Origin of the sequence: Paraburkholderia elongata (assembly GCF_013177735.1) — a bacterium.
Lineage (GTDB): Bacteria > Pseudomonadota > Gammaproteobacteria > Burkholderiales > Burkholderiaceae > Paraburkholderia > Paraburkholderia elongata.
Genome location: NZ_WOEZ01000092.1, coordinates 1 through 57,671, shown reverse-complemented (window position 1 = coordinate 57,671; position 57,671 = coordinate 1). Strand labels below are relative to the sequence as shown.

Below are 57,671 nucleotides of genomic sequence, written 5' to 3'. Positions count from 1 at the left end.
GAGTGCATCGCCGCGACCAGTTCCGGCATCTTGGTCATCTCGACGCGCGCGGCGACGAACGCGCCGACCGCACCGCCGATCACCAACGCGACCAGCAGCAGACCGAGCCCCAGACCGAGGTTCGAGCCGAGCGCATTCGCCTGTTTGACGATCAGCGCAATGGTGGTGAGGATCGCAATTGCCATCCCGACCATGCCGAAGGTATTGCCGGTGCGCGCCGTCTTCGGATTCGACAGCCCCTTGAGCGCCTGGATAAAGCAGACCGACGCGACCAGATAAAGCAGCGTGACGACGTTCAGACTCATTACGCGTTCTCCTTGGCCGTCTTGTCAGCGATAAGCTTCTTCGGCTCTTTCCTGCGGAACATCTCCAGCATTCGCCTCGTCACGAGGAATCCGCCGAACACGTTCACCGCCGCCAGCGCGACAGCCAGCGTGCCGAAGAACTTGCCGGGCGTGCCCAGCGTGAGGCCCGCGGCCAGCATCGCGCCGACGATCACGATCGCCGAGATCGCGTTGGTCACGGCCATCAGCGGCGTATGCAGCGCGGGTGTGACGTTCCAGACGACGTGGTAGCCGACATAAATCGCCAGCACGAAGATGATCAGGTTGATGACGGTGTGGTTGATGACTTCCATTCCTCTCTCCTTTGTCGACCGCAGTTGGCGCTTTAGCGCTTACTGCGGTCCCATGCAACATCGTTGCTATGCCTTGCGCGTGACTTCGCCGTCGCGGGCCAGCAGCGTGGCCGCGACGATGTCGTCTGCGAGATCGATGTTCAGGGCGCCTTCCTTGGTGATGATCAGCTTGAGGAAGTCGAGCAGGTTGCGTGCGTACAAGGACGACGCGTCGGCGGGCACCATCGAAGCCAGATTCGTATAGCCGACGATCTGCACGCCGTTTCTGGTGACGACCTGGTCCGCTTCGGTGAGCGGACAGTTGCCGCCGCGCCGGCCTTCATACTCGGCACCGCGCCCTGCTGCGAGGTCCACCAGCACGGAGCCGGGTTTCATCGCCAGGACGGTTTCCACCGAGATCAGCGTCGGTGCGGCCCGGCCAGGGATCAATGCGGTCGAGATCACCACGTCGGCCTGTTTCGCCCGTTCGTGGACCAGCGCGGACTGGCGTTGCAGCCAGCCCGGCGGCATCGGCCGCGCATAGCCGCCAACGCCCTGTGCGGCTTCGCGCTCCTCGTCGGTTTCGTATGGGACATCGAGAAATTTGGCGCCGAGCGATTCGATCTGCTCCTTGACCGCCGGACGCACGTCGGACGCTTCAATCACGGCGCCCAGGCGCTTGGCGGTCGCGATCGCCTGCAAACCGGCCACGCCGGCGCCGAGAATCAGCACGCGCGCCGCTTTCACGGTGCCGGCGGCCGTCATCAGCATCGGCATGAAGCGTGGGTAAAGGGTCGCCGCCAGCAGCACCGCCTTGTACCCGGCGATGTTCGCCTGCGACGATAGCACGTCGAGGCTCTGCGCGCGTGTGGTACGCGGCGCGGCTTCGAGCGCAAACGCGGTGACGCCGGCCGCAGCGAGTTTCAGCGCGTTTTCGGCGTTAAAGGGATCGAGCATGCCGACCAGCGTCGCACCGCGCTTGAGTAGCGGCAACTCCGCATCGGTCGGAGACTGGACCTTGAGGACGAGATCCGCGCCGAACGCGGTGGCCGCATCGACGATTTCCGCGCCGGCGGCTGTAAAGGCATCGTCAGGAAAGCTCGCGCCGGTGCCGGCGCCGCTCTGGATGGTGACCCGGTGGCCCTGGGTCACGTACTTCCTGACCGTTTCGGGCGTCGCGGCGACGCGCGCCTCGTTCGCCCGCGTTTCTACAGGTACCCCAATCATCATTTGTCGGTGTCCTCTATATCAAGGCGTGCAGATTGAGATCTGCGGCCGCACGCGTGATTCACATATTCGGATAGTTCGGCCCGCCGGCACCTTCAGGCGTCACCCAAACAATGTTCTGCGTGGGGTCCTTGATGTCGCAGGTCTTGCAATGCACGCAGTTCTGCGCGTTGATCACGAGCCGCTCGTTGCCGTCGTCGTCCTTCACGAACTCATACACCGCCGCGGGGCAGTAGCGTGACTCCGGACCGGCATAGGTCTGCCAGTTCACATTCACCGGCACCGAAGGATCTTTCAGCGTCAGGTGAGCCGGCTGATTCTCTTCATGGTTGGTGTTCGAGATGAACACTGAAGACAAACGGTCGAACGTCAGCTTGCCATCCGGCTTCGGATAGACAATCTGCTTGCACTGCGAAGCGGGCTTCAGCATCTCGTGATCGGAATGCTGGTGATGCAGCGTCCAGGGCACGTTGCCGCCTAACAGCTTCTGCTCGACGCCGACCATCAGGGTACCGAGGTACAGACCCTTGCTCATCCACTGCTTGAAGTTGCGCGCGCGATGCAACTCCGTATGCAGCCACGACGTCTTGAACGACTCCGGATAGGCCGTCAGCTCATCGCTGGTGCGGCCTGCCTGCACGGCATCGAATGCCGCCTCAGCGGCCAGCATCCCGGTCTTGATCGCCGCGTGCGAACCTTTTATCCGTGATGCGTTCAGGAAGCCCGCATCGTCGCCGACCAGCGCACCGCCCGGGAACACCAGCTTCGGCAGCGACAGCAGGCCGCCCGCGGTAATCGCCCGCGCGCCGTACGACACCCGCTTGCCGCCTTCCAGAATCGCGCGGATCGCCGGATGTGTCTTGTAACGCTGGAATTCTTCGAACGGCGACAGATACGGGTTCGTGTAGCCGAGGCTGACCACAAAGCCCACCACCACCTGGTTGTTGTCCATGTGATAGAGGAACGAGCCGCCGTACGTGTCGTTCTCCAGCGGCCAGCCGGCGGTGTGCATCACCGGACCCGGCTTGTGCTTCGCCGGATCGATTTCCCACAGTTCCTTGATGCCGATGCCGTAGACCTGCGGATCGACGCCTTCGCGCAGCTTGAACTTGTCGTTCAGTTGACGGCCGAGGTGCCCACGCGCGCCTTCGCAGAAGAGCGTGTATTTCGCGTGCAGCTCCATGCCGAGCTGGAAGTTCTCGGTCGGCTCGCCATCCTTGCCGATACCGAGATTGCCGGTGGCGACGCCTTTGACCGAGCCATCGTCGTTATACAGAATCTCAGCGGCCGGAAAGCCCGGGAAAATCTCCACACCAAGCGCCTCAGCCTGCTGACCCAGCCAGCGCGTGACGTTCGCGAGGCTGATCACGTAGTTGCCGTGGTTCTTGAAGTTGTCCGGCAGCGCCCAGGTCGGCACGCTCTTCGAGCCGGTTTCGGTGAGGAACAGGAATTTGTCTTCGGTCACGTCGACGGTGAGCGGCGCGCCTTTTTCTTTCCAGTCCGGGATCAGTTCGGTGATGGCGCGCGGATCCATCACCGCGCCCGACAGGATATGAGCCCCGATCTCCGAGCCTTTTTCCAGTACGCACACGCCAAGCTCGACGCCTTTTTCCGCCGCCCACTGCTTCAGGCGGATCGCAGCGGACAGGCCAGCCGGGCCGCCGCCGACGATCACGACGTCGTATTCCATAAACTCCCGCTGACGGTGCTGCTCACCGTTCAAATCATTCGAATTCGTCATCCGTTTCCTTCAATTGCCAATCTTGGTGACGATGCTGCTGGCATGACTGACCCGGTAGTCGAATCGATCAAACGCAGGATTGTTGCTGATTCCCAGATCGCCTCCTTTCACGCACCTACTGCCGACACATTGACTCGTGTTTTTCCACCGTCTTGCCATATTGTTCCCAAGGTGAATTTAAACATCCATTCTGACGTTAGTCCATCAATAACCTATCCTTCCGGTGCCATTGTGCACGTACGCGCAAGTGTTTGAGTCACGTGACTCTTACCATTATGTCTTATATAAATTTCGCTTAATCCGCTTCCAATCCGAAATTATTATTCTGATGACAATCCATTTCCGATACAAGTCGAAATAGCCAAACCATTCATGGAAACAGGCGAATAGACGCTCCTAAAAAAATTTCAGGAGACACGCAACTGCCGCCGTAGTATGCGCATGCGTTCCGAATCGTCTGCTCGTCCGATGATTCATCACCAATACACACCAATATCAGCACCACTGCAGCAACAACGCCCAGTACCCAAATTGCTCCCGTGGATCGCTTCATTGCCGCCTCCCATCCGATTATCAGGTGTCGTTCAAGTTGCAGCATCGTTTTCCGTTGACTGACAAATCGATTTAATGAAAATGTACGAGTGATTTTCCGAAACGAAACTAACGGATGCTCTCCATCTATCGCTGAGTCTCGTTCGAAATTGGCGCGCATGCAGATGCGCCAATATTGCCTAGGGAGGAGTCGTCTCAGAATGAAAACGATTATGGAGCTTGGCACCGCCACGTCATCGTCGGAACAGACGAATTCACACCAACTGCGATCAACCCGTGAAATGCCTTCAGCCAGCCGCGTTGTCCAGGGCGTACTTGCGCATTTCTCTATTCTTACCGTGTCAATAAAAATAAATACCTGGCACTATGAACTAATATAGACTCCGGGCGATCGCAATGACAGAAGATATCGATGAATTTGAAGCGTATCTCAACCATCTGGCCCACGAGTTAGGACACGCTGATCGCCACGCCGGCCTTAAAGGCTACTGTTCTGGCCTGGTGTTGCCGCTGTCACGAAAGAGCGTCGAGCCGATGGCCGCGCATATTGATCCGCTTCACGCAAGTGCGAAGCATCAGTCGCTCCACCATTTTGTTGCCAAGGCAGAGTGGTCTGACAAGGCGATCATGCAGCGGGTGCGCGAGTGGGTGATGCCCGCGCTAGGCGCGCATGCCGCTGAATAGGCCGGTTACTACTGGATTATTGACGACACAGGTTTTCCGAAGAAGGGCCGCCGCTCGGTGGGGGTCGCACGCCAGTATTGTGGTCAGCTCGGGAAACAGGACAACTGTCTGGTCACAGTGAGTTTATCGATCGCGACGCAACTCGGCAGCCTGCCAATCGCCTATCAGCTGTACGTGCCCAAGGAATGGATTGACGATCGGGAACGTGCCCGTCGCGCGGGCATTCCCGACGATCAGGCCTTCGCAACCAAACCACAGATCGCATTGGCCCAACTGCGCGAGGCTATTGCATCCGGGATTGCGCCGGGCATCGTGCTGGCCGATGCGGGATATGGTGATGAGACGGCCTTTCGGGATGGCGTGAGCGAGTTGGGCTTGATATACGCGGTGGGGATTCGCCCCGCCACCACGGTGTGGGAACCCGGTAAGGCGCCCCTTTCCCCCAAGCCGTGGAGTGGGCGTGGCAAGCCGTCCACGTTGCTGCGCCGTGCGCCCGGCCACGGACCGCTCGCGGTCAAGACGCTGGCGATGCAATTCCCCGCGAACGCTTGGCAAACCGGAACCTGGCGAGAGGGCAGCAACGCGGCACTCTCCTCACGCTTTGCCGCCGTGCGGGTTCGTCCCGCTCATCGCGACTATTGGCGCACTACCCTGCGCGCTGAAGAGTGGTTGCTCATTGAATGGCCCGAAGGCGATACAGAGCCGCTCAAATACTTTCTCAGCACGGCTCCTGAGGAGGCGACACTCGAACAACTCGTATTTGTGACGAAGATGCGTTGGCGTATCGAACGCGACTATCAGGATCTAAAACAGGAGTTCGGGCTGGGTCACTACGAAGGGCGCGGCTGGCGCGGCTTTCACAACCATGCCACACTGAGTATCGCTGCATATGGGTTTCTGATGGCATGCAGACTCAGGATGGGATCAGGTACCGACGATAAAAAAAACTTCGTTGAACGCGCGCTGCCTGTCCTTCCCCCGGATTACATCCCACGCGGCAGTCCAGCGCCCACAACGCCACGTTCCTGATTCCATCACTACGTTGCGTATCTTGCTTGCACTACGGCTCACGCAACGTTTGCACCATTCACTAAAAGAGTAGACCGCAAAAATATAAGAGGGTAAGACTAGAAGACGTCGATCTCGGGCGATAGCTCGTCAGTTTCGAACATGTGTCCGACCGCATCCATCGCAGCCGGGCGGGTTCCGACAATCACAACGCGCAATGGCAGCACCATCCTCACGCCCTCTTGCCCGGAGGTAGTCGCGATCGACCTGCGCGTAATGTCGCCACTTCTCCGGAAGATAGTCCGCTTCAAAGATCCCCAGCGCCAGGTAGACTTCGAGGTAGGCACCGTAATCGATGCAAATGTTGGGATTTGCATACAACTGTTCGGCGCCGTCGAAATCCTCGTCCGACGCGCTGGGGCTGATGCAGTTGACCGGACAGGTCTCCACTCACGAGTATTCCGCCATGCGGGGATCGGCAATCATGTGTGGCATCGCTTTTCCCTCGTATCCATCGTGTAACCAGCCACCTCCCGGATCGGCATCGGCCTGCGGAACCCGGCGCCCCCTGCTACGTCGAATATTTACGGCCTGCCGCTTTACACAGAGACCAACTCGTCGATCATCCGGCCACTGTGAGTCAACGCGGCTTGGACTGACGGTTCACCCATTGCCAGTCCTTCCGAGCGCACGACGGTGACATCAGTCAGTCCGATAAAGCCGAGGGCAACACGCAGGTACGTCTCCTGGAAGTTCATCGACTGCGCGGGACCTTCGCTATAGACGCCACCACTGGCCGTGAAGACATAGACCTTCTTGCCACTGACCAGACCGACGGGAGCAGTTTCGGTATAGCGGAACGTCACGCCCGCACGAGTCACGTGATCGATCCATGCCTTCAGCGTCGAGCTGATCGAGAAGTTGTACATCGGCACGCCAATCACGATGACGTCGGCAGCGAACAGTTCGTCGACCAGCGTGTCAGACAACGCCACGGTCTTGGCCTGCTCGGGCGACCGCGAGTCGGCCGGTGTGAAAAAGGCACCCATCATCTGCTCGGTCAGATGCGGGACGGGATCGCGAGCCAGATCGCGCGCGACGACCGTATCACCAGGCCGGGCAATCGTCCATTTGCTCACAAATTCGGCCGTGAGCTGACGTGAAACGGAACCCGTGCTTCGGATACTGCTGTCGATGTGAAGTAGCGTCGTCATAAATGGAGACTCCATAAAATTGAATAGTGCAATGTCATCCCGGCACCGGCATTGACCAGTTCACGATGTAGTTCCGAAAGGCCGGCGTTGATCTGGAAAGCTTGCACATCTCTCGCCTGCGACGGGTGGCCAGTGTCTTTTTCCGAAAGGCCCGATGGCGCAACCACAATGAATCACCACATACGCAGCGCGTGGGGACATGTTATCCAACGCCGTGTTCGACGATTAGCTGCCCTGCCTGGATTTCACTCGTCCACAACCGGCGACAATCATCGCCTCGCCGAGGCCCCGCAAAGCGATGGGCAGCCCGACCGAGGACATTCCTGGCGTCCTGAACGAACAACCACAGATTCCCACCATTTCTGGACGAGTGAAATCCGTCCTTCATGCCTAGTCGACAGGCCCAGCGACGCTTATATTTTTTTTCACGACTCACCTGAGAAATCACCATCAGGTCACGCGGTCGATATTCACATTGAGGGTGCCTGTGATGAATGCGTCAGTCTCGTTCTCTACGCTCCCCGTAGCGCCCGAACCCTTCAGCAGGACCCTGTCAGCCAAATCGGCCAGCTACGAAGTTCCGCGCGCCGCTGTGTGTCAGCGGATCGAGCATACCCGCGCTAAACTGATCCTGGTTCGCGCGCCAGCGGGTTTCGGGAAGACGACAGCAATGGCTCAGGCCCGCAACCACCTTGATCACGCGAATATTCATACCGCGTGGCTCACACTCGAGCGCGCCGACAACGACCTACCACGCTTCATCAACTGCCTGCGTACGGCGATCGTGCTGTCCGGTTTCGATGAACTTCCGTCGGCCACACCGCTGGAAATCCTGCAGGCGATATCTCGCGAAGTCACCGCCTTCACGTTGTTCCTCGACGACTTCGAGAAACTCGTCGAACTATCTGTCATCGGTCTGGTGCGCGAGCTGATCGAACATCTGCCTCGCAACTGCCAGGTCGTTATCGGTACGCGAGCCGAGCCCGATATCGGCACTGCGCGTCTGCGTGTTCAGGGTGTAATGCTCGAGATCGATACCGAGGATCTGCGCTTTTCGCCGGACGATACGCAGCAATTGTTCGAACTACGACTGAAGCAGCCACCGTCACGCGGTGACGTGATGCGCCTGCACCAAAAAACCGAGGGCTGGGCAGCGGCGCTATCGCTCGCGGCAGTCTCGCTCGCGCGTCATGGCGCACAGAGCGACTTCATCGAGCGCTTTTCGGGCTCGCACCGCGACATGGCAGCTTATCTCGCGGAAGACGTGCTGGCGTATCAGTCCACGGAGATCCGCGAGTTCCTGCTGCGAACCAGCATCCTGCGGCAGCTCAATCCCTCCCTGTGCCAGGCCCTGAATCCGAGACTGGATGCGGACCACATACTGGATCGGCTGGTGAGCACCAACCTTTTCCTCATTCCCGCCGGCGGAGAGGATCGCACCTGGCGTTATCACAGCATGTTCGCAGACTACCTGTGCGCGCAATTGCGTCGCGAGGAGCCCGAGAAGATTCTGCGCCTCCATCTGGCGGCCGCCGGTTGGTACGAGGAGCGGCATCAAATTGTGCCGGCGATCGACCATGCCATCGAAGGAGCGGATCATCCGTATGCGCTATCGCTGCTCGCACAACATGTCGATCATTTTCTGGAGCAAGGTCGCATGCGGTTGCTGGCACGCTGGTTCGAAGCGTTCCAGCCACGCGAGCTGCTCATGTACCCGTGTTTGCAGGTCATCGCGGTTTGGGCATTGGCATTCACCAAGGGACCTCGTCAGGCGATGGAGCTGCTGGATCGATCACGTTGCGCTGAAAGTCAGGACCCACAGGTACGCGCACATGTCAACGGTCAACGCCCGATGTTGCTCGCGATGATGGATCGGTTCGAGGACGGCTACACTCTCGGCCAGCAATGCCTCGATAAACTGCCGTCGATCAATGCGTTTGCTGATGGTGTGCTGTGCAATTCGATGGGCCATATCGTTTCGGTCCTCGGCCATCATCGCGAAGCGCACCGCCTGCTCGACACCGCGCGGCGCGTGCAGAACAAGGGCGTGTTCGTTCGTATGCATACGGAATCGACAGAAGGACTCGTCGATCTACAGCTCGGACGCCTGCGTGACGCGACGGCACGGTTTCGCATCGCAATCGGGTCGACCTCCGCGTTCTCATACAACCTGACCAGCGGTAACGCATGGGCTGGTGTGCCCTACGCGGCCTCGGTCTACGAGGCCAACAACGTCCAGGAGGCCGAGCATCTGCTTAGCGTCTATCTGCCGCTGGCGCGTGACGTCGGCCTCCCAGATCACATCATCATGGGCTACCGGATGCGCTCTCGGATTGCATTCCAGCGGGGTGATGTCGACCGTTCGTTACAATTTCTAACCGAACTGGAATACCTCGGCGTTGAACGCCAGTTGGCACGTGTCGTCGCGTCGTCGAGGCTCGAACGCGCCCGGCTGTTGTTGCTGCAGGGCTACGCGGATTTTTCGCGTGAGGAACTCGACCGAAGCGACGACACTGCTCTGTGGCGGCGTGTCGCGCGGCTGAGCCTGCCGGCCAACGACGTCGAAGATGTCGTGATCGGACGCGCGCGCTGGGAAATGCTATTCGGTGATCCGGCTGTCGCGCTGCAGCAGCTTGAGCCGGTACTTGCCGAAGCGCAACAATCGGAGCGGGGCATTCGCGCTCTCAAACTGCGTCTCCTTTCGGCGATCGCACTGCAGCGCAACGGCATGACGCAAGGTGCCGTTGAGATGGCGATGCCCGTATTGCATCACATGTGTCACGAAGGGTTCGTGCGCTCGATTCTGGACGAGGGTGCAGTGCTGATCCCCTTACTCGAGCGCTGTCTCGACGCAACGCAAGGCAGCGGGAGCCAACGCAACACGCCCGTGCTCGCCGAGTATGTGCAGCGACTCCTGCATGCGCTCAATCCGTCACCCGCGGCCGAAGCACCGCCCCCTTCGTCGCGTTGCCCCGGCGGCTTGCTGGAGCCGCTGACACGCAAGGAATTGCGGGTCTTGCAATTGCTTGCGGAAGGCTACTCCAACGCCGCCATGGCGGAAAACCTCTTCGTTTCCGACAGCACGATTCGCACCCACTTGCGCAATATCAACAGCAAGTTGAATGCTCGCAGCCGCACCCAAGCCATCGCGATCGCGCGCAAGCTCGGTCTGATGCGCTGAGCCCGGCGCGCCGCAAGATGCGATGCCGCCCCTCCGGAGAAACCATTGGTAACCTGCACGCAACCATCCGCGAATCCGATGACCGACTTCGATTCGATGCCAACGCTGGGCGCTATCGCCCGCCACTACGCGCGCTTGCGTCCGACGTCCGTCGCCATGAGCTTCGAGGGAAGAGAGACAAGCTACCATGAATTCAACCGGCATTCGAACCAGGTCGCGCACGCGCTGGCCGTCGCAGGCGCGAAACGGGCCGATCGCATTGCATACGTGGGCAAGAACAGTGACCAATACTTCGAACTCGTGTTTGGCGCCGCGAAAGCGGGCGTCGTGCTGACGCCCGTCGGCTGGCGGCTCACGCCGGCGGAAATGGCTTTTATCATCGAGGATTGCGGCGCATCGATCGTTTTCATCGGAGCGGAGACCATGTCCCAGGTCGAGCAGGCCTTGTCCGGCCTCAAGCGACGTCCCAAAGTAATCGCGATGGACCAGCCCTGTTTATCGCCTCACGAACTCTTCGAGACCTGGCGCGATACAGCCTCGGGCGATGAAGTCGACCTCTGCGTCGACGAGCATGATGTCGCGTTGCAACTCTATACGTCCGGAACCACCGGAAGGCCGAAAGGGGTGATGCTCACCCACGCAAATCTGCTTCGAGGACGTCGCGCGGCGGCCAGGGCACGATTGTCGTGGTTCGCGTGGAAACCTGATGACATCAGTCTTGTCGCAATGCCCGTCGCCCATGTCGGCGGAACCGTGTGGGGAGTCATCGGGCTCTACCATGGTGTGAAGAGCATCATCCTGCGCGAGTTCGATCCTGAAAAAGTGCTCGACTGTGTCGAGCGTGACCGGATTTCACAGCTGTTCATGGTGCCGGCAGCGTTGCAGCTGGTCGCACGGTCGCCAAGGGCGCGCGACATCGACTATTCCGCGCTGAAATGCATTCTCTACGGTGCATCTCCTATGCCGATCGAGCTACTGCGCGAGTGCATCAAACTGTTCGAGTGCGCGTTCTGTCAGCAGTATGGAATGACCGAAACGTCCGGCACCATCGTGTATCTGCCACCCGAGGATCACCACCTTTCCGGCAACGCGCGCATGCGGGGCGCCGGCTTGCCAATGCCGGGGGTCGAGATCAGCATCGTCGATTCGCACGGAAACGCGCTACCACCGAACACTGTCGGCGAAGTCGTGACGCGCTCGGCGGCGAACATGGCCGGCTACTGGCGCAATTCGGAAGCCACCGACGCGGTCGTCGACGCTCAAGGTTGGTTGAGAACCGGCGATGCCGGCTACCTGGATGAAGACGGCTATCTCTACATCCACGATCGCGTGAAGGACATGATCATCTCGGGCGCCGAAAACGTCTATCCTGCCGAGGTCGAGAACGCGATTTACGGGCATCCGCATGTCGTCGAAGTGGCCGTGATCGGCGTACCCGATGAAAAATGGGGCGAGGCGGTCAAAGCGATTGTCGTACCGAAGCCCGGCGTCACCCCGGACCCCGACGGTATCATTGAATTCGCCCGTGCACGTATCGCGGGGTTCAAGGTTCCAAAGAGTATCGATTTCGTCAATGCCCTGCCGAGAAATGCGTCCGGCAAGATTCTGCGGCGGACGCTTCGAGAGCCTTACTGGTTCGGCAGAGATCGTCAAGTCAATTGACGAACATGCTGCGCCGGTTTCGCGCCGGATCGGGTTGTGAAAGTTTTTCAAGCCGCTTCGTTTGTGTCGATTTTGGCAAAGGCCAGTACCATGCCGTCGCGCTCGATCGGAGCGGCAAGCGCGGATAGAACAAGGCACTTCCCAACGATGATGTCAAGCTCCGTACCCTCATCGTCGGGCTCAAGGCGCACAGCCGACTCCTGTTCACCATCGACCAACCCGCCACCATTGGCGCATTGCCGATCGCTGCCTACATGCTGGCGAAGCCAAGAGTGATACTCCTGACGCTGCGATCATCGCCGAGACCGCCCGGTCGATACCGCATACGCTGCGCTCGCTTCGATTGGCCAACGAGCTGCTCGTCGAGATGACCGTGCTGTGCGACTTTGACGACGATCAGAGCCGCTCGACGATCGTCACATTGGCCATGCCGCCACCTTCGCACATCGTCTGGAGGCCATAGCGCTCGCCGCGCTGTTCCAGCGCGTAAATGAGTGTGGTCATCAGTTTCGTACCCGATGCGCCGAGCGGGTGCCCAAGCGAGATCGCCCCCCCGTTGACATTCAGGCGGGCCGGATCCGCATCAAGCTGCTTCAGCCATGCGAGTGGGATGGGCGCAAACGCCTCGTTGACCTCGTACAAGCCGATATCGGAGATTTTCAGTCCGGCTTTCGCGAGGGCGCGCTGCGTTGCCGGAATCGGTGCTTCCAGCATGATTACCGGATCGTGTCCGAACACCGACATGTGATGGATGCGCGCCAGCGGCTTGACGCCCAACAGCTTCAGGCCGCGCTCGCTCACGACCATCACACCAGACGCGCCGTCGCAAACCTGACTCGCGGAAGCTGCGGAAATCCGGCCCCCCTCCTGCAGAAGTTTTACGCTGCCGATGCTGTCGAGCGAAGCGTCGAACCGGATACCCTCGTCAATGACATGCATGTCGTCGCCGGCTGCGGCTTCCGAATCACGAGCTGTCACGCGAACCGGCTCGATCTCCGCTGAAAAGCGTCCCGTGCGCACCGCCTCTGCTGCACGCAAATGACTCTGAAGCGCAAAGCGGTCGAGGTCGTCGCGCGAAAATGCGTACTTCGCTGCGATCATTTCGGCGCCGTCAAACTGACTAAATTCGCGATGATCGTAGCGCTCGCTAACACGCGGGCTGATATACCCGCCCATGCCACTCTTGATTGCCACCGCATTTGCCGATGCGATCGGCACACGCGACATGACTTCCACGCCTGCGGCGATCACGACATCCATCGTCCCGGACATGACGGCCTGAGCGGCGAAGTGCAATGCTTGTTGAGATGAACCGCACTGCCGGTCGACCGAGGTTCCGGGCACTGAAATCGGTAACTTCGAGGCAAGAACAGCATTACGAGCAACGTTCATCGATTGTTCGCCAACCTGACTGACACAACCGACGATCACATCGTCGACCATCGCCGGATCGGCTTCGGAGCGATCGATCAGCGCATCAAGAACCTGGGCGGCGAGGTCGACAGGATGCCAACCCGATAGGCGGCTATTGCGTCGACCGCCAGCGGTACGCACTGCGGCAACGATATATGCTTCAGCCATGCTGACCTCTCGAGTACGTAAATTGAAAAGACGAGAACGCGCGCCGCGGCCATACAATTCCGAACTTCGATCAGGCAGCTCGCGCGTCGGTCACCAGGCGACCTTGTCCGCAGTATAGGAACCGGAAACCTGGCGGTCATCGTCGAATACGACGATCTTGCAGCCATCTCGATCATCGCGCGCTCGCGCTGCTCTGCGCCCTATCCGGCGGACGCGAGCGGCTCAATGCTTTTTGCGTCGAGAATCTTCGTCATCGCGAAGTCGATGAATGCGCTTACCGCGCGCGGCAGTTGTCGTCGATCGAGAAAGACGAAGTAGACGCCAACCCGATGGATACCGTACTCGGGAAGCACCCGCACTAGTCGCCCGGCCTCCAGATGCTCGAGCGTGGTCGCGACTGGAAGCAGTGCAATACCGCAACCGCCGAGCGTGGCGTAGATCTGGGACTGAACGCTGTTGACGTGAAACCGCCCCCTGACCGCGACCTCGTGCTCTCCATCTGGTCCTTCGAGACGCCATGTCGTATAACCCGACAGATTCGTCGGGATCGCAATGCAGTCGTGATCCGACAGATCGGACGGCGATTTGGGCATGCCATGCGCGTCGAGGTACGCGGGACTCGCCACTAGGCCGCCGCTGATCCAGCCTATCTGCCGGGCGACCAGATTCGGCTCGATTCCCTTGCCGATCCGCAGCGCCACATCGATTCCTTCGGCGAGCAGATCGGCTCGATTGTCGCTCAGGATGAATTCCAACCGGACTCGCGGATTGGCCATCAGAAACTCGTTCACCCGGTCGATCGGCAGGATAAGAAAGAAATCCGCCGGCGCGGCCACGCGCACCTTCCCGCAGGGATTTGCGTTGCCTTCGGAAATCTCCTGGGCAGACTGCGTCACGGATTCGATCTGCGCGGCGCTTTGAGAGAACAGCCTCTGACCCGCATCGGTCAATACAAGCCGGCGCGTCGAGCGCTGCATCAGGCGCGCTCCGAGATCCTGCTCTAGCGCCTGGACCCGCCTGCTCGCGGTGTTCGCCGGCAATCCGAGGCGCCGGGCCGCTTCCGCAAAACTGCCGGCCTTGACGACATTGATGAAGAGCGCCACATCGTTCAGGTCCACCATCGATTGTCTCCATGTTCGTAACAGAGACGTGGCCCCTTTCGATCGGACTGGTACTTCGCGATTTCAAGTAAAGACATGCCCCTGGTTATTACGTTGCCGTATTGACGGCAAGCGATTTCACCAAGTATGCCCCATCAGGCGTCCGCCGACGACATCGCCGTGCGACGAACGTGCGATCGTGCTTGCTGTCGTTGCGCCAACGGCGGGCGGGCTGTGCCAGAGGCACACCCCGCCCGGAACGACGGTTCAGACGTGGCGGCCACGCCTGACTCGCCGTGGTTCACCATGCAGCACGAACTTCCGGCAAACCGCGACGACCATCGAGGCTATATGCGCCCGCGCCAAACGCGATGACCTGGACGAGCCCCCCGGCAATGGCGAGATCCTTCAGAAAATGAAACATCTGGTTCTGATCGCCGAACGCGTGATGAAAGAAGAGCGCAGTGAGGATCGAGAACATGGCCAGCAGCGTCGCCACCAGCCGCGTCTGGTAGCCGACGATCAGTAGCAAGCCGCCACCAATCTCGAGTGTCAATGCGACGGCATAACCGAGCATGGGTGCAGGCAATCCGACCGACGCTATATATCCCATGGTCGCACTGGCGGCTACAAGTTTGCCGAACCCGCTGACAAGAAATATGGTGGCCAAGAGAACTCGGCCGACCAGCGCAAACGCTTGGTACGAATTGGTTGATAGTGATTTCATGGCGTAGTCCCCAAAGAAGTAATTGAAAGTGAATTGAATCGTGATCCCGATATCCGGGCAATCTGAGACCCTGAAAATGATCGTAGGCACCCCGCGTGAACTGACCGGAGATACCTCCCGGATTTCACTCGTGCAAAATTGAAGTGAATTCCTTTGTGATGCCGTCACCTGATTCGAACAACCGGGGATCGTCTACGGCCAGCGCACCCGGCTGTATCGATGTCAGTGCTCGAGACGGCCATCTGCGTCATCAAAGAAACGCCCGTTACGCTCAGCCATGCTCCGCAGCCGCGGGCTCGGCTCGTATAGCGGTCCAAGTGGCGCCAGGCGTTCGCATGCCTCCACGATCCACCGCGCACCCAACGTGTCGGCATATCGCAACGCGCCGCCCAGATGACGAGGGAATCCCACCCCGAGAACCAGGCTCATGTCGATGTCGCCGGGCGATTCCGCGACCCCCTCCTCAAGGCAGCGCGCGGCCTCGATGATCATCGGCAGCATCATTCGCTGTATGATTTCTTCCACCGGAAAATCACGGACACCGTTCGACTGCGCCGACACAAGTAACGCATGCGTCTCATCCGCAGGCAGCTTCCGCATGCGACCTTTCTCGTCCGGCTCGTACCGGTAGAATCCGAGTCCACTCTTTTGACCGAGGCGCCCGGCGCCGGCCATCAGCTTGACCGCATGCCGACCGGAAAAATTCATTCGATCGCGATAACCGTCGCTGATGACGTCGATCACATGCGAAGCCGTATCCATGCCGACGACGTCCTGCAAATAGGCCGGTCCCATCGGCCAGCCAAACGCCTCCATCGCCGTGTCGATCGCGACAAAGTCTCCCCCATCATGTACGAGTAAGAGGAAGCCCATGATATAGGCGGTCAGGATCCGATTGACAAGAAATCCCGGACAGTCGGAGACAACCACCGGTGTCTTGCCCATCGACCGCGCAAAGCTGACGACAGTTGCAATGGTCTGCGGCGAGGTTCGCGGTGCACGAATCACTTCGACGAGCGGCATCTGCGGCACCGGGTTGAAGAAATGCATGCCGGCAAAACGCTCCGGGCGAGCCAATGCCGTCGACAGTTCGGCGATCGACAGCGAGGATGTGTTCGACACCAGCACCGCGTCCTCAGGGATTCGCTGCTCCACCTCTGCCAGCATATCGTGCTTCACGCCGAGCTTCTCGACGACGGCCTCAATCACGAGATCCACGCCGTCGAAACCGTCAAAGTCGAGCGTCGGCACGATGCTTTGCTGCACTTTCCGCGCTGCGTCGCCCGACATCCTGCCGCTACCGACCTGCTTCCCGAGCAGCTTCCCGGCTTCGCTCATCCCCAGATCCAGCGCCGTCGGTGCGATATCCTTCATGATGATCGGCGTGCCACGCAATGCGCTCTGGTACGCGATGCCGCCCCCCATGATGCCCGCCCCGAGCACCGCGGCCCTGCGCACCGAATGGGCAACGCGCGCTGCATCGCGGCTTTTTTTCTTCAGCGCCTGCTCGTTGATGAAGATGCCGGTCAACGATGCGGCCGCCTGGGTCTTCGCCAGGCTCGCGAACGTGTCGGCTTCGAGTTCGAGTGCCCCCTCTCGCGCGAGCGACGCCGCGTCGCCGATCAGGTCGACCGCAGCAGCGGCTGCCGGAAAATGCCGGCCGTAGCGCTTCGCGGCGGTCTTTGCCCGCTCCAGTGCGTCGTTCGATACCTCGCAAGGCGCCAGCCGCGCGCGCCGGCGCGCCATCCACGCATCGGGGCGACCGATCGCCTCGCGCAGGCACGACAGCGCCGTGCTTCGGAGGCTCGGGAGTTCACACACGACGTCGACGACACCGGCCTCCCGTGCGACCGCTATCGTTCTCGTGCCCGCGCCGACGATCCAGTCGAGTGCAACCACTGCACCGGCAATGCGAGGCAGGCGCACTGTCCCGCCGAATCCCGGCACGATGCCGAGCCCGACCTCGGGGAGTCCAACCTGCGCCGTCGTCGCGGCGACCCTGAAGTCGCTTGTCAGTGCCAGTTCCAGGCCACCACCGAGCGCCGCACCGTTGATGGCCGACACACTCGGAAACGGCACATCTTCCAGACGGGTGAAGATCGCACTGCATGCAGCATCCCAGGCGCGCAACTCGGCTTCGGGCAGGCAAAACGTTCTCGAGAATTCGAAGATATCGGCGCCGACAATGAAAGAATCCTTGGCGCTCGTGACGATGAGTCCGCGGATATCGTCGGCGGCGTACAAGGCGTCAAGCGCAGCCTCAAGCTCCTCAAGCGCGGCCCGATCCAGCACATTGACCGTCTGCCCCCGACGATCGAAGCACAGCTCCGCCACACCGTCTTCCAGACGTGTGAGGCACAAAATTTTCCCTTCCCAAATCATGCCGATGTCCTTTTGCCGGTTGATTCAACACGACCAACGCCGCGCTTCCGCACGCCAGCAGCGCGCCTCCGTCGGGTCATCGCGATCTCGTCGCGGACCCCAATCGGGCGCGGCCGCCAGCGTTCAGTCCACGAGTCGCGCCAGCACCTGCTGCAATCGAGTGCGACATTCGGCGACCATCCGCTCGATGAGGGCTTCGCATGTCGGAATGTCGTGGATCAGCCCGATCACCTGGCCCGCCGTGATGATGCCGCCGTCGATATCACCTTTCGCAAGCGCGACCTTGCCGCGCGCACCGGCCACCAGCGGGTGAATGTCCTTGAACTCGCAACCGCCCGGCCCGCGCTCGATGGCGACGACCTCATCGGCAACGGCATTCTTGAACACGCGCGCGGTATTGTTCAGCGTCCGGAAGATCAACTGCGTGTCCCGTTCCGTTGCCCGAACGAGCGCGTCCTTGATATGCGGATGAATAGGAGCCTCGACCGTCGCGCAAAAGCGCGTGCCCATGTTGACGCCTTGCGCGCCGAGCATGAATGCGGCCGCCATGCCCCGTCCGTCTCCTATGCCCCCCGACGCGACCACCGGAATCTCGAGCGCCTGAACGGCGCGCGGGATCAGGATCAGCCCCGACACATCGTCCTCGCCGGGATGACCCGCGCACTCGAAGCCGTCTATGCTCACAATGTCGACGCCGTTGCGTTGCGCGGACAATGCATGTCTGACGGTGGTGCACTTGTGGATGATGACGCCGCCGGCGGCCTTGATCTTTTCAATGAACGCTTTCGGGCTGTTGCCCGCAGTTTCGATGATCCTGACGCCCGCCTGCAACGCGGCATCCAGGTAGGCCTCGTATGGTGGCGGGCTCGCTGCTGGCAGGATCGTCAGGTTCACTGCGAACGGTCGCGATGTCATCGCGCGGCAGCGTTTGATTTCGGCCGCCAGCGCATCCGGTGTCGGCTGAGTGAGTGCGGTGAGCGTGCCGAGACCGCCGGCATTAGACACCGCCGAGGCCATCTCCGCGGTTCCCACCCACATCATCCCGCCTTGGATGATCGGGTAGCGAATACCCAAAATTTCGGTGACACGCGTCCTCATTGCTTGTGTTTCCTGTCGTCGAGTCCCAGGTCGCGACCAATGATCTCTTTCATGATTTCATTGGTGCCCGCAAAAATCCGTGATACGCGCGCATCGGCGAACATCCGCGCGATGCGGTACTCCTCCATGTAGCCGGCACCGCCATGGAACTGCACACACGTATCGATCACCCGGTTCTCGAGGTCGGTCGCAAGAAGCTTCGCCTCCGATGCCATGACAGCCGTGAGCGCCCCCGCGTTCGCTTCCATCACGCAGTGATCGACCAGCGCCTGCGCGGCATCGAGCTGCGCCCGCATCCCGGCCATCTCGAAACGAAGGTGCTGGAACGATCCGAGCGACCGGCCGAACGCTTTCCTTTCTTTGATGAAGTCGAGCGTGATGTCGAACGCCACCTGCGCGTGCGCAATCGACCCGATGGCGACCTGCAGGCGCTCCTCCGCAAGCAGTTCCGACATGTAGACGAAACCCTTGGTCGGGTCGCCCAGGACATGGCTCTTGGATACCCTCACATCGTCGAAGAACAGCTCCGCCGTGTCTTGCGCATGCAAGCCGATCTTCCGCAGCCTGTTGCCGCGCCTGAATCCCGGCATGCCCGCATCAACGATGAACAGGCCGATTCCGTGACGGCTTGCAGGCACGGTCCTCGCGGCGACGATGACCACGTCGGCCAGACTGCCATTCGAGATGTACGTCTTCGCGCCGTTGAGCAGCCAATGGTCGCCCATGTCCTGTGCGCGCGACGTCATGCCGGCGAGATCGCTTCCCGCTCCTGGCTCCGTCATCGCGATCGCGAGAATCTCTTCGCCACGGATTGCGGGCGGCAGATAGCGCGCCTTCTGCTCGTCCGTTCCGAACGTGCCGAGATATGGCGCGACGACGCGTGAGTGAAGGTTGATGTAAAAGCCGAGTTCGCCGTGGCGAACGTTCTCCTCGTACAGGATTTGTTCGAAGCGCAGATCGGTCAGGTCCAGTCCCCCGTAAATCTCCGGTGCCCACATGAGCAGATAGCCCTGCTCACCCGCCTTCCGAAAGGCTTGGCGATCGACGAAGCCTTGTTCGCGCCAACGTTCGGCGTGCGGGCCGATTTCCCCCTGAAAAAAGCGGCTGACCGTGTCCCGGAACGCGAGATGATCCGCGTCGAAATGAGTGCGTCGCATGTTCAAGTACCCTCGCGCTAAGTCGTTACGCCGGTTGCGCAAAAAACGGCTCGTTCGCGTTTGCGCGTCTGCGCAACCATTCCGACGGCTGGAAGCGTTCGCCAAACTGCAACGCAAACCCGTCGCACTCTGCGACAAACGTGCTCAGGCCGATCGTCTCGATCAGCGACAGTGTGCCCCCCGTCCATGTCGGAAACCCGAGCCCCATCACGGCACCGATATCCGCGTTGGCCGCGTCCGTCAGGACGCCTTCCTCGATGCAGCGGGCGGCTTCGAGCGCCTGAATATAGAGCAGCCGCCGCTTGACCTCCTCGACGGAAGGCTGCCGCTCCAGCAGCGGGTAAAGTGCACTCAGGCCATTCCACAAGTGCTTTTTCGCACCCTGCGGATAGTCATAGAACCCCATTCCCGCCTTGCGGCCAAGACGACCCATGGATGTCAGCTTCTCGACGACCGGAGCGGCGTGCTGCCGCAGGCAGCGATCGGGCAGACCGTCCGCGATTGCCTGGTCGATGACCTGCTTCTGAAGTTCGAGCGAGACCTCGTCGGTCACGGCAAGCGGCCCTGTCGCCATCCCGGCCTGCCTCGCGGCGTTTTCGATGAGCGCGGGCGCCACGCCTTGCGCCAGCATCGCCATGCCTTCATCAACAAACGCGCAGAAGATCCGGCTCGTATAGAAGCCCGGGCTGTCGTTCACGACGATTGGAGTCTTGCGGAGCTGCTTGATGAACCCGAGCGCACGCGCGAGGGTCGACTCCGACGTGTCTCGCCCCACGATGACTTCGACGAGCTGCATGCGCTCCACCGGCGAGAAGAAGTGGATGCCGATGAGCTGGCCGGGGCGCATACTGTGTTGGGCGAGTCCCGTGATCGGCAACGTCGAGGTGTTGCTCGCGAATACGGCCGATTTCGGCAGAACCGCCTCTGCCTTCCGGATCACGTCAGCTTTGATCTCGCGATTCTCAAAGACGGCTTCGACCACCAGGTCACAGTCCGCGACAGATGCGAATGCATCCGAAGGCGTGATGCGCGCGAGTACGTCAGACGCGGCCTGTTCGCTGCGCCGCCCCTTCGCCACCTCCTTCGCGAGCAGCGCGGCGCAACGTGCCTTGCCTTGCTCGGCGGCCGCCTGATTCGCGTCCAGCAGCACCACGTCGATTCCCGATACGGCGGCCGCATAGGTAATGCCACTGCCCATCATGCCGGCCCCCAGCACGCCGAGTTTTACGACTTTCTCGTCGGGAAGGCCGGGTCGTCCGACGCCTTTGTCCGCGGCCAGCTTGTTGAAGAACAGTGTACGCATCAGATTACGGGCCACCGATCCGGCAAGGAGACTGCCGAAATAGCTTGCCTCGACCCGCAGTGCCGCGTCGAGCGGTAACTGCGTTCCTTCATAGACGCAGGACTGGATCGCGCCGGGCGCCGGATAGTTGTCCCGCGTCGCCGCGCGCAGCGCCGCGACGCCCAACCCGAACGTCTTTGCCGCGTGCGGCGCGAGCGCGCCTGCGCCGCCGGGCACCTTGAATCCCTTGACGTCCCATGGCTGACACGCGGCAGGATGGGCGAGCACCCATTCGCGCGCGGTCGCGTACACGAGATCCCGAGCGACCACCTTGTCGACGAGCCCCATTCGCAGCGCGTCCACCGGCCCGACATGGCGCCCGTCGAGCAGCAACGGTATCGCGCGTTCGATCCCGATCAGCCGGGGCAGGCGCTGGGTTCCGCCCGCTCCCGGCAGCAGTCCCACTGTCACCTCGGGCAGCCCCACCACGGCCTTCGGATCGTCGACCAGGACGCGATAGTGGCACGCAAGGCACAGTTCATAACCGCCGCCCAGCGCCAGTCCGTTGATTGCCGCCACGACCGGTTTGCCGCTCGTCTCGAGGCTGCGGAAGATCTGCGACGCATGCAATGTCATGTCGCGCGCCGACTGCGCCGATACGCGTCGATCATGCGCGGTCGCGAAGTCCTTGAGGTCCGCGCCCGCTATAAACCCGCTTGCCTTGGCCGAGGTCAGGATTGCACCTCGAATGTCGTCGCGCGTGCGGATCGCTTCCACGACGCTCGCCAGGTCCGTCAGCAGTTCTGGAACGAAGACGTTTATCGTCCGCCCCGGTACGTCGATGCCAACCCGCGCGATGCCGTCTGCGTCGATCTGGAAGTCGATGGTTTTCATGATAGTCGCTCAGATGCGTTCGATGATCGTGGCCGTCGCCTGCCCTGCGGCGGCGCACAGCGTGACGAGGCCGATATTGAGGTCGCGCCGCTCCAGCTCGTCAAGCAGCGTACCGAACAGCATTGCGCCCGTCGCGCCAAGCGGGTGACCGAGCGCGATCGCCCCGCCGCTGACGTTGACCCGTTCGAACGGGATGTCGAACGTCTGCATGTAGCACATCGGCACCACGGCGAACGCTTCGTTGATTTCGAACAGGTCGATATCGTCGACGGTCATGCCCAGCCGCGACAGCAATTTTTCCGTCACGGGCATCGGCCCACCCAGGCTCAGCAACGGCTCCGACGCACCCGACGCGTAGCCGCGAATCCGCGCGCGCGGCCTCAGACCGTTCCGCTCACCAAACGCCCGGTTGCCGAGCAGGACGGCGCTCGCGCCATCGACGATGCCACTCGAATTGCCGCTTGTATGGATGTGGTCAATCTTCTCGAGATGCGGGTAGCGCTGCTGGGCAATCGCGTCATACCCTGCTTCGCCCAGCTCCACGAATGCGGGCGCCAGTTTCGCGAGGTCGGCCACCGTGATCCCTGGGCGAATCGCTTCGTCATGGGCCAGGACGGGCTCTCCCAGTACGTCGCGCACGACAACAAGTGACGCGGCGAAATGGCCCGAGCTGCGTGCCAGATCGGCCCGACGCTGACTCTCCGCCGCATAGCTGTCGACGTCGCCGCGTGAGAATCCGCCGAGCGCGGCCATGAGATCGGCTGCCACGCCATTGGGCATGTACGGAAATTGATGTGCCAGTCGAGGATCCGTGTAACAGGCGCCGCCGTCCGATCCGATCGGAACGCGCGACATCGACTCCACGCCCCCGCCAATCGCGGCATCAGCGTGACCAGCCTGGATCACGCCGGCTGCCTGATTGACGGCGTCAAGAGCGGATGTGCAGAATCGGTTGATCTGGTAGCCGGCGAGGTGTTCCCCGTACCCTGCATTGAGCAGCGCGAAACGCGTCAGGTCTGCACCCTGTTCACCGACTGGCATCACGATACCGAGGCCGACGTCGTCGATCTGGTGCGTATCGAGCCGATTCCGGTCCTTCAGAGCGATCAACACCTGACTCGCCAACTCGACCGGCGTGACCGCATGCAAGGCGCCACCGGCACGCCCGCGACCACGCGGCGTACGAACATGGTCATAAATCAACGCTTCGGTCATAGTGGTTCTCATCCATGCAGTGAGCATCGCATCAGCGTGCGTGGCCGTAAGGCGCATGTACCGCACGCTTGCGCGCCTTCGTGCACACAATGCGCTTGCACCAATACGGCTGGGTTGTGATCTGCCGGCATGCCGGTCGGCATTGCGGCCTGGATTCATTGTGGCCGGGGCGGGTATTCCCGGAATCGTCGAAACCGACGTTTTTCCCGGCCTTCAGCATGCAAACTACGCGCGACGCTGCTATCGAGCGAAGTTTGGACGGCATTGGCTCCCGCGCTTGCTCACTTGCCAATGAATGTCGGCGCGCGTTTTTCCAGGAACGCCTTGACACCCTCCGCAAAGTCCTCGCTTCGTACCAGCGCGGATTGCGTGTCGGCTTCCCAGGCCAGCATCGTGTCGAGCTGCATCGGATGGCGGGCGAGCACGGCCTTGGTCGTCGCGATCGTCCCCGGCGGGGCGGCAGCGAGCCGTTTGGCAAGCTCGAGCGCAGTTTCCAGCACGGCGGATGGCGAGCAAAGCCTGTCCACTATGCCAAGTTCTTTCGCCTTGCTGCCCGCTACGGGTTGGCAGAGCATCAGGATCTCGCGCGCCGCACCAATACCGACACGCTGCGGCAACGTCCACATCAAGCCATAGTCTGGTGTGAGCCCGACTCGCCCGAACGCGGCGCAAAAACTCGCGTTCTCGTCGGCCACCACGAAATCGCACGCAAGCGCCAGCGAAAAACCGGCACCGTACGCGCCCCCTTCGACGGCAGCGACGACTGGCCACGGCCCACCTGTGATGGCACGAACGATGCGATGCCCGTGATTCATTTTCCGCCGCATTTCGAGTGTCGACGCATCGAGCCCCCCCAGATCGCCGCCCGCGCAAAAATGGCGTCCGCCGTAAAGCACAACCGCTCGGACGCCTGTATCGTCCTGCAGGCGAGCCAATTCTGCCGCCAGCTCGGTATAGAGCAGTGCCGTCAAAGCATTGCGTTTTTCCGTCATGTTCATCGTGACCAGCGCGACGTTCCCGTCTCGGGTTATGGATAGCACTTCGCTCACAATCGATCCTGAAGACCAGGTGGAAAGGTTCCGCGTGTCGCGAGGCGCCCGGCGGCGCTTGCGCGGCCGCCGGGCAAGCATGCGGCGCGACTAGAGTGCGGCGTAGACAGCGTCAACAAGCGCGCGCCGGCGGGGGTTGAGGTCCATCTGGTCGCTCATCCGATTCATCACATAGCCAACGGAGATATCGGCGGCAGGATCGACGTACCCGAACGAGCCGCCCCATCCGCCGTGACCGAATGCCTGGACATTGGGCCCCCAGCAGTTATCCACATTGCGCAGGAAACCCGCCGACCAGGTTCGCCGGATACCTCGTACCCGGTCGACACCGTCGAAGCGCAACTTTGCCGCCTCCGCGACTGCCGCATCGCCCGCGAGTCTGCGGCCGTCCTGGCCCGGATGCCGCAGCAGGCTGTACATCGACGCCAGTGCCCGCGCGTTCGAAAATCCATTCATCGCGATGATGTCGGCGCGCTGGAATCCTGGCGTCGTGGCCACGTCGCTCGTCAGCGGCGGGTTGTGCAACCCGCGCTGCGCTTCGTTTGCAACGGGAACCGTGTTGACTGCCTCCATTTTCTTTTCACTCAGCATGATCGCGACGCGAGGTAGGTCTTGCTGACTCACGCCCACCGAGATGTCGAGACCGAACGAACCCTTCAGTTCGTCAGCGACGAACTGCTGGATCGATCGGCCCTCGATCCGCTTGAACAACTCCGTCGCCAAAATCGCGACCACGTTGCTGTAACCCGAGGCCGTGCCGATCGGCCAGAGCGGCGCCTGGGCCGCGAGGCGCTGCGCGGCCGGCTCTCCCGAGAACAGGTCGTCGAGCGTCGCCGGCGTGTCGAAGCCCGTGATGCCGGACTGATGCGACAGCAGCATGCCGATCGTGAGGTCGCCCTTGCCGTGAACCGCAAATTCCGGCCAATATCGGCTGACCTTATCCTCGTAGGACGCTATGCTGCGATCGATTAGCATGGCGAAGCACGCGCCGCCGATCCCCTTCGACGTGGACCATACGCAGGCAATCGTGTCCTGTTCCCAAGGTGTCGTCGCTTCGAAATCCTTCCAGCCGCCCCACAAATCGGCCACCAGCTCGCCGCGAACCGTGACGGCGAAGCTTCCGCCGATCTCTCCCAGGTTCCGGAAATTTCCGAGAAAGGCTTCGCGCAGTCGCTCGTATTTCGGTGCGCAGTAGCCGTGCACTTCGATATCGCTGGTTTTCAAGGCTTGCGTAGACATAGACAGATCTCCTCCTCGGCGCGCGCCAGATGGCGCGGCGTGTTGACATTTCGACCTGAGGATTTTTCACCCATCGCTGGCAGCGGTCTTCGTCGAAAACGACGAAATGCACGATCCGCGCCCGGCAACGCCGGCGAACTCGTGGTCCCGTCTCACGCCTGGTATCACGGCAAGGGTCGCGCCTCTGCATGCAATTCGTCCCTTTCGACGAAGACCAGATGCACAGTCGGGAGCGACAATGCGCGGCCAATACGGAGTCGGGCGACATAGTCTGCAGCAGCGTGCCCGAGCGCGCATGCTCGGCTATGACGCCACCCGTACGTGTCGAAGCGGGCGATCGTGCGCTTCGACGCCGATGAACTGGGAAATGGGATCGGACATGATTGAAACCGACGTTTTGATAGTGGGAACTGGCCCGGCTGGAGCGGCTTCGTCGTTGTTTCTGTCGAAGCACGGCATCTCGAATATGGCAATTTCTCGAGGCCGGAGTACGGCGAATACACCACGTGCGCATATCACCAATCAGCGAACGATGGAGGCATTGCGCGACGCGGGCCTGGAAAAGCAGTGCATGGCGCTCGCCAGCCCTGGAACCGACATCGAGCATCATTTCTGGCTGCGAAGCCTTGGAGGAGAAGAGCTGGCACGCACCTATGCGTGGGGTAACGACCCGAGCCGTAAGAGCGACTACGAATCGGCCAGCCCTTGTTCGCTGTGCGACCTGCCGCAGACTCAGATGGAACCGATCCTGCTGGCCGAGGCGGCGCGTCTCGGCTCGCAGATTCGATTCGACACGGAGTTGCTGTCGTTCGAGCAGGACGATGCAGGCGTCACCGCAATTATTCGCGATCTGCTGACCAATGAGACTATTCAGGTCCGCGCGAAATACATGATTGGGGCGGACGGCGCCCGCAGCCGGGTCGTCGAGCAGCTCGGCATCCCGCTCGTGGGTCAACATGGGCTCGGCAATATCTTCAACGTCCTGGTCGACGTCGATCTCAGCGACTATGTGACCCATCGGCGCGGGATCTTCTACCAGATCATTCAGCCGGACGTGTCGGCGTGGTCACCCATCGGCCTGTTTCGCATGGTGCGGCCGTGGGATCAATGGATCGCAGTGCTCGTCGTTCCGGAAGCCGCGGGAACGCCCACGCCGACGACGCAGGACTTCGAGAAGCGCATCCGCGAACTCGTCGGAGATCCTCATCTGTCGATGAAGATCATTTCGGCGTCGATGTGGACGATCAACGACGTCGTGGCCGAGCACTACGCCGTCGGTCGCGTCATGTGCATGGGCGATGCGGTGCATCGCCATCCTCCGGCCAACGGACTGGGCTCGAACACCTGCATCCAGGACGCGTTCAACCTGTCCTGGAAGCTGGCGCTCGTGCTGCAGGGAAAAGCGCACCCGAAGCTGCTCGACAGCTTCAACGCCGAACGCCAGCCGGTGGGGCATCAAATCGTCAAGCGCGCAAACAAGAGCATGATGCTCAACGGCACGGTTTGGGATCTGCTGGGGGCGGGAACGCGCGGCGGCTCAACGGAACCGCGGCGGTCGGTGTTCGAAACGCGCGAGGGGCGCGCTGCACTGCGCCAAGCGCTCGACACAATGAAATACGAGCAGCATGCGCACGGCGTGGAGATGAATCGCCGCTACGCGTCCGGCGCGGTGGTCGAGGACGGCACGCCCGATCCTGGTTTCGAGCGGGATCCGGAGCTCTACTACCAGCCGAGCACCCGCCCCGGCTCACCGCTCCCCCATGCCTGGCTCGGCACGCGCCAGCCCGGACCACGCATCTCGACACTGGATGTCGCCGGCAAGCAACGTTTCGTGCTTTTCACGGGGCACGGCGGAGAACCGTGGCGTGAAGCCGCCCGTACCGTATCCGAGCGCACCGGCGTCGACATCAAGATCGTCATGATCGGAGCGTCGCTGGACTACGAGGATCTCTATGGAACATGGCAATCTCTGTCGGAGATCGAGGAAGACGGCTGCATTCTTGTTCGGCCCGATCTCTATATCGGTTGGCGTTCCGCAACGCTGCCTGCCGAACCTCTGCGGGCCCTGGATAGCGCAATGATGCAGATTCTCGAATTGACTTCAGCCCGGTGACATCGCGAAAGGCCGCCTCCGAGACCGGTCTATGCGACCGGCTCTCTGCGGTGGCCTTTCGCGTTCCACGAGAATTTCAAATTTCGCCTTCAAATGCTTCGGTGCGGCGGGGTGCGTGATGTACTGGCGTGATACCCGCGCATGAATCATCGGCGTGCGAGCGTGTACGGGCGCCGGCGCAAACGCGCCCGGCACCCGATCGGAGGATCGGCTACCGCCCGGCCGCTTCAATAGCTTCGGCGACTTGCACGAGATTTCGAGCCTCGTCGTAGTGCAACCGTTCGACAAAGCGGCCATTGATCTCCACGAGCCCCTTTCCGGCGTTCTCGGGCTTGTCGTACGCCGCGATGATGGCGCGCGCCCAGGCGATCGCAGCAGGTTCGGGCGCGAATGCCCGATTGGCGATCTCGATCTGGTTGGGATGAATGAGCGTCTTGCCGTCGAAGCCGAGACTCGCGCCCTGTGCGCATTGAATCGCAAACCCGTCGGGATTCGCAGCATCGAAGAATACGCCGTCCAGGATTCCGAGCCCGAAAGCGCGCGCGGCCATCACGCTCAACGACAGCGCCGTTTGCAACCCCGGGCGCGCGACGCCTTGAGCGCAACGCATTTCCTTGGCAAGGTCGCTCGAGCCGATGACCCAGGCCTCGACACCCGCCTTTGCGCCCGCCGTAGCGATCTCGTTCAGCCTGAGCATCGCCGCACAGGTCTCCATCATGATCCACATCGGCACGCTACCGTGCATGGCCGCGCGAGCCGCCGCGAGGTCGCTCGCAGCCGAAATCTTCGGAACGAGTACGGCATCGGGCATCACCTGCGCCGCGACGGCCAGGTCCTCCATGCCCCACGGCGTACTCAAGGCGTTCGTCCGGATCACGACTTCTCGCGATGCGAAGCCCCCGTCATGAATTGCTTCGACGGCAGCGGTACGCGCCTGGAGTTTCTCCTCGGGACCGACCGAGTCCTCCAGATCCAGGATGACAACATCGCAGCGCGCGGAGCGCGCCTTCTCCATTGCACGGGCATGGTGGGCGGGCACATACAGCGCGCTGCGTCGAGGGCGCGTAGAGGGTGTCATGGTCATACAGCGTCCTTCCTCAAGGTTACGATCCTTTTCATGATTGAGCGCCGTCATGCGGCACGCTCGCGACGAACTCAGGCCTCGTTCTCGAAAACTGCGTCGAGCGCACCCAGCTCGTCAATCTCACAGCGCACCCGGTCGCCCGCCTTGAGGAACACGGGCGGCTTCATCGCCGCGCCTATGCCCCCGGGCGTTCCGCTAAAGACGATGTCGCCGGGTTCGAGCGTCATGGCCTGCGACAGATACGTCACCTGGTCGAACACGTCGAAGATGAGCTCGCGCGTGTTCGAGTTCTGCCGGACTTCATCGTTGACGATCGAACGAATGCCGAGGCGGTGCGGATCACCAATTTCATCTGAGGTCGTGATCCAAGGGCCGAACGGGCCGTGCGAATCGAACGACTTGCCGAGCACCCATTGCGGCGTCCGCATCTGCCAGTCGCGGGCGGTGACGTCATTGCCTACGCAGTAGCCGAAGATATGGTCGGGCGCATCCGCCCTGGACAGGTGACGGCCGCGCTTGCCGACGATAAAGACGAGCTCGACCTCGTAGTCCACCGACTTCGAAGCCTTCGGAATCTGAATCGGCGCGTATGGCGGATGGACGGTGTTGGGCTGTTTGCAGAACCAGCCTTGATGCTTCGGAATCTCGAGGCCAGCCTCGGCAACGTGATCTGCGTAGTTCAGTCCCATTGCCATGATCTTGCCCGGTCGCCCGATCGGCGCGAGCAGCTGAACCTGGTCGAGCGCGACGACGTGCGCAGCGTCTTCGACGACCTGTTGTACCGCCGAGCGAGCGTCGTCCCAACGGTCGATCAGGTCGATCATGTTCGATGCAAGACGCGGTAGGGCGGGCTGGATACGCACGATTCGCGCGCCGTCCACCACGCCGATTTCGGGAAGGCCGCCGCGGATGCTGAATGTCGCGAGTTTCATCTGTGAGGTGCTCCGTCACATGGGTTGTTCATGTCGGAACTCACGCCGAATCACCGATCTGGACGCGCTCACGTATGCGGGCAATTCGCGCCGGGAACGCGACGAGCCGGGACACGCTCTGGCTTCGGCATCTCGACCAACTTCGTCGTCAGATCGGTGCGGCCCGTGATATTCCGCTCGTGAACCCTATTGTTTCTCTCGTTCCCTCCACCGTCTTCGTCGAAAGAGACGAATTGCGCGGTCGGTCCGCTGTCAACACAGCCCCCAGTCTCTTCAGATCGATCGTTTCATAAGCACCAGCCGATGCATCTTTGAACACAATTCGTCGATTTCGACGAAGACCCCCGAAAGGGCTGAATCAACAATGCGTGACGGTACGAAGGCTCGGAGGGTGCGCCAACGCCCCTCCAGCCGGAATCCAACCTGCGAGGCGACCATTGGGGCACTGCCTCGCGGACCCGTCGCTTTCTGCTTGGACCGGACATGACCTCTGATCAAAATCCCGCTGATATCGGCTCGATGACGACACTTGCCGAAATTGCCCTACGCCATGCGCTGTCTCGACCGGAATCGGTCGCCTTCTCCTTTCAAGGGCGCGACACGACGTTCGCGCTATTTGATCGGCGCACGAACCAGGTCGCCAATGCGCTAGTCGCCGCCGGTGTCGCCCCCGGCCACCGGGTGGCTTATCTCGGCAAGAACAGCGATCGCTACTTCGAGATCTTCTTCGGTGCGGCCAAAGTCGGCGCCGTGATGACGCCAATCGGCTGGCGGCTGGCTCCGGCTGAAGCCGCTGCGATCCTCGAGGACTGCGGCGCCCGCGTGGTGTTCGTCGGCCCCGACGCAACGGGTCAGGCCAACGCGGCGCTGGCTTGCCTGGCCAATCGGCCGTCTGTGATTGCGATCGATGATGCATCGATCCAAAGCACGACGTCGTTCGACATTTGGCGCGAGGTTGCATCAAAGGACGCCCCGCAAGTCGAGATTCGTCCCGACGACGTGGCGCTGCAGGTTTACACATCCGGCACCACCGGTCATCCGAAGGGCGTGATGCTGACGCACGAAAACCTGTTGGCCAAACATCGCGAACTGAATAGGGCTCAGATGGACTGGTATCGCTGGACACCCGACGACGTCAGCCTCGTCGCGATGCCGGTCGCGCATGTCGGCGGCAGCCTCTGGGGGATCGCCGGACTGCTGCACGGCGCTAAGGGCGTGATCGCGCACGAGTTCGACCCGCTCACTGTGCTCGACTTTATTGAACGCGATCGCATCTCGAAGATGTTCATGGTCCCGTCGGCGCTGCAGATCGTCGTTCGTCAGCCACGCAGCCGCGAAGTGGACTTCGGGCGGTTGAAGTACATCCTCTACGGCGCGTCGCCGATCCCGCTCGACCTGCTGCGCGAATGTATGGATGTGTTCGGCTGCGGCTTCTGCCAGCAGTACGGAATGACGGAGACCGCCGGAGCGATCGCCTACCTGCCGCCGGAGGATCACGATCCAAATGGCAATCCGCGGATGCGGGCCGCAGGCCTGCCGATGCCAGGCGTCGAGATCAAGATTGTCGATTCACTCGGCAATGCCCTGCCACCGCATACGGTCGGCGAAATCGTGACGCGATCGAGCGGCAATATGGCCGGCTATTGGCGCATGCCCGAAGCGACGTCGGCGACCGTGGATCCGGACGGCTGGCTGCGTACCGGCGATGCCGGTTACCTGGACGAGAGCGGCTACCTCTATATCCACGATCGAGTGAAGGACATGATCATCTCAGGTGCGGAAAACATCTATCCCGCCGAGGTCGAGAACGCGATCTACGGCCATCCCGGTGTCGCGGAGGTGGCCGTGATCGGGGTGCCCGACGAGAAATGGGGTGAGGCAGTCAAGGCGGTGATCGTGCTCAAGCCCGGCGCCGTTGCGAATGTCGAAGACATCCTTAAGTTTGCACGCACCCGAATCGCCGGCTTCAAGGTTCCCAAGAGCATCGATTTCGTCGAAGCGCTCCCGCGAAATGCGTCGGGTAAAATTCTTCGACGTCAGTTGCAGGAGCAATATTGGGCGGGGCGTATGCGGAAAGTGAATTGAAGCGCGGGGGCGTTGGTGCATGGAGGCGACGGTGTGCGCAATGTACCCCTTTCCCCACGGACTATGCTGCGGGAACCTTACAGCGGACGGACGTAACAGCTCAAAAAGCCGGGGCGAACGACTGTATCCTGTTCAAGCAGCGTGAACGAGGCGTTGTTCAACCAGGTGCGGCAGTGGGGCTTTGTTCGGATGGGAACGAGTCCCCGTGCAGCGGACGCAGCTATGCATTTTTGACGGAAACCGGCTTGCCGAAGGCGTTCCACAAGTTAATGAGGTTGGCGATGATCACGCCCTCGCGCTCCTGCGACGCGATCTTCTGTGTCAGCAGGGTGGCCCCAATGCATCGTTTGATGCGCGAGATCTGCGCTTCGACCCGCGAGCGCACGCCATAGCCGTATTTCTTTTGTGGACCGCATAAATGCCATTGTCCTGAATGTATTTGACGAGCTGGTCATGCCAGCGGGTCTGCTCGGTTTGGTGCACGACGGCGTGAGCCGGTGGTGGGATGACGGGCGGCACGCCCGCACGTGCGAGCGCTTCGGCACGCTCGATACTTTAGTACGCGCCGTCGGCAATCACCCGCTCCAGCGGCACATCAGCGGGCAGAACCGTGTCCATTGCTTCGCTGTCCGATACTTCTGTGGTGGTAATGCGGATCGCGTGAATGTTCATCTCCTCGTCGATCGACAAATACATCTTGCGCCACGGCGTTTGCCTCGCCTTCTTGCCGTACTTCTGTTCGTACCACTCACTCGCGCGCCCGAAGCTCAGCCCCGTGCTGTCGACAATCAGGCTCACGGCATCGCCGCGTGCGAGCCGTCTGGTCAGTTGCGCGCAGCGCTGCGTGACGCTCACATCGAGCGCGGCGAACCGGTCGCACAGCTGGCCGGAACTGGGCACCGGGATGTCCAGCCCCCGGGTCGCCCAGTAATCCTCCATGTAGCCGGTGATCTGCCGCATGCCCCAGTCGAACAACCGGTAGAACGTGTAGATCAGCTCGATGTACGCGGTGGTGTAGGTCGGCTCGCGCCCCGACACGCCGGGGGTACGGATTTTCGCGTTGATGAACTGCGCCTTCAGATCGCCATCGGGAACATAGAGGCTGATCATGCCGCGCTCTCTCAGACTCTGGTTGTACGCGCGTTCGTCACCCGATACCCGGGCTTCTTGCGCTTGCGTGGTTCACCCTGATTCTGTCTGGCTTTGTATGGCATGATTTGGGCTGGCTTTATGATGTTGCGCTTTTACACAACCCGCAGCCACTTTGCAATAGCACCCATCCGAACAAAGCCGTTTGCGGGCTCGCCATCCCGATGCTCAGCAAACCGAAGCAGCGATCAGCGGGGCGGTGCTCAACCGCATGCTGGCCGCCGCACGCCGGAAGTCCGTCCGCTGTAAGGTTCCCGCAGCATAGTCCATGGTGAACGGGGTACATTGCGCACACCGTCGCCTCCATGCACCAACGCCCCCGCGGTAGTGACAGAAACAGTGACAGAAAGTCCGGTTAAAGGCGAACGACGTCGATAACGGCATCGGCAAATGCCTTCGGCGCTTCCTGTGGCAGGTTATGTCCGATGCCGCCGCCGATGTTCCGGTGTTGATACTTGCCGGTGAACTTCTTCGCGTAGGCTGCCGGCTCGGGATGCGGTGCGCCGTTAGCATCGCCCTCCATCGTGATAGTAGGAACTGAGATGGCCAGCGCTGTCGCTAGACGCGCTTCGAGCTCGTCGTATTGCGGCTCGCCCTTGGCGAGCCCCAGACGCCAGCGGTAGTTGTGAATCACCACCGCGACGTGATCCGGACCGTTGAACGACTCAGCCGAGCGCTCGTACGTCGCATCGTCGAAATTCCACTTAGGCGACGCGAGACGCCAGATCAGCTTGTTGAAGTCGTGGCGGTTTGCGTCATAACCCGCATAGCCGCGCTCCGTGGCGAAATAGAACTGATACCACCAGGCGAGCTCGGCCTTCGGTGGCAGCGGCTTCTTGTTGGCTTCCTGACTGCCGATCAGATAACCGCTCACCGACACCATCGCCGTACACCGTTGCGGCCACAGCGCGGCAATGATATTGACCGTGCGCGCGCCCCAATCGAAGCCGCCAAAGATCGCTTTGTCGATCTTCAATGCGTCCATCAATGCAATGATGTCAACGGCAACCACAGCCTGCTGCCCGTTGCGAGGCGTATCCGCGGACAGAAACCGCGTCGAACCATAGCCGCGCAGATATGGCACGATGACCCGGTAGCCAGCGGCTGCAAGCAACGGCGTGACTTCAGCAAAGCTATAGATATCGTACGGCCAGCCATGCAGCAGGATGACGACCGGTCCATTCTGAGGGCCCGCTTCCGCATAACCCATACTGAGCGTTCCGGCGTTGACCTGGCGCATGTTGTCGAACGAAGCAATACGCGTTGCCGCTTTCGCATTGGGTGGAGTGCCGTTCGACTGCGCCTTGGCGAGTCCGCTCAAACCCAACTCCATCAAACTAATCCCAGCCACTGTAGTCCCAAGCAGACGACGACGTCGAGTATTGATCTGGTCCGGCATGCTGAATCTCCTCAAAGGTTAGAAGGACAAGCGTCGTGCAGGTCGCGCTTGCGAAACCAGACAATCTGGCCTGGAAGTATTAGAACCCGTGGACGTATCTGGTTTTTGTCCGCGAGGAGCGCCAGTGAAACGTTATGTATTTACCGCCGGCGCAGATACACTGTGATACAGAAATGGCGAAGCGGGAGGCGCCGCTAATCGACGAAAAAGTGCGGCATACAGGGGCGTTGGTGCATGGAGGTGACGGTGGGCGGTGACGAATGGAATGAACGCCCCCACCTACCGGATGCGAGAAGCTGAAGGAAGTGGACCCTCACGGGCCGACGGCATTAATGTGCCTAAATAGGAAGATCATTGAGATCTTCGCAGGCTAACCGGAAGGTCCGAAATGAAGTATACGGCGGTCGGGGTAGACATCGCGAAGAACGTCTTTCAGCTTCACTGGGTCGATGCTGAGGCAGTCGATGGTGTTTTGTTTGCTCACTTGACGCAGGCCCGCTAATGGGTGTCTTGCCGCATCTGAGCCGTGGCCGACGTGGACCGGCGCCAACCCTGGCGATGCACACAATTTTCAATTACGTCCTGCAGTTGCTTTACACCGGGTGCCAGTGGAAAGCGCTGCCGAACAGGATGAACGCTAAAGGCCGTCCCGAGATTCACTACACGCGTATTTATCGGGCACTGCGGCGCTGGGAGGCCGATGGCTATATCGACCGGATTTTTTTCCGGCTCGGTGCGCAAGCTTCATCAGGACGGGCGACTGGATCTCACCGTCATCCACGGTGACGGTACCACCACGGCGGCGAAGAAAGGCGCGATAACCTGGGATACAGCGGCCACAAGCATCTCAAGGGAGACAAGGTCGTGGCCTTCTGCGATCGCGACTGCAGCATCATCGCGCCGTTCGTGACGGCCCCGGGCAACCGCAACGAATCGCCGCTGTTGCGCGACGCGCTGCCCATACCAACCGGAATGGTCCGCGCCATCGGCGCGGACCTGCAAGGTTCAACCCTCAGTCTGGATGGCGTCTACGATTGCCGGCCCAACCGCAAGGCGATCTTCAATCGCGGCATGACCCCCGAACATCCCCGAGAACCCGCGTGGGCGCAAAACACCGAAGCGGGGTCGCAATCGCACGCGATATTATCGGAGACGCAATATATTCGACACGACTCGCGCCGACGTGATGTCTGCGCAGGCCTCTCAGCGTCGTCAGAACCGCAACGTTTGCATCCGCTCGATGCTCTGTCGCAATTCGCGCTCAAGTTGCACGACCAGCTCGGCGGCCGGCAGCTCGCGCGCGAGCGCCGCGGCCTGCCCCGCCCACTGCGCGCCATAACCAAATTCCCCCTTCGTTTTCGCGGCCGCGTGCAGCGCCTTGCCGGCGTCGTACGCAATCGGATAAGCGGGTGTCCGCGGTGCATGCGGGTCGTCGCAGAGCGCTGTGAACCGGTTCGCCATCCCTCGAGCGATCCGGCCGGAGATCGCGGTCGTGAAAGTCGTGCGGCGAGCGGATTCGCCGAGAATCGCGCGGCGATAACCGCCGTCGATCGACGTCTCCGGGCACGCGACAAACGCGGTGCCGAGCTGCGCGGCCTGCGCGCCGAGCGCGAGTGCCGCCGCAATCCCCGCGTCGTCCATGATCCCGCCGGCGGCAATGATCGGCAGCTGGACTTCGTTGACGAGCAGACGCGTCAGCGCGAACGTGCCGAGACGATCGTCGGCGGCGTCCGGATCGAACACGCCTCGATGGCCGCCCGCTTCGATCCCCTGCGCGATGATCGCCTCAATCCCGGCCGCCGCGATCTGCTTCGCCTCGTCAACGTTCGTCGCACTCGCGAGCAGCGTGATGCCAGCGCGCTTCAGCTCGGCGATCACGTCGGCCGACGGCAGCCCGAAGTGGAAGCTGACGACGGCCGGCTTCTCTTCCACGAACATCTGCTGCATTGCACGATCGGCAACGAAACTCGTATATATCTCCGACAGCGATTCGGGCGGAGCCGCATCGTACTGCCCGAGCACCGGCGCGAGCCAGTCCAGCCACGCGCGCTCGACCGCCGCGTCCGCGATAGCCGGCTGATGGCAAAACACGTTGATGTTGAATGGCTTGTCGGTCAGCGCGCGCGTTTCCCGAATCATCGTTCGGGCGCCGTCGGCGTTCGTCGCGCCGACGCCCAGCGAGCCGAGTCCGCCGGCATTCGACACGGCGGCCGCCAGCGCGGGCGTGCTGACGCGGGCCATCGGCGCCTGAATGATCGGCTTCTGGATGCCCAGCAGACGCAGCAATGCGCGCTTGCCCGCTTGAGTGGTCATGTCGCTTTCCTCCTGTGTGGAATCTGTCGTCGACGCCGGATCGTATGCGCATGCCGAGATGTTCAACGAAGTCCGCGAATATTGAGGCAAGTCTAAATTAGGTCAACTCGGGGGAGAACGCTCACGCAACGAAACTCAATCTTGCACGGCGCGAGTGAATCCACGTATCGGCTGGTGAGAGCTACCGGGAAGCCTGAACGAAGGCTTCACTCTCCACGTATGCGGGAATGGAAAAGGCAAACAGCGCACCAGGGCCGTCAGTCGACGCAGCGGCCCACAGCCGACCGCGACGGCTCTCGATGATCGCACGACTGATAGCCAGGCCAATCCCCATGCCGTGATCCTTGGTCGTATAAAAAGGCTCAATAAGCCGTTGCGCATCCCGTGGCCCGAAACCGATACCCGTGTCCCGCACGATCAGTGCGGACCATCGCGTCTGCGTCGGATTCCGTCTTGACCGACAGCCATTTCGGGCGGCCATCAACGAAACTCATTGCATCTGCGGCATTACGCAACAGATTCATGATCACCTGCTGGAGCTAAACCCAATCGCCGCCGACAAACGGAAGATTTTCGGCAAGTTCAATGCGCAGAACCACGCGTGCCCGCTCGAGATCGGTCCGCAACAACGCAAGCGCCTCGCTGGCGGCATGAGTCAGATCGACCGCCTCGATCGTCGCACTACGCTTGCTGAAAAGCGCACGCAAGCGCGTGATTACGTCGGTCGCGCGGTTGCCGTGACGAATTGTGCGCCGCGCAGTCTCGCGCGCACCCGCGATATTGGGCGGATTTGCAGCCAGCATGCGAAAACAGGTGCTGGCGTTTGTCACGATATCGGCCAGCGGCTGGTTGACCTCGTGCGCGATTGAAGCGGTCATACGCCCAGACTCATGGTCCTGGCGACGTGTACGAGCTCCGAGCGAGCCTTGCCAAGTGCCTCCTCCGCGACCCGGCGTTGCGTGACGTCAAGTGCCGCCCCAATGTATTCGATTTCTCCCGAATGGTCTTTGGTCCGATGGGCGATCATGTGAACATACTTGACTGACTGATCGGGCATCAATAGCCGGAGTTGATATTCGAAATCACTGTCGCCGCGCCCGCTTTGCCATATCCCCGATCACGATAACGTCATCGGGATGGAATCGCGAGGCGATGAGATCGAGCGCTACAGGCTTGTCCAATTCGAACGCGAAAATACGATAGAGCGGTTCTGACCGCACGATATCGCCCATCGCGAGATTCCACGAAAAATTGCCCATGCGCGCGAGGTATTGGCCTTCCGACAGGAACGCCTCATTCCGCCGCAGTTCTGCCTCTGCTCGTTTACCACCGGCACAGCCCACAGGCGGCACCATGTCTGAAGCCCACACCGGATTTGTTCGTGGCACGCAAGACTGAATCTCCATGGTGAGTATTCTAATCTCGCGGCGACGCGCCTACATTCACACCCAAGGGCAACGACAGCCCGGTCAGAAACACAGCCGATTCAATTAATCCGGAGGTTTTATATGAGCAATTCGAAAAAGGTCATCGTCGTTACCGGCGCGTCGCAGGGCATTGGCGCGGAGACAGTCAAGGCATTCCGCAAGCTGGGCCACCAGGTCGTCGCCACGTCGCGCACCATCCGGCCGTCCGATGACCCGGACATCGCCACCGTGGCCGGCGACATCGCCGATCCGGCCACCGCTCGCCGTGTGATCGATGAGGCGATCGCGCGCTTCGGCCGGGTCGACACGCTGGTCAACAACGCGGGTATCTTCGTCGCCAAGCCGTTCACCCAGTACACCGCCGAAGACTATGCAACGGTGACCGGCGTGAACCTGGCGGGCTTCCATTTCATCACCCAGCTCGCGGTGGCGCAGATGGAGAAACAGGAGAGCGGCCACGTGGTCAGCATCACGACGACGCTGGTGGACCACGCCATCGACGGCGTGCCCTCGGTGCTGGCGTCGCTGACCAAGGGCGGCATCGCCGCGGCGACCCGCTCTCTCGCGATCGAATACGCCAAGCGCGGGATTCGCGCGAATGCGGTCGCGCCGGGCATCATCAAGTCGCCAATGCACGCCCCGGAAACGCACGCGGCACTCGGCGGGCTGCATCCGGTCGGTCACATGGGCGAAATGAGCGACATCGTCAACGCGATCGTGTATCTGGACTCGGCGCCGTTCGTGACGGGCGAAATCCTGCACGTCGACGGCGGCCAGATCGCCGGTCATTGAGCACGTTCCGGGCGCTGCCGGCCGGCGCCCTGTTCATCAATCACAATCAAGGAAGCCGACGTGCCTATCGTTACAATTCAGGTGACCCGGGAGGGCACCAAACCGGGGGCCGACTCCGTCACCGCCGATGAAAAGGCTCAACTCATCAAGGGCGTGAGCCACCTCCTGCTCGATGTGCTGAACAAGCCTCTTGACGCCACGTTTGTCGTCATCGAAGAAGTGGAGACGGAGAACTGGGGCTGGGGCGGACTGCCGGTTCCCGAGTATCGCAGACAGAAAGCACTGAAATAACCTCGACCTTCGGGATGCGGGTGGCGCGCCGGATTGAGCAAGCGCCGTCCGAAGTAGCGACGAGGTGCGCCCCAAAGCCGGTCCCTACCAGGACCGGCGGAGGCAGCCTGCGAGACAGGACAGCCATGAATTACGGCATCACAGGCCGGTCTGCGGCGAACCGTCGAAACTACAAACCAGACGGCGTGGCAGCCCGGGCAAAGGAACGGAAATGAATGACGACTCTCTGGATATCTGCGACATCGACGTCCAGAACGATGCGAGCGATCGGTGCGATACGGAATCGGTATTGAACGAGACTCCTCGAGCGGACCGCAGCACGCCAGCTCCGGCAAGCAACTGGGCGTGGGCGCACCGCTGCGAGGCGTACGACTGGATGGACTCGCACGGTCCGTTTTCCACGGAAGGCCTGTGGGGCTGAACACGAGGAACCGGACATAGCGAAGATCGCCAATGGCTTCGCCGATAGTGGTGACCGAATTTGTTCGACCACGACTCGCTCAATCGCACTTCCGGCTGAGCACGAACTCGCCGCGTGCGTCGCACAGCCCGGCTTATTCCTTCTGCTGCGGCGCCTTGATGAGATTGTCGCGCAGCTTGACGATTCCTTTTTGCGTGCTGGAGAACTCGTTGGCCGTCAGGCCGGCAGCGTCGAAGCGGTTTATGCCCAACGCGCCCTCTCGCAGTTGCCGCCCGGCGTATGTCAGGCTGACCAGCACCTGCCGCTCATCTGCCGGATCACGCTGTCGGTGAAGGTAACCCATCCCTTCGAGCTTCTTGAGGATGGACGTCAACGTGTTGGATTCGAGAGAGAGCTTCTCCCGCAGCGCGCTGACGGTCTGACTACCGCCCTCCCACAGCACGATGATGGCGATGTATTGCGTGTATGTGAGGCCAAGTTCATCGAGGGTCGGCCGGTAGGCTCGGCCAAAAGCGAGATTCGCCGAATAGATCGCAAAGCACAGGAAATCCGCGAGCCTCGGGCTCGCCGTGTCTGCCGCTGCGATGAGCAGCGCACAGGGGACCAGGCTGCAGCAGGATCTGCACGAAATGGAAACGATGGTCAAGGAAGGTGTGACGTACGCGCGCACCATGCACGGCGCCAGCGAGGCGCCCCTGCGTATCGATCCGGATGCGCTGTTCGACAGCCTGGTGTTGGACTATGTCGATGCCGGCAAGGACGTCTCGCTGCAAGGTCGAATCGACACGGCACTGGTGACGCGTCCTCAGGCATTGCGCCGGATCGTGGGCAATCTCGTCGACAACGCGCTGAAGTTCGGCGGCTCGGCCGCCTGGCGTGGTGCGCCGCAGTGCTGGCCACTGCGCCAGCGCCTCGGGCGTGATCCACAACGTCAGGCTCCCCCGGCGCGCAGGCCCGCTTCGTACTCCGGCCAGTTCGTCACACGATGCGCCATCTTCGCGATGTGATGCCGGCGATCGGCGTTGTGCTTGTGCGGCATGCGTCAGCTTCTGAATAGTGGGGCCGTCACTCTATTACCCCAACCTTTCATCGACCTGGCCGCGCACCAATGCCAGAAGCCGCCCCCGGACGAGACGCCCGCCCGGCAAGTCGCTCGCATCGACGCGGCGGAAGCTATCCCTCACGACGTCGAGGCAAGCTGACCTGCTCTACCCGGGCGTTTCTCGCCCTACCTCACCCGTATACGATGTCGCGACCATCTCATGTCCCCAGATGTCACCCACGAGGTTGTATTCCGATTGGTGATTGGGCGGTGCGCCACCGTATCCGTACTCGCAGAACCATCCGGACGGTGTCTGCATGTAAAACGAAAACATGCTGTCGTTCGCGTGGCGCCCAGGTGCCATGAGGACTGGCACGCCGTTGCGCCGCGCCAGATCGTACGCGAGGCCGACATCGTCGAGGTTGTCGACCTCGACCATCAGATGGTGAATGCGCTTCGGGAGCGGGCCGACGCCGAAGCCGATCGTGTGATCCCGTTCGCAACAATGCATGAAAATCGGCTCGCGCCGCACGCCTCCCATTTCAAAGCGGACTTCGACCGTGCCGCGCATTCCGAGCACCTGACGGTAGAAGCGGTAGGTCTCCTCAACGCCACCATCACGAATCACGATATGCCCGAGTCCGCCGCTCCCCGTCACGAATCTTCCGTGCATGCCTCGCCCCGGCCGATAAGGCTTGTGGCGGTCGACAAGGGGCCCGTGGAAGATTTCGATCGATAGTCCTGCCGGATCCGAAAGCCTGAGGAATTCCAGCACGCAGCGCTTCTCCGACTCAGCGGGAGAGGCCACTTTGAAGGGCACACCGCATTCCTCGAGGTGGTGCTGCATCATGCGGAACTCTTCGGGCCCCGCAACGCGATATCCGGCGAACAGGACGTCGTCTTCGTCGCTCTGTTCAATCAGAATCCGGTGATGCCAGTAGTCCATGCGCAGACTGAGCTCACCGTTGCTGTCGCCCCACTCCATCCCCAGGATCTCGCTGGCGTAAAAACGCCATGCATCGAGATCCCGGATGCCAATGCCGAGGTAACCCAGCTCGGTCACACCTATGTTGGTCATAGCGCAAATCTCCCGTTTCATTACTTATGCTTCATCGAAAACGACTGCCGTTTCAGGAATGAAGCCGCGAAAATGCCGCTTCGGCGGCCAATCGTACTGTGACGTGAGTTCGCAACAACGTACGCGTGCTGCCCGCGTCGTCGCTCCGAGCAGCCTGTCGACTCCGGTGCCCTACTTCGCTGCCCATCCGCCGTCGACAGGCATCAGATGGCCGGTGATCGCAGCTGATTCGTCCGAACATAGAAATACGAATACCTCTGCACATTCCTCGGGTGTGACGGCCCGGCCAAGCGGATGAACCGACGCGGCAAGCTCATCGAATGCTTCGTGCGTGAATCGCTTTTGGGCTTGCTCCGTGTACGTCGCGCCCGGAGCAATCACGTTCACGCGAATGTTGTCGGACGCGTACTGAATCGCAGCCTTGCGCGTCAGGTGAACGACGCCTGCCTTGGCGGCGTGATAGGCCGCGGAAACCGCATCGGAGACGCGCACGCCCGCCATCGACGACGTGTTGCAGATCACGCCGCCCCCCTGAGGAAGCATGACGGCGATCTCATGCTTCATGCTGATGAACGTGGTGACAAGATTGCGATTGATCGTCTCGTCGAACGCATCGACCGATGTTTCGTGCAGCTTGCCAAGCGGAGCGTCCGACGGCGCGATGTTGCCGACGTTGTTGACGGCGATATCGAGGCGGCCGTGCATCTCGACGACACGCGCAACCACGTCGCCGATCTGTTGTTCGCTTCGACTGTCGCATTGCATGAACGTCGCGTCGTGGCCCTGCTCGCGCAGCGCGCGCTCCAGAGGCGGCCCGTCCTGGCCAGTCGATCCCGTAAAGACGACTGACGCCCCTTCTCGCAGGAAAGCCAACACGACCGCTTTCCCAATGCCCTTCGTCCCCCCTGTCACCAGGGCGATCTTCGATTGAAGCCGAGACTTTCGTGTACTCGTCATGATCTTGTGCGTGATACCAGAAAATACGACATTACAGAGGCTCGGGCCGTATTGACGTGGTTCGACGCCGTGCCGACGGGATCGGTGGCGCCTTTATCGTCAATTTCCCGAGTTCCATTTTTCCGCGTGGTTCGATGACGAAACATCCATTTCGTCATGCGCGAAATTCTGCTCATTGCGTCCCGCACGCGTCGACCCCGTCCCACTGCGTGTTACCGAGCTGAATGGACGAATCGACATCCGCGCTCATACATCAGTGGCCGTCGAAGACAAGGCCGGCGCCTGATCGGCTTCCCGCTTTCGCTCGCCGAGCCGCCGCAACAGAACGTACGACAGCGACGGAATGAGGACGAGTGCGCCGACCATGTTCCAGAGGAACATGAAGGTCAGCAGGATGCCCATGTCCGCCTGAAACTTGATCGGCGACCAGATCCAGGTGATCACGCCAGCCGACATCGTCAAACCGACGAGGGCCACCACGCGCCCGGTGAACCGCAGGGAACGCATGTACGCTTCTCGCAACGGAACGCCGGCACGCTGCAAATTCAGTTGCACACTCAACAGATACAGCGCGTAGTCGACGCCGGCGCCAACACCCAGCGCGATCACGGGCAGCGTCGCCACTTTTGCGCCGATCCCCAGAACCACCATCAATGCCTCGCAGAGCACCGACGTAATCAGAAGCGGCACCAGTGCCACGATGACTGCCCGCCAGTTGCGGAACGTGATCAGGCACAGCGCTACGACCGCGGCATAGAGCAGCGCCAGCATGCGGTGATGAGCCTGCTCGACGACGATGTTCGTCGCTGCCTCGATTCCGGCCGAGCCGGCTGCCAGCACGAATTGGCGCTCAGGCGAACTGTGCGCCTTGCCGAACGCCTCGGCGGAAGCCACGACGCGAGAAAGCGTATCGGCCTTGTGGTCGCCAAGGTACGCAATCAGCGGCATCACCGAGCACCGTTGATCGACCATTTCCGGATGGTCTGCCAACACATCCGCAAGCGCTGTATTAAGGACATTTGCATCCCGCGGAATCGAAAGCCACTTCGGGTTACCCTCGAACTGGCCGGCCGTGGCGAGGCGCACCATGTCGGCGGCCGAAGCGGTGCCCTTTACGCCATCGACCTGCCGCAGGTTGGCTCCCATGCGATCGAGTTCGATCAGCGTCGCGTAGTTGTTGCATTGCCCCGGCGGGGTGACGAGCATCACGACGAATTGATCGCTGGACAACCGATAATGGGCCTTGACGTAGGCATCGTCACGGTTGTAGCGCGAGTCGGAGCGGAGCTCCGGTGCGCCGGGATCCAGATCTCCCGTCTTGAGTTCCTGGCTGATCCCTAAGGCCGAGACACCGATTGCGAACGACACCGCAATCGCGGCCTGCGCCCACTTGCTCGACGTGAAATGCAGCAGACACGCCCACACACGGGCCACCCAATCGCGGTCCTCGCCCGCTCGCTCCGCCTGAAGTCTGCGGGCAGCGGCCTGCTCGTCGACGCCGAGGTACGACAACAACACGGGAACCAGAATCAGCTTCGTGAATATCAGTACCGTCACACCGATACTGGTCGTCAACGCCAAATCGTGGATGACCGGAATGTCGATCACCATCAGCACGGCAAAACCGACCACGTTGGTCAGCAGCGCGGTAACACCCGCGAGAAAGAGCCGACGAAACGTGTAGCGGGCCGCCACGTAACGGTGTGTGCCCTGCGCGATGTCCTGCATGATGCCGTTCATCTTTTGCGCGCCATGCGACAGGCCGATCGCGAAGATCAGAAATGGCACCAGAATCGAATACGGATCGAGCGCGTAACCGAGCAGCTCCATGAGCCCAAGCAGCCACACCACCGCCAGCGCTGATACACCGATCAACAACAGCGTGCTGCGCAGGTCCCGCGTAAATGCAAAGACGAACAATCCGGCGATAGCAGCCGAGATTCCGAAGAACATCATCACCTGGCTCAAGCCGTCGATCAGGTCCCCGACAATCTCGGCAAAACCTACAATGTGTACGCCGACCGAGGGACTTTCCAGCGACAGAACCTTGCGTTTCAATTCCCTCGAGAACGTCGCATAGTCGAGCGGCTTGCGCGTGTCGGGATTGGAATCCAGCAGCGGCACGACGATCATGCTCGATTTCAGGTCGTTCGCCACATAGCTGCCAACGACGCCCGCTCGCGCGATGTTGATCCTGAGCTGCCCCAGGCTCGCGGGCGAGCCATCGAAGTTGTCCGGCATGACGGGGCCGCCTCGGTATCCCTCTTCGGTGACCTCCGTCCAGCGTAGGCTGGTGGTCCACAGGCCGCGCATCGCAGAACGGTCCACCCCGGGGATCAGGTAGACCGTATCATTGACCTTTTGCAGAACCGCCAGGTAATCCTTATCGAAGATATTGCCGCGCTTGTTTTCCACGACAATACGCACCACGTTGCCAAGTCCGCGCAATGCGTCCTGATGTTCAAGATAGTTCTGAATGTACGGATGCCTGCTTGGAAGCATCTTCTCGAAACTTGCGTTCACCCGCAGATGAAGCGCGTGCCATCCGAGAAATAGTGTCGCAAAGACACACACGAGCAGCAGTGCCGGACGATTGTTGAAGATAATGCGTTCCAGCCATATTCCGCTCGCGCGATCGAACTCATTAAGGTCGCGCACGACCGGCCTGGTGATGCTGTCGTTGGTATCGGCCTTCATGACGAATCACTCACTCAATGGAGGTTGACAATCTGCGTGCCGCCGAGACCCGTCAGTACAACCCGATTGCGGCCGGCAGGTGCGACGCCCGTGATGAGGTCCTGCCTCGGCACGGCGACGGAATGGAACGTATCTCCCTCGTCGCCGCTCATGATCAGATGGCCATCCTGAGCTGCCAACAGCAACCGGCCGTCGTCGAGCACGCATGCCCCCGTCAGGCTTGCATGGACGCCCGTGGACAGGCGCTGCCAGCTGACTCCGCCATCTCGCGAGCGATACGCGGAGCCGCCAAGGCCATACGCGATGACGTACCCGCGGGAACCGACCACGCCCAGAAAGCTGCCGTTATAGCCAGTCGCGATTGCGATGAAACGTTCCTTGGGCCGGTCGAGCTTGAACAGCGTGCCTCGCTCCGACGCGAGATAAACATCGCCCCCCACGTCGCTGACAGCGGTGTAGTGAAGCATCTTGTCGTTGTCGACCTTCTCGATCCACGACGTCCAACTCTTTCCACCATCGTGCGTGCCGAGAATGGTTCCGAACGGCCCCACCGCCCACCCGGTCTGCGCGTTCTCGAACGACAGGTCGAGCATCGGCATCGTCGGACCGTTCTGGTAGTTGAGCGTGATCTCCTTCAACAACCGAGCGGCGACCGTGTCGCTGCTCGTCGCCTGCGCGGCAAAATGCGCCTTCAGCAGATCTGCCGCCGCGCGGCCGTCGAACTGCTTGACCCAGTGCTCACCGCCGTCGGTCGTCGCGAGAATGACGCCGTCATGGCCCGACGCCCAACCCTGTCGGGACGACACGAAGCGGACGGCAACCAGATCCGACCCGACTGGACTTGCGACCTGGCGCCAGGTCCCACCGCCGTCATCGGACAGCACGATCAGGCCCCGCACCCCGACCGCCACGAGCCGCGATCCGGCCCGAGCGATTGCGCCGAGCTGCGTCGTGGCCGCGAAGCGCGTGGTTTGCGCAGACACATCCAGCGGATCCACGAACTTGCCGTCGGCCTGCATCGGTGCACCAGAGGCTACGCTGGACATGAGCACCAGCGAGACCAGCAAGGCCGCGCAATGCGACGCACGTCGGAACGAAACGATGCGGTGCCTCCGCCTGTCACGAGTCGCGCGGCACACTATTGAACTCCCCGGGTGGCCAGTGCATCGGCGGTAAAGTAGTTCGCCGGCAGTGGCCCACGCTTATGGAACCCTTCGCCCACGCCGAACGAACCCAATGCCCAGTTCTGTTTCACGAAATCGTAAATCAGCTGATTGTTGTTCATCGGCGCCGGCACGTCGTACGCCTGCCACACCGGGAACCACAGCACGCGCACCAGCTTGTCCGCATGATCAAACCCTTCATAGCCGACCATGTCCCAGCTGTCTTCATCCAGGTAAAACACCTTCTTGCTGTCGACGTGACGCGCCCCCGCCTTGAGCGTCGCTTCGACGACCCAGACGCGGTGCAGTTCGTAGCGCAAGTTATCCGGATTGACGTGATTCTTTTGCAGCAACTGGTCGACCGGCGTATTCAGGTACTTGTAGACGTTGTACGGAATGTAGAGCTCCTTCTTGCCCACCAGCTTGAAGTCGAACCGATCCATCTTGCCGTCGAAACCGTTGGTCTCGTCCCACAGGAAGATCCCACTGTTCGACGTCACGACCGTGTCGTACGTGAACTCCGGTGCGAGCCGCACCCGGCGCTGGCCCGGCGTGTAGAACCACGCCGTCGGCTCTCGCTCGTCCATCCGCTTCCACTGGATCCGCATGTCCATTTCCCCAGCCTGCGACGGCGGCCCAACGTGGACGTTGGAGAGCGCGTACATCTGGTTCGACTTGGCTTTGCTGTTGTCCCAGTAGTCGATGTAATACTGCAGCACCCCATGCGTGCTGAGCATCTTGTCGCCCGCCGAATCGACCAGCCACGCCTCATAGTCGCCGCGGTAGTACGCCGGAAAGTATCGGGCGAAGAAGTTGTAAAGCGCCTCCTGCCCCGTTGCCGGAATCGGAAACGGAATCTGCGCATGCGCATCTTCCAGCCCCGGACCATCGCCGACGAGCCTGGGCGACATCACGCGCTTGATCGTGTTCTCGTAGACCCAGTCGGGGAAGCAGGCGGTACGATGGGTCGGATAGACCTCCATCCGGTATGTCTTCGGGTATCGCCTGAACAATTCCTTCTGCCCGTCATCAAGCCTGTCCGCATACTTGTCGACGTTGGCCGCCGAGATCGAGAACAGCGGCTTCTCGTTGGCGAACGGGTTGACGTAAGGCGCGCCGCCGTCGGCACTGCTCGGCTTGTATCCGGCCGGCGCCTGGCACAGGCCGCCCGTCCACTCAGGAATCTCGCCGTCCTTGCTGCCCGCCTGTTCGGCGCCCAGTGGCGTGAGCGTCTTCCCGAGACGAGCCGCATCGGCCGCGCTGGGCGCAGCGTTCACTTGCGTACCGACGAGCGCCATCACACCTGCCGCTGTCAGTGTCAGCAGAAGTTTCATCTGTCTCCTCCAATTCATTGCACCGATGTATCGTTCCAACATCACCGTCGCCACAGGTATGTGCCTGCACGCTTTCGTCGTCGTGCCGAGGCACCAACCAGGATCGATCCGATCCGCCATTCAACGACCGGGCAAACCCATTCTGTATTTCGCGGACGCTTCGCACGTCGTCGAAACCGACGAATCTGATGGCGTTGCGCAACCTAGATAGCGGATCTGGCAGGAACAGCCCGGGCCGTCAGCGCACGAAGGTCAACGGATGTGCCGCAACACGGCCGAACGCATATCGGATGCTCGTCGCATTCGTGCCGATGCAGGCCACATGTAAGGCAACCGAGGAGAGGGGCTAACCAGAGGCGGAACACGCGAAGCGAGCCCTCACGTGTGGCGGGCGTCGCTTGCGCCAACTCGAGAAAGAGAAGGAAGAGAATCGGAGACTTGAAATGCCGGCGCGCAGCTCTATCGCCGCACAAAACGACGTTGTAGGGTGTTCTGCAGTTGATTCGCTGCGTCACGCGCAGAGCCCGACGGCACCTCCCGCACTCGGCGGTATCGTGCCGCCCTCAGCCGATGCCGCCGTCAATGGTCACTTCACCGCCGGTAATGTAGGAAGCGTCGTCCGAAGCCAGGAACAGCACCAGCCGCGCGACTTCGTCCGGCGTCCCGAGTCGCTGCATCGGAATCATGCTCTTGTAGTGTGTCAGCTGCTCAGCAGAATTTTGCCCAAGCATTGGCGTGTCGATGATTCCCGGATAAATCGAGTTCACGCGTATGCCGAGCGTCGCGAATTCCGACGCCGCAAGCTTCGTCATGCCGCGGACCGCCCACTTGGTGCTTGCATAGGCAAACATGCCCGGGACGTTGTTCAAGGCAGCGTTGGAACAAACATTGATGATCGCCCCGCCTCCCGTCTTGACCATGACCTCAGACGCCGCACGCATGCCCAGGAACACGCCGAGCTGGTTGACGCGATAGTGGAGCTGCCACAGCGTCACGTCGGTTTCCATCAGAGTGGCAGGTTTAAAGACGCCGGCATTGTTCACCAGGACGTCGATCCGCTCGAAGCGGTCGAGCGTTTGGCGCATCACCTCGGCCCAACCGCCTTCGTCGCCAACGTCGTGGCGAACAAAGTGTCCGGAACTGCCAAAGCTCGCCGCTATGTCTTCGCCCCGTTCATCTATATCGGTGACGACGACTTTCGCTCCGTGCTCGGCGAACAGCTTCGCCTCGGCGGCGCCCTGCCCGCTGGCAGCCCCCGTGACGATCACAACTTTGCCTTGCATGTTTCTCATATCACGCCTCCTTGGTTGAGGTGATACAGGCAAACCCGATCGGCAATCGGAGCCTTCGACGGAACGGGACCGGTTGGCAGCCGCGCCACGATCCCCATCCTGTCTTTACCATTCGACTTTCGTGCGCTGTGGCCAGAGGAAACGCGCGGTGTCGGCGCCCGTGTAATCCGGGTCGAGATACACATGCATTCGCTTGATCAAGCCTTCGTCGTTGAACTCGAATATGCTGCAGAAGCGACCGCCGGGCGTCTGGCCGCCGCACCACTCCACGTTGTCGCTGCTGGTGCCTTCGGTTGTCCCTTCGGCCGCAACGAGATTGCCTTGCTCGATATAGAGCAGATCATCGACATGATGGAGGCTGCTTAGCCTGGTCGGCTCTATGCCGCGCGCAAGTTCCATCAATGCGTCGAAACCTCGGCCGATGCCGAACTTGGGGAAGAAGAACTGAAAGTCCTCGATAAACAGCTCGGCTGGAAATTCCCGATCTATACGCCGGAAGTATTCCTTGACCGTCGAAATATGGCTCATGGGTTTTCCTTATGCGTTGATCGCGTCATGCTTGCGGCACCCCTGTCTGTCACGAGTCGCGCGGCACACTATTGAACTCCCCGGGTGGCCAGTGCATCGGCGGTAAAGTAGTTCGCCGGCAGTGGCCCACGCTTATGGAACCCTTCGCCCACGCCGAACGAACCCAATGCCCAGTTCTGTTTCACGAAATCGTAAATCAGCTGATTGTTGTTCATCGGCGCCGGCACGTCGTACGCCTGCCACACCGGGAACCACAGCACGCGCACCAGCTTGTCCGCATGATCAAACCCTTCATAGCCGACCATGTCCCAGCTGTCTTCATCCAGGTAAAACACCTTCTTGCTGTCGACGTGACGCGCCCCCGCCTTGAGCGTCGCTTCGACGACCCAGACGCGGTGCAGTTCGTAGCGCAAGTTATCCGGATTGACGTGATTCTTTTGCAGCAACTGGTCGACCGGCGTATTCAGGTACTTGTAGACGTTGTACGGAATGTAGAGCTCCTTCTTGCCCACCAGCTTGAAGTCGAACCGATCCATCTTGCCGTCGAAACCGTTGGTCTCGTCCCACAGGAAGATCCCACTGTTCGACGTCACGACCGTGTCGTACGTGAACTCCGGTGCGAGCCGCACCCGGCGCTGGCCCGGCGTGTAGAACCACGCCGTCGGCTCTCGCTCGTCCATCCGCTTCCACTGGATCCGCATGTCCATTTCCCCAGCCTGCGACGGCGGCCCAACGTGGACGTTGGAGAGCGCGTACATCTGGTTCGACTTGGCTTTGCTGTTGTCCCAGTAGTCGATGTAATACTGCAGCACCCCATGCGTGCTGAGCATCTTGTCGCCCGCCGAATCGACCAGCCACGCCTCATAGTCGCCGCGGTAGTACGCCGGAAAGTATCGGGCGAAGAAGTTGTAAAGCGCCTCCTGCCCCGTTGCCGGAATCGGAAACGGAATCTGCGCATGCGCATCTTCCAGCCCCGGACCATCGCCGACGAGCCTGGGCGACATCACGCGCTTGATCGTGTTCTCGTAGACCCAGTCGGGGAAGCAGGCGGTACGATGGGTCGGATAGACCTCCATCCGGTATGTCTTCGGGTATCGCCTGAACAATTCCTTCTGCCCGTCATCAAGCCTGTCCGCATACTTGTCGACGTTGGCCGCCGAGATCGAGAACAGCGGCTTCTCGTTGGCGAACGGGTTGACGTAAGGCGCGCCGCCGTCGGCACTGCTCGGCTTGTATCCGGCCGGCGCCTGGCACAGGCCGCCCGTCCACTCAGGAATCTCGCCGTCCTTGCTGCCCGCCTGTTCGGCGCCCAGTGGCGTGAGCGTCTTCCCGAGACGAGCCGCATCGGCCGCGCTGGGCGCAGCGTTCACTTGCGTACCGACGAGCGCCATCACGCCTGCCGCTGTCAGTGTCAGCAGAAGTTTCATCTGTCTCCTCCAATTCATTGCACCGATGTATCGTTCCAACATCACCGTCGCCACAGGTATGTGCCTGTACGCTTTCGTCGTCGTGCCGAGGCGCCAACCAGGATCGATCCGATCCGCCATTCAACGACCGGGCAAACCCATTCTGTATTTCGCGGACATTTCGCACGTCGTCGAAACCGACGAAATTGCATGCGCGCATCGTGACTGGGCGCGTTCACAGGAAACAAAGCGGGAGGATTCGCCGGCGACAAGATGCGGCGGCCTGTTCGGCCGCTCGCACGGTCACGCTCTAATCCACCCGGTATTTCTGCACGACGTCTTCGAGCAACGTGAGGCCATGGCCGGGACGTTCGCTCAGGTGCAGCACCCCGTCGGTTAGAATCGGCAGTCCGTCGAACAGTATGGTCGACCAGTCCATCCATTCGGCGATGAGGCCGTTGGGCACGGCGGCAATGCAATGCGCGAAGACCTCCGGCATCAGATGGCTCGCCACCGGAACCGCGAACGACTCCGCCAACGCGGCGGCTTTCCGGAATTGCGTGATGCCGCCCATCCGGCACATGTCTACCATCAGGTAGTCCACCGCCCTCGCTTTGAGCAGCGGCAACAACGATACGGGGTTGTAGTGGTACTCCCCCGAACAAATTGGGACATCCAAGGCCTGTGCGATAGCCGCCTGGCCCTCGATATCGTGCATCGCCGTCGGGTCTTCGAGCCAGAAGAGCTCGAATTCTTCCAGCGCGCGACCCACTCTGATTGCCCGGGAAGGCGTCCAGGTCTGGTTGACGTCGTACATCAGGTCAATGTCATAGCCGATCGCTTCGCGAATCGCGCGGACACGGGCGACGACCTGCTCGATCCGTGCGTCGCGCTCTGCGTACGGTCTGATCTTGATCGCGCGATGCCCTTGCGCCACCAAGTCGGCGGCCTGGCGCTGAAGGACATCCGGTCTGCTGCCCACTGCAATGCTGCTCTGATATGTTCTCGCGTGGTCTGAAAATCCGCCCAGCAAGCGCCAGAGCGGCTGCCCCGAGTCCTTGCCGACGATATCCCACAACGCGATGTCGATCGCGGTCGCTGCAATGTTTAGGAGACCTCCCGGACCGACAAAATTGGCGGGATAAACCATTTTTTCGAATAGATGCTCGATCCGGCGCGGATCTTCTCCGACGACCTGCTCGCCAAGTTCGCGCACCATCGCGGTCAGCGAACGTTGAAAATCTGTGGTCACGGTGAAAGTATGGCCGATGCCGTCTATACCGATATCGGTTCGGACACGAACCACAACCACTGGCATCTGGCTCTTATAGCGTCCGATGACCTGCGGGATGACAGTCGTCACGACCTCAACGCGCGTGATTTTCACCGGGGAATCTCCTGTTTCGTGTGTCGAGGATGCCAGCCGGGTACCAGCGTGCGGACCGTCGCGTTGGCATGCCGTGATGCGCTTTGACGACAGCCACGCGCACTAGCGGCAGCCCGGCTGTCGAATGTGAAGCGCGCTCAGCGAAGCCGCCCCTGCTCACGCAACCGTATGCCGATCTCGCGAATGCGCGCCTCCCCTTCCTCCAGGGCAGTTGCACTCGTGTGGACGGAGTAATAGCCGAGCACCAGATCGTGAGGGTGCTTGACGGCCGAGCCGAATACGAATTCGGCATCCGTCTCGGCATGGAACTCGATTGCGCCTTCCGACTCGTCGAACACCACGAGCTCGCCGGCTTGCACTTTGTCCGGCACCAAAAGTTCTCCGACGCTGACAGCGGCCCAACCGACGGCATGCCCTTCGGGCGGCTCGTAACGCCAATGCTCCCCGGCCTTCAACTTGACCGACAGATAGTTGATCGGCGAAGGCGTCTGCAGCGGACTCCTCGCTCTGCCGTATCGCCCCAGCAGCACCGTCACTGGACCATCACGTTCGATATCGCCGGGCTCCAGATAAATGCTTTCCGGCCCCCCCAGTTCCATGTCAGGCGGCAACGCGACCCAAAGCTGAAACCCGCGGACGCGATCGGCATCGCCAAAATCGCCTCCATGCCATGCGCCGCCTCCGGCCTGCATCCACTCCACCCCGCCCTGCGGAATCGTTCCGCTGCGGCCCAATGTATCCTCGAAACCCACATTGCCCTCGAGAATCCAGGTGAGCGTCGCGATACCCGAATGCGGATGCAAATGCACGCCATGCGGTGTCGTACCCGTCAAATCGATCAGGTCGAGAAAGACGAACGGTCGCAACGTCTGGCCCAGATCCGATGGGCTCATCAGGCGCGTGACTGGCCCCTGCCGATGACCGCGGGTGCGTGTGGCGACGCGGCGTAGGCGAACAGCGTGGTCATTCGACGAGGACTGGGACATGGATCGTTCCGTGGGCTTAGAAAAAGACAAACGCATTTGGATGGAATCGATGGTATGCAATCCCTCTTCGGGCGACTAGGGCTCCAATGTGGATTTCACCCGTCCGCGATCGGACACAATCGCGACGCGACATGTCAAGGCTCGCGTGCGCAGTATGCAAATCGTCACAACCGACGATGACCGCCATTTCGCCGACGCTTACCATCTGCCTCGCCTGATACCGTGGCCGCCTCCCTACCTGCCATCGGCTCCAAGTGGGCGACGCGATGTCGGTATCGCCCGGTCGTTCGTGCGTGGCTTGCCCGGTCCGCTCCGCGTGTCGAGCAATGACATCAATCGGTAGCTCGAGCATGGCGCAGTCATGCATGGCGCTTTTATCCAAAGAGATTTCGGAGGCAAAGAGATGGATTTGCAATGGAGTGACTCGGATCTGGCTTTTCGCGACGAAGTGCGCGCGTTCTTCGCCGTCCATTTGACCGACGAACTGCGCGCGGCCGGCCGTCTGATGACGAGCGTCTACGCCGATCACCAGGCGGCTATGCAATGGCAGCATATCCTCGCCGCCAAAGGGTGGGCGGCGCCGGCCTGGCCGGTCGAGTACGGAGGCTGCGGCTGGAGTGCGGCGCAACGCTACCTGTTCGCCCGGGAACGGGTAGCCGCAGGCGCGCCGCCGCTGTCGCCGATGGGCATCCAGATGTGTGCGCCGGCATTGATCAAGTTCGGAACCCCTGCTCAGAAGGCGTACTTCCTGCCGCGCATGCTGAGCGGCGAACATATCTGGTGTCAGGGTTATTCCGAGCCGCAATCGGGCTCCGATCTCGCGTCGCTGACGATGCGTGCGCGTGAAGACGGCGACGATCTCGTCTGCGACGGCTCCAAGATTTGGGCAACACATGCGCAAGATGCGAACTGGATCTTCTGTCTCGTCCGGACGTCACGAGAGGAAAAACCGCAGCTCGGTATCACCTTCGTGCTGATCGACATGCGCACTCCCGGCATCAGTATCCAGCCAATCGTGATGTCGTCGGGCGAGCACATCCAGAACCAGGTGTTCTTCGATCAGGTTCGCGTACCGAAGGCCAATGTTATCGGCACGATCGGCGCCGGGTGGACCGTCGCCAAATTCGTGCTCGAATTCGAACGTGGCGGTACCGCCTACACGCCGGAGCTGCACGACATGCTCGACAACCTGCGCCAGTTCGCGGAAACCGTGCCAGGCGAGACGACAGATCGACTGATCGACGATCCGCATTTCGCCAGCAAGCTCGCCGCTGCGCGCATTCGCATCGCGGCGCTCGAAGTGTACGAACTCAGGACAATGTCTGCGCTATCGGCGGGACGATCGCCCGGGACCAACGCATCGGTCATGAAGATCCTCGGGACCGAGTTGAGCCAGCACTTGACCGAGCTCGGGATGGAAGCGGCGGGTCATTACGGTCGCGCATTTCAGCCGCAGGCGGCGTGCCCCGGTGGCCCAGTGAAGTTGTGGCACACCACCGGGCCACACGTCGGACCACAAGCGGCCGTGCTCGCCCCGCTGCGTTATTTCAACGATCGGGCCGGATCGATCTATGCCGGCTCAAACGAAGTCCAGCGCAACATCCTGGCCAAGGCGGCATTGGGTCTGCACTGATAAGACGTTATTGGCTCCGCACCGGGGCCAGGATGGCGATGCATCGATTTCGACGATGCTTCTCCAAAGAGCTGACGACAACTCGAGAGGACCGCAATGGTCCTCATGAAAAGCGAGTCGGTCCGTACCTTAATGAGCATGAGGAGATCAAACGTGAATTTCGATTTTACGGAAGAGCAGAATTTGCTGCGAGGAACCTTGCAATCGTTCCTGCGCGATCACTACGATTTTGAGGCTCGGCGCGACGCCACGCTGTCCGACGCGGGCTGGCGCCGTGACATGTGGCACGCACTGGCTCGGGACCTGGGCCTGCTTGCGGTCACGCTGCCCGAGCAGGCGGGCGGTTTCGGCGGCGGCGCCGTCGAAACCATGATCGTGATGGAAGAACTCGGTTCGGTGATCTTCGTCGAGCCGTTTCTCGAGACCTGCATCATGGCCTCGGGCGTCCTCAAACGCGTTGGCGGGACGCTCGCCAACGCCGTGATGGCCGATATCGCCGCAGGAGACTCGATCATCGCATGCGCGTGGTCCGAAGGCGGTGCCGGGTATCGGCTATCGAAGGTTGCCACGAGTGCGCGCCGCCGGACAGGCGGTGGCTGGCGGCTCGACGGTCGGAAAACCGTTGTCATGGCCGCACCCTGGGCGTCGAAGCTGCTCGTAACCGCGCGGACGTCAGGCGCCCCGGACGATCATGACGGCATCTCGCTTTTTTTGGTCGACAAGGATGCCGCCGGCGTGTCGACAATCGATTACCCGACCATCGACGGCAGACGGGCGTCCGACATCGTGTTCGAGAATGTCGAACTATCGCCGGACGCGCTGCTCGGTGACGACGGCACTTCTCTACCGCTCATTGAACTGGTCAGCGACGAGGCAATTGCCGCGATTTGCGCGGAGGCAGTCGGCGTGCTGAAACGCATGCATTCGGACACGGTGTCGTACACGCAGGAGCGGCGCCAGTTCGGTCAGCCTCTGGCGAGTTTTCAGGCGCTGCAACATCGCATGGTCGACATGTATCTGCACGTGGAGATGGCGATCTCGGCGATGTACCTCGCGACCTTGTCGCTGTCAGACGCCGCATCGGATCGCGCGCGTGCCGTGTCGGCGGCCAAGGTGACGATCGCGAAGGCCTGCCGGTTCGTCGGGCAGAACGCGGTGCAGCTACACGGCGCGATGGGCATGACCGATGAGCTGGCGCTTGGTCACTACTTCAAGCGTGCGACCGCGCTCGAAAACGAGTTCGGCGGCATCGACTTCCATCTGGCGCGACATGCACGCCTCGAGACGCTGCAGCAGCAGTCAACAGACCCCGACGCTAGACTTGAATAACGCTTTGAAGCCCGATCGCCGGAGTACGCACATGCTGTTCCGGCGAGCGGCGCTTGTCGCGAGGTTGCGCCGACCTGCCTTGGATACAGGCTCGTCGGCGCAACCCCATCAACCACGCAACGGACCCAACGATCGCGCCAAGGCAACTACACAAGCACCCTGGCGCCGATCTCGTGACTGAGCTAGAACGTGGTCTGCAGCGTGAGGGAAATCCACGGCTTGTCATTCCACATGAACGCTCCGTTCCCGCCGGCGTAAAAGGCAGGGCCACCGGGCGCAAAACTGGTCGATCCGCTCGTATGGCTGTGGTACCCGTTGTATTGCAACGTAATGTTGTATTTGTTGTAGACCGCTGCGTGCAACCCGACCGTATAGATGAGCGCGCCCTGATTCCCGATGGCGGTGGACAGGGACGGCGTGTTGCCGTAAAGCCCGTACATCACGAACACCGGCATATCGAGGTCGACTCCGGGAAATACTTGCAACCATTGCGGGTCGAACTGCATCGCCGCGACGACCGAACTGTTCGTCGAACAGCCGTCCCATTTGCTTCCCGTCGGGCACGCCGCCAGGTTGCTCGTTCCGTTATAGAGCGCCGCATTCTTGATCGAGCCAACCCTTTGGGTAAAGGCGACTTCCGCCAAGGCGAAGCCCCCTTCGTAAAACGGCGTCTTGCTCAACGGCATCATCGCATTGCCGATCAGGTTAATCGTATCCCCGCGAGCTCCCGAGCTACCGGACAGGTCGGCAGGTTGAGGACCTGCAACCGAATTCAATGCCGTGTTGTGACGATACGAAACCTCGAACCCGGTACTCAAAATGCCAATACCCGCTTCCGCACTGACGCCGAACAACTGCGTGCCCTGGTTGTACGCAAGATGGTAGTTGGACGCCCCCGTTGCCGGATTCTGACCGAACAGCACCCACGGCTGCGCCTCATCGAGTCGACGATAGTAAAAGCCGAGATTGCCGCCCGCGAGAAACGACGGGCTCCAGGTCGCTCGAACGCCAAAGTTGTTGTCGACGTTCTTCGGCCTGAAGTCGTCGCCATGAGGAACGGCTCCCAGCAACTGTGAAGGTCCGTAGAACAGGAAGTCCGACAGGCCGAGATAGGTTCCGCCTTCCGGCAGCAGGTTGTGCTCGAACTCGAAGAAATATTGCGCCGCCAGCGAAAGCTCCGGCGTAATGGCGGTCTGCACATAAAACTGCGCTCTGGGAAGGGCC

The 57,671-nt window shown here is 61.2% G+C and carries 48 protein-coding genes and 5 pseudogenes (1 of these 53 running past the window's edge); 14 read left to right on the top strand and 39 right to left on the bottom strand.

The features are described 5' to 3' along the window. The 5 genes from GNZ13_RS18065 to GNZ13_RS18045 all read right to left on the bottom strand — a co-directional run. A protein-coding gene (locus GNZ13_RS18065; RefSeq protein WP_172166804.1) for an NAD(P)(+) transhydrogenase (Re/Si-specific) subunit beta crosses the window boundary here: on the bottom strand, positions 1-305 show its start. Its footprint begins 1,168 nt before the window's first position; the window shows 305 of its 1,473 coding nt (coding positions 1-305); its start codon is at positions 303-305; the stop codon falls past the left edge of the window. After that, positions 305-637 (bottom strand): NAD(P) transhydrogenase subunit alpha, encoded by a 333-nt coding sequence (locus GNZ13_RS18060; protein ID WP_172166802.1) that lies wholly within the window; start codon positions 635-637, stop codon positions 305-307. Before GNZ13_RS18060 ends, GNZ13_RS18065 begins: the two co-directional genes overlap by 1 nt. 66 nt (positions 638-703) lie before the next feature. Then, complete coding sequence (locus GNZ13_RS18055; RefSeq protein WP_172166800.1) at positions 704-1,846, bottom strand: Re/Si-specific NAD(P)(+) transhydrogenase subunit alpha; 1,143 nt, start codon at positions 1,844-1,846, stop codon at positions 704-706. Between the two features lie 58 nt (positions 1,847-1,904). Beyond that, the gene (locus GNZ13_RS18050; protein ID WP_172166799.1) at positions 1,905-3,584 is read right to left on the bottom strand and encodes an electron transfer flavoprotein-ubiquinone oxidoreductase; all 1,680 of its coding nucleotides are present in this window, start codon (positions 3,582-3,584) and stop codon (positions 1,905-1,907) included. A 370-nt stretch (positions 3,585-3,954) separates the two neighbouring features. Further along, the gene (locus GNZ13_RS18045; protein ID WP_172166797.1) at positions 3,955-4,296 is read right to left on the bottom strand and encodes a hypothetical protein; all 342 of its coding nucleotides are present in this window, start codon (positions 4,294-4,296) and stop codon (positions 3,955-3,957) included. Positions 4,297-4,532: 236 nt separating this feature from the next. Here GNZ13_RS18045 and GNZ13_RS18040 point away from each other — a divergent pair. Then, positions 4,533-5,849 (top strand): annotated as a pseudogene (locus GNZ13_RS18040) (IS701 family transposase). A gap of 129 nt (positions 5,850-5,978) precedes the next feature. Here GNZ13_RS18040 and GNZ13_RS18035 read toward each other — a convergent pair. Together GNZ13_RS18035 and GNZ13_RS18030 are read right to left on the bottom strand one after the other, a co-directional pair. Continuing rightward, positions 5,979-6,278, bottom strand: coding sequence for a hypothetical protein (locus GNZ13_RS18035; protein WP_216674905.1), 300 nt, complete (start codon positions 6,276-6,278; stop codon positions 5,979-5,981). 149 nt (positions 6,279-6,427) lie between these two features. Beyond that, positions 6,428-7,042, bottom strand: coding sequence for an FMN-dependent NADH-azoreductase (locus GNZ13_RS18030; protein WP_172166795.1), 615 nt, complete (start codon positions 7,040-7,042; stop codon positions 6,428-6,430). Between the two features lie 670 nt (positions 7,043-7,712). Here GNZ13_RS18030 and GNZ13_RS18025 point away from each other — a divergent pair. From GNZ13_RS18025 to GNZ13_RS18015, 3 genes and pseudogenes are all read left to right on the top strand, one after another. Next, positions 7,713-10,223, top strand: coding sequence for a LuxR C-terminal-related transcriptional regulator (locus tag GNZ13_RS18025; RefSeq protein ID WP_236002059.1), 2,511 nt, complete (start codon positions 7,713-7,715; stop codon positions 10,221-10,223). A gap of 78 nt (positions 10,224-10,301) precedes the next feature. Next, entirely contained in the window at positions 10,302-11,885 is a 1,584-nt protein-coding gene (locus GNZ13_RS18020; RefSeq protein ID WP_172166792.1) for a fatty acid--CoA ligase, read from the top strand. A 5-nt stretch (positions 11,886-11,890) separates the two neighbouring features. After that, positions 11,891-12,282: pseudogene (locus GNZ13_RS18015) on the top strand (IS110 family transposase); the annotation flags it as partial. Here GNZ13_RS18015 and GNZ13_RS18010 read toward each other — a convergent pair. The 10 genes from GNZ13_RS18010 to GNZ13_RS17965 all read right to left on the bottom strand — a co-directional run bounded on the left by GNZ13_RS18010 (position 12,282) and on the right by GNZ13_RS17965 (position 25,609). Beyond that, a complete protein-coding gene (locus tag GNZ13_RS18010) occupies positions 12,282-13,466 on the bottom strand; it encodes an acetyl-CoA C-acetyltransferase (RefSeq protein WP_172166791.1) in 1,185 nt (394 codons plus the stop codon). The pseudogene GNZ13_RS18015 and the gene GNZ13_RS18010 sit on opposite strands and share 1 nt — an antisense overlap. Before the next feature lie 200 nt (positions 13,467-13,666). Next, positions 13,667-14,587 carry a LysR family transcriptional regulator gene (locus GNZ13_RS18005; RefSeq protein WP_172166790.1) on the bottom strand — a complete coding sequence of 307 codons (921 nt, stop codon included), beginning with the start codon at positions 14,585-14,587 and terminating at the stop codon, positions 13,667-13,669. Between the two features lie 280 nt (positions 14,588-14,867). Continuing rightward, positions 14,868-15,293, bottom strand: coding sequence for a DoxX family protein (locus tag GNZ13_RS18000; protein WP_172166874.1), 426 nt, complete (start codon positions 15,291-15,293; stop codon positions 14,868-14,870). Between the two features lie 222 nt (positions 15,294-15,515). Next, a complete protein-coding gene (fadB, locus tag GNZ13_RS17995; RefSeq protein ID WP_172166788.1) occupies positions 15,516-17,675 on the bottom strand; it encodes a fatty acid oxidation complex subunit alpha FadB in 2,160 nt (719 codons plus the stop codon). A 123-nt stretch (positions 17,676-17,798) separates the two neighbouring features. Next, positions 17,799-18,773, bottom strand: a complete 975-nt coding sequence (locus GNZ13_RS17990; RefSeq protein ID WP_172166787.1) for an NAD(P)H-dependent flavin oxidoreductase — start codon at positions 18,771-18,773, stop codon at positions 17,799-17,801. Then, positions 18,770-19,930: an acyl-CoA dehydrogenase family protein gene (locus GNZ13_RS17985; protein ID WP_172166785.1), complete on the bottom strand. Its 1,161-nt coding sequence runs from the start codon at positions 19,928-19,930 to the stop codon at positions 18,770-18,772. Before GNZ13_RS17985 ends, GNZ13_RS17990 begins: the two co-directional genes overlap by 4 nt. A 25-nt stretch (positions 19,931-19,955) precedes the next feature. After that, complete coding sequence (locus GNZ13_RS17980; RefSeq protein WP_172166784.1) at positions 19,956-22,106, bottom strand: 3-hydroxyacyl-CoA dehydrogenase NAD-binding domain-containing protein; 2,151 nt, start codon at positions 22,104-22,106, stop codon at positions 19,956-19,958. Between the two features lie 9 nt (positions 22,107-22,115). After that, a complete protein-coding gene (locus GNZ13_RS17975; RefSeq protein WP_172166782.1) occupies positions 22,116-23,321 on the bottom strand; it encodes an acetyl-CoA C-acetyltransferase in 1,206 nt (401 codons plus the stop codon). Positions 23,322-23,602: 281 nt separating this feature from the next. Continuing rightward, positions 23,603-24,370 carry an enoyl-CoA hydratase/isomerase family protein gene (locus GNZ13_RS17970; RefSeq protein WP_172166781.1) on the bottom strand — a complete coding sequence of 256 codons (768 nt, stop codon included), beginning with the start codon at positions 24,368-24,370 and terminating at the stop codon, positions 23,603-23,605. A gap of 90 nt (positions 24,371-24,460) precedes the next feature. Then, positions 24,461-25,609, bottom strand: coding sequence for a serine hydrolase domain-containing protein (locus GNZ13_RS17965; RefSeq protein WP_216674904.1), 1,149 nt, complete (start codon positions 25,607-25,609; stop codon positions 24,461-24,463). A 355-nt stretch (positions 25,610-25,964) separates the two neighbouring features. Between GNZ13_RS17965 and GNZ13_RS17960 the strand changes: the two genes are divergently transcribed. After that, complete coding sequence (locus GNZ13_RS17960) at positions 25,965-27,722, top strand: FAD-dependent oxidoreductase (protein WP_407945644.1); 1,758 nt, start codon at positions 25,965-25,967, stop codon at positions 27,720-27,722. 211 nt (positions 27,723-27,933) lie between these two features. Here the strand turns inward: GNZ13_RS17960 and GNZ13_RS17955 are convergent, their stop codons facing one another. Next, positions 27,934-28,806, bottom strand: a complete 873-nt coding sequence (locus GNZ13_RS17955; RefSeq protein WP_216674903.1) for an HpcH/HpaI aldolase/citrate lyase family protein — start codon at positions 28,804-28,806, stop codon at positions 27,934-27,936. Between the two features lie 71 nt (positions 28,807-28,877). Beyond that, positions 28,878-29,738, bottom strand: coding sequence for a fumarylacetoacetate hydrolase family protein (locus tag GNZ13_RS17950; RefSeq protein WP_172166777.1), 861 nt, complete (start codon positions 29,736-29,738; stop codon positions 28,878-28,880). Positions 29,739-30,221: 483 nt separating this feature from the next. On the opposite strand from GNZ13_RS17950, the gene GNZ13_RS17945 reads away from it, so the two are divergent. Continuing rightward, a complete protein-coding gene (locus GNZ13_RS17945; protein WP_328807247.1) occupies positions 30,222-31,823 on the top strand; it encodes a fatty acid--CoA ligase in 1,602 nt (533 codons plus the stop codon). A gap of 220 nt (positions 31,824-32,043) precedes the next feature. Here GNZ13_RS17945 and GNZ13_RS51555 read toward each other — a convergent pair whose 3' ends face one another. Both GNZ13_RS51555 and GNZ13_RS51550 read right to left on the bottom strand, forming a co-directional pair. After that, positions 32,044-32,208: a transposase gene (locus GNZ13_RS51555; protein ID WP_216674902.1), complete on the bottom strand. Its 165-nt coding sequence runs from the start codon at positions 32,206-32,208 to the stop codon at positions 32,044-32,046. Positions 32,209-32,378: 170 nt separating this feature from the next. Continuing rightward, entirely contained in the window at positions 32,379-32,933 is a 555-nt protein-coding gene (locus GNZ13_RS51550; RefSeq protein ID WP_216674901.1) for a transposase, read from the bottom strand. A gap of 181 nt (positions 32,934-33,114) precedes the next feature. On the opposite strand from GNZ13_RS51550, the pseudogene GNZ13_RS17935 reads away from it, so the two are divergent. Then, positions 33,115-33,237, top strand: a pseudogene (locus GNZ13_RS17935) (IS5/IS1182 family transposase); the annotation flags it as partial. Positions 33,238-33,327: 90 nt separating this feature from the next. Here the strand turns inward: GNZ13_RS17935 and GNZ13_RS17930 are convergent. Next, positions 33,328-34,371 carry an alpha/beta fold hydrolase gene (locus tag GNZ13_RS17930; RefSeq protein WP_172166776.1) on the bottom strand — a complete coding sequence of 348 codons (1,044 nt, stop codon included), beginning with the start codon at positions 34,369-34,371 and terminating at the stop codon, positions 33,328-33,330. Positions 34,372-34,872: 501 nt separating this feature from the next. On the opposite strand from GNZ13_RS17930, the gene GNZ13_RS52395 reads away from it, so the two are divergent. Then, positions 34,873-35,157: a transposase gene (locus GNZ13_RS52395; protein ID WP_328807246.1), complete on the top strand. Its 285-nt coding sequence runs from the start codon at positions 34,873-34,875 to the stop codon at positions 35,155-35,157. Positions 35,158-35,583: 426 nt separating this feature from the next. Here GNZ13_RS52395 and GNZ13_RS17920 read toward each other — a convergent pair whose 3' ends face one another. The 4 genes from GNZ13_RS17920 to GNZ13_RS52380 form a co-directional block, all read right to left on the bottom strand. After that, the gene (locus GNZ13_RS17920; RefSeq protein WP_172166774.1) at positions 35,584-36,684 is read right to left on the bottom strand and encodes an NAD(P)H-dependent flavin oxidoreductase; all 1,101 of its coding nucleotides are present in this window, start codon (positions 36,682-36,684) and stop codon (positions 35,584-35,586) included. A 181-nt stretch (positions 36,685-36,865) separates the two neighbouring features. Continuing rightward, positions 36,866-37,165 carry an ATP-binding protein gene (locus tag GNZ13_RS52390; RefSeq protein WP_236002057.1) on the bottom strand — a complete coding sequence of 100 codons (300 nt, stop codon included), beginning with the start codon at positions 37,163-37,165 and terminating at the stop codon, positions 36,866-36,868. Positions 37,166-37,223: 58 nt separating this feature from the next. Beyond that, positions 37,224-37,562 carry a sensor histidine kinase gene (locus GNZ13_RS52385; RefSeq protein ID WP_236002056.1) on the bottom strand — a complete coding sequence of 113 codons (339 nt, stop codon included), beginning with the start codon at positions 37,560-37,562 and terminating at the stop codon, positions 37,224-37,226. A 204-nt stretch (positions 37,563-37,766) separates the two neighbouring features. Then, on the bottom strand, positions 37,767-38,090 hold the full coding sequence (locus GNZ13_RS52380; protein ID WP_236002055.1) for a hypothetical protein: 324 nt from the start codon (positions 38,088-38,090) through the stop codon (positions 37,767-37,769). 102 nt (positions 38,091-38,192) lie between these two features. Between GNZ13_RS52380 and GNZ13_RS17910 the strand changes: the two genes are divergently transcribed. The 3 genes from GNZ13_RS17910 (at position 38,193) to GNZ13_RS17900 (ending at position 39,615) form a co-directional block, all read left to right on the top strand. After that, complete coding sequence (locus tag GNZ13_RS17910) at positions 38,193-38,903, top strand: SDR family NAD(P)-dependent oxidoreductase (RefSeq protein ID WP_172166773.1); 711 nt, start codon at positions 38,193-38,195, stop codon at positions 38,901-38,903. 60 nt (positions 38,904-38,963) lie between these two features. Continuing rightward, on the top strand, positions 38,964-39,194 hold the full coding sequence (locus tag GNZ13_RS17905; protein WP_172166771.1) for a tautomerase family protein: 231 nt from the start codon (positions 38,964-38,966) through the stop codon (positions 39,192-39,194). Positions 39,195-39,405: 211 nt separating this feature from the next. Further along, entirely contained in the window at positions 39,406-39,615 is a 210-nt protein-coding gene (locus GNZ13_RS17900) for a hypothetical protein (protein WP_172166770.1), read from the top strand. Positions 39,616-39,748: 133 nt separating this feature from the next. On the opposite strand, the gene GNZ13_RS17895 is transcribed toward GNZ13_RS17900, so the two are convergent. Then, a complete protein-coding gene (locus GNZ13_RS17895) occupies positions 39,749-40,207 on the bottom strand; it encodes a MarR family winged helix-turn-helix transcriptional regulator (RefSeq protein WP_236002066.1) in 459 nt (152 codons plus the stop codon). A 7-nt stretch (positions 40,208-40,214) separates the two neighbouring features. On the opposite strand from GNZ13_RS17895, the pseudogene GNZ13_RS17890 reads away from it, so the two are divergent. Continuing rightward, positions 40,215-40,484: pseudogene (locus tag GNZ13_RS17890) on the top strand (two-component sensor histidine kinase); the annotation flags it as partial. Here the strand turns inward: GNZ13_RS17890 and GNZ13_RS17885 are convergent. The 11 genes and pseudogenes from GNZ13_RS17885 to GNZ13_RS17835 form a co-directional block, all read right to left on the bottom strand. Further along, positions 40,479-40,654 (bottom strand): annotated as a pseudogene (locus tag GNZ13_RS17885) (IS5/IS1182 family transposase); the annotation flags it as partial. The pseudogenes GNZ13_RS17890 and GNZ13_RS17885 sit on opposite strands and share 6 nt — an antisense overlap. 169 nt (positions 40,655-40,823) lie before the next feature. Beyond that, the gene (locus GNZ13_RS17880; RefSeq protein ID WP_172166767.1) at positions 40,824-41,735 is read right to left on the bottom strand and encodes a VOC family protein; all 912 of its coding nucleotides are present in this window, start codon (positions 41,733-41,735) and stop codon (positions 40,824-40,826) included. A gap of 171 nt (positions 41,736-41,906) precedes the next feature. After that, positions 41,907-42,692: an SDR family NAD(P)-dependent oxidoreductase gene (locus GNZ13_RS17875; protein ID WP_172166765.1), complete on the bottom strand. Its 786-nt coding sequence runs from the start codon at positions 42,690-42,692 to the stop codon at positions 41,907-41,909. A gap of 246 nt (positions 42,693-42,938) precedes the next feature. Then, entirely contained in the window at positions 42,939-45,389 is a 2,451-nt protein-coding gene (locus GNZ13_RS17870) for an efflux RND transporter permease subunit (RefSeq protein WP_172166764.1), read from the bottom strand. Positions 45,390-45,403: 14 nt separating this feature from the next. Continuing rightward, on the bottom strand, positions 45,404-46,435 hold the full coding sequence (locus GNZ13_RS17865; RefSeq protein ID WP_172166762.1) for a WD40/YVTN/BNR-like repeat-containing protein: 1,032 nt from the start codon (positions 46,433-46,435) through the stop codon (positions 45,404-45,406). 92 nt (positions 46,436-46,527) lie between these two features. Then, the gene (locus GNZ13_RS17860; protein ID WP_216674899.1) at positions 46,528-47,886 is read right to left on the bottom strand and encodes a DUF1329 domain-containing protein; all 1,359 of its coding nucleotides are present in this window, start codon (positions 47,884-47,886) and stop codon (positions 46,528-46,530) included. A gap of 563 nt (positions 47,887-48,449) precedes the next feature. Continuing rightward, complete coding sequence (locus tag GNZ13_RS17855; RefSeq protein ID WP_236002065.1) at positions 48,450-49,169, bottom strand: SDR family NAD(P)-dependent oxidoreductase; 720 nt, start codon at positions 49,167-49,169, stop codon at positions 48,450-48,452. Positions 49,170-49,283: 114 nt separating this feature from the next. Next, entirely contained in the window at positions 49,284-49,706 is a 423-nt protein-coding gene (locus GNZ13_RS17850) for a nuclear transport factor 2 family protein (RefSeq protein WP_172166759.1), read from the bottom strand. A gap of 68 nt (positions 49,707-49,774) precedes the next feature. Next, complete coding sequence (locus GNZ13_RS17845) at positions 49,775-51,133, bottom strand: DUF1329 domain-containing protein (RefSeq protein WP_216674899.1); 1,359 nt, start codon at positions 51,131-51,133, stop codon at positions 49,775-49,777. 289 nt (positions 51,134-51,422) lie between these two features. Further along, positions 51,423-52,499, bottom strand: a complete 1,077-nt coding sequence (locus GNZ13_RS17840; protein ID WP_172166757.1) for a mandelate racemase/muconate lactonizing enzyme family protein — start codon at positions 52,497-52,499, stop codon at positions 51,423-51,425. Positions 52,500-52,636: 137 nt separating this feature from the next. After that, entirely contained in the window at positions 52,637-53,485 is an 849-nt protein-coding gene (locus GNZ13_RS17835; protein ID WP_172166756.1) for a pirin family protein, read from the bottom strand. 403 nt (positions 53,486-53,888) lie between these two features. Here GNZ13_RS17835 and GNZ13_RS17830 point away from each other — a divergent pair, with 403 nt between their 5' ends. Both GNZ13_RS17830 and GNZ13_RS17825 read left to right on the top strand, forming a co-directional pair. Beyond that, a complete protein-coding gene (locus GNZ13_RS17830; RefSeq protein ID WP_172166755.1) occupies positions 53,889-55,118 on the top strand; it encodes an acyl-CoA dehydrogenase family protein in 1,230 nt (409 codons plus the stop codon). Positions 55,119-55,271: 153 nt separating this feature from the next. Continuing rightward, complete coding sequence (locus GNZ13_RS17825; protein WP_172166754.1) at positions 55,272-56,447, top strand: acyl-CoA dehydrogenase family protein; 1,176 nt, start codon at positions 55,272-55,274, stop codon at positions 56,445-56,447. A 182-nt stretch (positions 56,448-56,629) separates the two neighbouring features. Here GNZ13_RS17825 and GNZ13_RS17820 read toward each other — a convergent pair. Then, the coding region (locus GNZ13_RS17820) for a DUF1302 family protein (protein ID WP_172166753.1) at positions 56,630-57,671 on the bottom strand (1,042 nt) is incomplete at its 5' end.

Coding starts and splice junctions, on each gene's coding strand:
- GNZ13_RS18060 (WP_172166802.1), bottom strand. CDS start 637: ATGGAAGTCATCAACCACACCGTCATCAACCTGATCATCTTCGTGCTG.
- GNZ13_RS18055 (WP_172166800.1), bottom strand. CDS start 1,846: ATGATGATTGGGGTACCTGTAGAAACGCGGGCGAACGAGGCGCGCGTC.
- GNZ13_RS18050 (WP_172166799.1), bottom strand. CDS start 3,584: ATGACGAATTCGAATGATTTGAACGGTGAGCAGCACCGTCAGCGGGAG.
- GNZ13_RS18045 (WP_172166797.1), bottom strand. CDS start 4,296: ATGCGCGCCAATTTCGAACGAGACTCAGCGATAGATGGAGAGCATCCG.
- GNZ13_RS18030 (WP_172166795.1), bottom strand. CDS start 7,042: ATGACGACGCTACTTCACATCGACAGCAGTATCCGAAGCACGGGTTCC.
- GNZ13_RS18025 (WP_236002059.1), top strand. CDS start 7,713: ATGGCTCAGGCCCGCAACCACCTTGATCACGCGAATATTCATACCGCG.
- GNZ13_RS18020 (WP_172166792.1), top strand. CDS start 10,302: ATGACCGACTTCGATTCGATGCCAACGCTGGGCGCTATCGCCCGCCAC.
- GNZ13_RS18010 (WP_172166791.1), bottom strand. CDS start 13,466: ATGGCTGAAGCATATATCGTTGCCGCAGTGCGTACCGCTGGCGGTCGA.
- GNZ13_RS18005 (WP_172166790.1), bottom strand. CDS start 14,587: ATGGTGGACCTGAACGATGTGGCGCTCTTCATCAATGTCGTCAAGGCC.
- GNZ13_RS18000 (WP_172166874.1), bottom strand. CDS start 15,293: ATGAAATCACTATCAACCAATTCGTACCAAGCGTTTGCGCTGGTCGGC.
- fadB (WP_172166788.1), bottom strand. CDS start 17,675: ATGATTTGGGAAGGGAAAATTTTGTGCCTCACACGTCTGGAAGACGGT.
- GNZ13_RS17990 (WP_172166787.1), bottom strand. CDS start 18,773: ATGAGGACGCGTGTCACCGAAATTTTGGGTATTCGCTACCCGATCATC.
- GNZ13_RS17985 (WP_172166785.1), bottom strand. CDS start 19,930: ATGCGACGCACTCATTTCGACGCGGATCATCTCGCGTTCCGGGACACG.
- GNZ13_RS17980 (WP_172166784.1), bottom strand. CDS start 22,106: ATGAAAACCATCGACTTCCAGATCGACGCAGACGGCATCGCGCGGGTT.
- GNZ13_RS17975 (WP_172166782.1), bottom strand. CDS start 23,321: ATGACCGAAGCGTTGATTTATGACCATGTTCGTACGCCGCGTGGTCGC.
- GNZ13_RS17965 (WP_216674904.1), bottom strand. CDS start 25,609: ATGTCTACGCAAGCCTTGAAAACCAGCGATATCGAAGTGCACGGCTAC.
- GNZ13_RS17960 (WP_407945644.1), top strand. CDS start 25,965: ATGAACTGGGAAATGGGATCGGACATGATTGAAACCGACGTTTTGATA.
- GNZ13_RS17955 (WP_216674903.1), bottom strand. CDS start 28,806: ATGACCATGACACCCTCTACGCGCCCTCGACGCAGCGCGCTGTATGTG.
- GNZ13_RS17950 (WP_172166777.1), bottom strand. CDS start 29,738: ATGAAACTCGCGACATTCAGCATCCGCGGCGGCCTTCCCGAAATCGGC.
- GNZ13_RS17945 (WP_328807247.1), top strand. CDS start 30,222: ATGACCTCTGATCAAAATCCCGCTGATATCGGCTCGATGACGACACTT.
- GNZ13_RS51550 (WP_216674901.1), bottom strand. CDS start 32,933: ATGATCAGCCTCTATGTTCCCGATGGCGATCTGAAGGCGCAGTTCATC.
- GNZ13_RS17930 (WP_172166776.1), bottom strand. CDS start 34,371: ATGCCGGACCAGATCAATACTCGACGTCGTCGTCTGCTTGGGACTACA.
- GNZ13_RS52395 (WP_328807246.1), top strand. CDS start 34,873: ATGGGTGTCTTGCCGCATCTGAGCCGTGGCCGACGTGGACCGGCGCCA.
- GNZ13_RS17920 (WP_172166774.1), bottom strand. CDS start 36,684: ATGACCACTCAAGCGGGCAAGCGCGCATTGCTGCGTCTGCTGGGCATC.
- GNZ13_RS52390 (WP_236002057.1), bottom strand. CDS start 37,165: ATGGCCGCCCGAAATGGCTGTCGGTCAAGACGGAATCCGACGCAGACG.
- GNZ13_RS52385 (WP_236002056.1), bottom strand. CDS start 37,562: ATGACCGCTTCAATCGCGCACGAGGTCAACCAGCCGCTGGCCGATATC.
- GNZ13_RS52380 (WP_236002055.1), bottom strand. CDS start 38,090: ATGGAGATTCAGTCTTGCGTGCCACGAACAAATCCGGTGTGGGCTTCA.
- GNZ13_RS17910 (WP_172166773.1), top strand. CDS start 38,193: ATGAGCAATTCGAAAAAGGTCATCGTCGTTACCGGCGCGTCGCAGGGC.
- GNZ13_RS17900 (WP_172166770.1), top strand. CDS start 39,406: ATGAATGACGACTCTCTGGATATCTGCGACATCGACGTCCAGAACGAT.
- GNZ13_RS17880 (WP_172166767.1), bottom strand. CDS start 41,735: ATGACCAACATAGGTGTGACCGAGCTGGGTTACCTCGGCATTGGCATC.
- GNZ13_RS17875 (WP_172166765.1), bottom strand. CDS start 42,692: ATGACGAGTACACGAAAGTCTCGGCTTCAATCGAAGATCGCCCTGGTG.
- GNZ13_RS17870 (WP_172166764.1), bottom strand. CDS start 45,389: ATGAAGGCCGATACCAACGACAGCATCACCAGGCCGGTCGTGCGCGAC.
- GNZ13_RS17865 (WP_172166762.1), bottom strand. CDS start 46,435: ATGTCCAGCGTAGCCTCTGGTGCACCGATGCAGGCCGACGGCAAGTTC.
- GNZ13_RS17860 (WP_216674899.1), bottom strand. CDS start 47,886: ATGAAACTTCTGCTGACACTGACAGCGGCAGGTGTGATGGCGCTCGTC.
- GNZ13_RS17855 (WP_236002065.1), bottom strand. CDS start 49,169: ATGCAAGGCAAAGTTGTGATCGTCACGGGGGCTGCCAGCGGGCAGGGC.
- GNZ13_RS17850 (WP_172166759.1), bottom strand. CDS start 49,706: ATGAGCCATATTTCGACGGTCAAGGAATACTTCCGGCGTATAGATCGG.
- GNZ13_RS17845 (WP_216674899.1), bottom strand. CDS start 51,133: ATGAAACTTCTGCTGACACTGACAGCGGCAGGCGTGATGGCGCTCGTC.
- GNZ13_RS17835 (WP_172166756.1), bottom strand. CDS start 53,485: ATGTCCCAGTCCTCGTCGAATGACCACGCTGTTCGCCTACGCCGCGTC.
- GNZ13_RS17830 (WP_172166755.1), top strand. CDS start 53,889: ATGGATTTGCAATGGAGTGACTCGGATCTGGCTTTTCGCGACGAAGTG.